Below are 54,744 nucleotides of genomic sequence, written 5' to 3' on the forward strand. Positions count from 1 at the left end.
CTCCAGGTGTCCCTGGGGGTGGCGGTGGACGACGACGGCGCGTTCTTCGTGTCCGGCGAATCCGACTTTCCGCTCGGGATCAGCCGCTTCTACCTGTGGCGCCCGCATTTCGAAGGGCTCTTCGCGGCGACTGTCGCAGAGGTGGCAGACGGTGCGAGCGCGAAGGTTCACTGGGGCTATCCCGACGAGGAGTACTGACCGGGCCGGCCAGCCATACGAAGGCTGCCCTGTTCTGCAGACAACGTAAGGGACCTTGAGTGATCCGCTGACGAGCAAGAGCTGGCGTCGGCAGGGGCGCCGGCAGGCTTGACGCCGACCGCCTGGTGCAGTGCCATGAATACGGATGGAAGGGGTGCGGGATGAGCAACGAGGACAGCGACAGAGAGAGCCCGGACGCCGATCGCCCACGGAGCCCGAGCAGTACGGGTTTCGAAGACCGCTTCTGGCTGGTGCTGCTCGCGCTGATCGTGGTGGTGCTCTTCGTGGTCGGGCTCATGGGCGCGGATACCGGAGGAGGGCACTTGGACGGGTATACCGGGTGGCACTGAACGGTTCGCGGCCAAGAAGGCCGCGAAGCAGACGGTGGGCCGCAAACCGCGCGGTGCCTGAGTACGGGACTGCGTCTGCCGGGAGGCTTGGGCAGAGCTCCTCGTGGCGCCGACTCGCCGGCTGGTGCGGCGGCGCCCGGGTTCAGCACGCTGGCCGTCTCGGGCAGCTACTCGGACGAGTCCTCGGGAAGTGTGCCGGTCACGGACACCGTGCGAGCTCGCGCATGGTTGGCGGTGCGGTGCTGGGGCTCGATCCTTGATCATGTTCGTGTGGTGGGGAATGGGTCTCGTGCAGCGACCATCAGCGATCGAAGGATCACAGTGCTCTCGGCCGATGTGATCGCCGAACTCGACACCGAGTCAGGTCCGTTATGGCACGAACGACACCAGGCGAGACTGCAGTCCAGCCCAGTCGGCAAGCTGTGCCGACATCACCCACGCCCGACAGTTGGGCCTGGGCAGAAGATGACCCTGGTGGGAAACCTGTTCGACCTCCACGTTGCCTGGTCGGCGGAAACACGGCCTCTCAGGCCCTGCGCCGTGTTTACCTCTCCACGATGTAGCGCAGCTGCGCGAAGCCGCCGACGTCGGTGAACCGAGTCCAGGTGCAGCGCGACGTCTTCGGGTAGGTCGCCGAAGAGGCGGTGCCCGGCGCCGATCAGGACCGGGGTGAAGCTGATGATGAACCGGTCGACGCGTCCGGCCAGGATGAAGCTCTGGATCAGGCGGCCACCGTCGGGATGGACGTGCTTGATCCCGCGCTCGTCGAGGTCGGGGAGGAGCTCGTACAGGGAGCGGTGGACGGAGATGCGGAGGTCGGCGTCCCCAAGGGGGGTGGTGCTCAGGACGCCTGATTCAAGCCTCCGCGGCTGCCGGTGTCGACCTGGAGGGTGAGGACATGCTGGGCATCGCCTGGGACGCACATATTTCGACGACCGGTGATCAGCCCCCCCACTACCCCACCCACCATCCGCTACCGGGAGTTGGACCCCACCTGGATCTTCGATAGGAACATGTCGATGATCACGGCGGAATGAAGCGCCGACTGCCCTGCTTGGCAGCTCTCTATCTGGAGTAAGCGGAAGCTCTCATCCTCCGGAGCGGTTTCGCCGCCCGTGACCGACGACACCGGAGGAGGTCCCGTTGATCGACTACGGCATCATGTCAGGCCGGAGCCGCCAAGGAGATGACGTCATGAAGTTCATCGTTCACGACGATCCAGTCGGTCGCTCCGCGAGCAACTACATAGCTCGGGTCGACCTGGCCGGTTTTGGCCTGGACGGACAAGTCGAACAGCTCTGGCTCCAGGCTGTCGCCGACGGGACCTACGAGGTCGCCTGCATCCCGTTCTTCACCTACGGACTCGCCCTCGGCGATACTGTGCTGCTGACGGACCTCAGCTACGTCAGCAAGCTGGTCGAGACGTCCGGGCATCGGGCACTGCGGATGATGTTCGTCCCCGATTTGCCAGGCGGCGACCTCCAGAAGGTGGCAGACCGGATCAGGGCCGAGATCAGGCAGGCGGGACTCCTGAGCGAGTGGAACGGCGACCGCTTCGTCGCCATCGACATCCCGCCGAACACCGAGCCCTCCAGCCTCTTCGCTGTGATGGAGTCGGCGGTCAGCGCCGGCGATGCCTTCTGGGAGTGGGCCGGCGCGACACCGTTCATCGCTCACACCTGACGCCGCCGCTGAGCCTGGCGCTCAGAATTCGGCGTCCGGCGCAGGTGGTTCGCTGTCGACGGCGAAGCGGACCGCGCCGGGGTGCAGGCGTCGTTCGCGAGCCAGAAGGCCCGCTCGGTCAGTGCCGGAACTTCCTGTCGGCCGCGGGTGACGACGGCGCCCTGACCCACGTCGATCCGCTCCCGGAACGGCTTGGACAGGTAGAGGCGCGGCAACCCGTGGCCGGCCCGGTGCCCGTTGCGCGTCGGGCGCAGCTCTCCCGTCCCGGCGTCGGCGGCTGTCTTGGAGATGACCGCGAGCGCGGGCCGGGACGGGGATCCCGAGGCGATGTGGGCCAGCGCGAGACCCTGGGGCGCGAGTTGCTCGATCCAGGGCGCCGGTACGGCGGGGACCGCGTAGGAGGCGAAGATCCGGTCGTACGATGCCAGGCCGGCCAGCCGTCCTCGCCTTGCCCCGTGACCAGCGTCGGATGCTGCCCGAGCCGGGCCAGGTGCACGCCTGCGGCCTCGGTGACGTGCACGCTGCTGTCCGGGGAGACCACGTGCTGCGCCCCACAGATCATGGAGGTGACCGCGCACGTCACACCGGGCCCGGTACTCAGGTTCAGCACCCGTAACGGCTCGGGCGGCCTGCGGCGCCGGGAACAGGTCAGGACCACCCGAGTTCGGTGTAGACGCGGCCGGCCTGGATGCCTTCGATGGCTGCCGCCGCGTACGGGACGATGGGGTCGGGGAGTCGACTCGGGTCGTGCCAGTCCCAGGACGTACAGCGGTCCGGCTCGCGGACCTCGGGCGTGCCCTGCCAGCGCCGGGCACGGAGGAACAGGCCGATCCGCGGCTGCGCCCCGGGTGCGTCGACCATGTGCACCACGTGGACCAGGTCCACCTCGTCCGGGTCGATCAGCAGTCCGGCCTCCTCTTCTGCCTCCCGGACCACGCAGCTCACGGCCGATTCCTGCTCGCAGTGGCCGGCGAGCAGGTGATGGGTGGAGGCTGCGAACGCGGAGGTGGGGTGGCGCAGCCCGAGGAGGACCTTGCCGTCCTCGCGCTGGAGATAGAGGTGGACGCCCACGATGTGCGGGACGCTGCTGCCAGGCGGGCTGCCCGCCCGTGACCTGGGCCGCCGCTCCGCGACAGCCAACAGTTGCGGATCGGGGTGGGTGTCGGAGGCGGCTCCGGCCGCGTGACGGCGCACGAGGTCGAGGGTGGACGGGCTCAGCCGGAGGCGGGGCATCGTCTCGGGGCTGAACCAGGCGACCATGACCCCCTCTCGGAGGTCGACGCCGGCCGGATCGCCGGTCCACCGGCCGCAGAAGATCTGGACCGGGACAGCCATTCCATTGGTTCCGGTGGCCATCTCCACGGCGAGCGGCTCGAGCACCGGCAGGGCGAGTCCGGCTTCCTCCCACAGCTCGCGCCGGGCCGTGGCCTCCAGCGAGGCGTCCCCTGGCTCACGGCCGCCACCGAGAAGTGACCAGGCACCCGGCTCCCAGATCCCGTCGACTTCATCGCGCAGATGAAGGAGGTACTTTCCCCGGCCGTCGTGGATCAGCGTGGAAGCGTTGACCGGCTCGATCCGGCCGTCGAGTGCGGAGGCCAAGAGCTTCGCCCGCAGCTGCGGGGCCGTGACCTCGTCGAAGGGGCGCCACTCGGCGGCCGAGACCTCCTCCGTCTGCACGGTGACCTCGACGTCCCTGTCCACCAGATGGAAGACGAAGCGGAAGTCCCAGTGCTGGTGAGCGCCTTCGTTCTTGACCGGGTTGGCGTCGATGTCGAAGACGTCGATGTCGATGGGCAGGGGGCCGTAGGCGGAGGTGGCGCACAGGGCACTGGGCGGGATGCCGGCCTCCTCGTGGACCTCGCGCAGCGCCGTCTCCAACAGCGAGCGATCACCTGCCTCGACGTGCCCGCCTGGCGCCAGCATCAGCCTGAAGACGTTGTGGTGGATGAGCAGGACACGGCGGTCGTGGTCAACGACGACCGCGCTGCACGTGATGTGCCCCGGCACGGTCGAACGGCTGGTGGGCTCGGCGGCTTCGTCCAGCATCCGCAACAGCGGTGCGAGCGCGGGCGCTTCGGCCGGGTGCTGTTCCAGGTAGGCGGTGACAAGAGAGCGGATGTGGGCGGTGGAGGGCGGCAAGGTGACCTCACGGAGATGGCGGATGAAGGGAGCGGTGGGCTGGAGGTGCCGACAGGGCGCAGAGCCGGGGCACTGGCCGTCAGGCGGACCGTCGTGGGTTCGATACCTGGCCCACCGCTCAGGAATGTTCGATTCCCAAGGGCTGCTGCCCGGTGCTGATGTCGGCCCCTACGGCGTCCTTCAACTGGATGGCGTGATGGCACTGGTGCTCTAAAAACGCGCCCAGCCCCGGGTCGTAACGGCCGGGAACGGATGATTCATCGAACGGATATGCGGCTGCGGTGTGCGGGGCGGGTCGCACGGGGCTGGGTGGTCTGGAACTCACGCGTTCGAGTGGAGACGGTGGATCGGCACTCGATCAGCGGCTTGCGCGCTTCGGGCGGGTGCCGGCCTGTCAGCCGTGCGGTGGCGGGGTGCCTGACGAGGTCTCCGAAGGTGGAGACCTCCAGAGGTCCGGGCTAGCGGGTCATCGGTCCTGCGAAAGATCGACGAGTTCCCTGAAACGGCCCCCTTCCACGGCGACCAGCTCGTCGTAGGTGCCCTGCTCGGTGATCTTGCCGCCGTCAAGGACGATGACGCGGTCGGCCAGGCGGCAGTTTTCCATCCGGTGCGTGACGATCACCGTGATCCGGTCCTGCTTCATGTCCCGCAGGCCGGTGAAGACCATGTGCTCGCCGCGCGGGTCCATCGCCGAGGTCGGCTCGTCCATGACCAGCAGGCGCGGCCGCCGGTGGAACGCCCGCGCACACGCGAGGCGCTGCCACTGCCCACCCGACGGCTCGTGGCCGCCCCAGATCGAACGCGCAAGGAGGGTGTCCAGCTGCTGGGGGAACGCTTCGACGGCCTCGCGCATGCCGACCGCGCTCAGGGCATCCCAGACGGCCTCCTCGCCCCGCACGGGATCGGGCTGCCCGAGTGTGACGTTCTCCCGGGTGGAGAACGGCCAGTAGCCGTAGGACTGGGTGACCAGGCCGACATGCTGCCAGGCGGTGCGCTGGTCGCAGTCGGTGGTCGGGATGCCGTCCCAGGAGACCGCGCCGGAGCTCGGGACGGTCAGGGAGGTGAGCAGGCGGATCAGAGTGGACTTCCCGGCGCCGTTCTCGCCGACGACGGCGATGACCTCACCGCGGGTCAGGGTGAGAGAGACCGGCCCGAGCGAGGGCTCGTCCTTGCCGGGGTAGGTGTAGGTGGCCTCCTCCAGCCGGATCTTCTCCGGCCCGCCCTCGATGACCTGCGGGCCGCGCGGCCCCGACATCGCGGCGGCCTCCTTGACGAAGTTCGTGTAGTCCCCGAGGTACAGGGCGTGCTGGAACATCGCCGCCCCGTAGACCACCAGCTGCGACAGCGCGGCGGTGGAGGTGCGCATGGCGACGATAGCCGTGCCGGCCGCGGCGATGGCCATGTACCCGCCGACCGCCAGCGCGGCGAGCGCGCCGTACGTGGCGACGACGAACACCCCGGAGCACGCGGCGGCGATCAGGTAGACGACCAGGTACTGGGGGGGCGGAGGACACCATCCGGGAGTCGATGCGCTCGCAGACCGCCGCGTACCAGGCATGGGCGTACGGCCGCATGCTGTTGCCGCGCAGCTCCTCCGAAAGCTTCGGCGTCGTCAGGTGCCACCGCATCATGTGCTTGATGTTCCGCGAGGCGACCGTCGCGTTGTGCAGGCGGTAGTCCAGGCGGGCCGCGTACACGGACCCCAGGCCGCGCGGGACCACCGACAGCAGGAGCAGCGGCAGCAGGACCGGGTGGACGAGAGCGAGCACGGAGGCGACGGCGACCATGTCGATCAGACCGCCGGTGAACCCGAGGGCGTCCTGCAGCAGCATCGCGGAGCGGGCGGAGCCCGTCTCGGCCGCCTCGGAGCGCTCGGTGAAGTCCGGGGCGTCGTAGGCCTCGAGCTCGACGTCCATGTGCGCGTCGACCATCGCGAGATCGGCGAGGGTGGCCATGCCGGGATTCAGCCGGCGGGCGGCGCTGCCGGAAGCGATCGAGGAGAGCGCGCCGAGGGCGGTCATCGCGGCCGCGATCACCAGCGGCCAGACGGCGGCCGAGATGCGTTCCTGGACGCCGTCGCCGGCCAGCAGGGGAACCATCGCCTCGGAGATCGCCGCGAGTGCTGCAGCCGTACAGATCCCGCCAAGGATCTGGGCGGCAACCAGCACGTAGAAGGCGCTGCGGTTCACCGCGAGGGCGAGCTGCGAGGTCTGTTTCAAGGCGGCCGGGACTCGCCGGGCCATCTGCCTGAGCGACAGGGCTTCCATCGTCTCGTTGTGCTGGCCCCAGGTGTACTTGAACTCCGGTGGTGCGGGGGCCGCGACGGGTTTCTGCTGCACGTCTTGCTGCTCGGACACGCGAGATCTCCTTCAACTAGCAGTCTGTAGAGCTGAGTTCGACCGCTCTCGCGCATGACGAGGAAGCGCGTCTCCACAGTGAGGTGGGCCGGACGCGAGAGGCGGGGGACTGGAGTGAGTGAGTAGAGCGCAGGCTGGGTGCTGGAGTAGCGGGATCTGGCCGACCTCGTGGTGGCGGCCTCCTTGATGTGGGCGCTGATCATGCCCGGGAACCGCCGTGCTGCTGGGGCGACGGCTCCCGGAGGTTGGCTGGAAGCAGCCGGTCGGTGAGGTCGACTGTCAGAAATCGCTTGCGCGGTTCGCGTCCCGGATCCGATCCGCCCGGCGTCCGTGAAGGGATGTCCCACCCGTCCCCGGCCGCGTCCCTCCGGGGCCGCGGTGATGCGGAGCCGATACCGTGGTTTCGGTGCGGATGGTGGATGTCGATCCCGAATTTCGGCTCTGGCCGGAGTTCCGCGGAGCCAAGTGCAGACTGGTGCCTGGGCGATTGTCGTAGGGCCGTGGCAGAGTGCGCGGTCATGGACATCGACGCGTTCTGGGGGATCATCGAGGCCGCACGGGTCGGGGCCGCAGAAGCAGGTGAGCCGTTCGACGAAGTCCTCGTCAAGCACCTCGCGGAGAGACCGTGCCAGGAGATCCTGGAGTATGCGGAACGTTTCGACGAGGCACATGACGCCCTGTACCGCTGGGACGTGTGGGCGGCGGGCTATCTCATCGGGGGCGGATGCTCCGACGACAGCTTCATCGACTTCCGTGCTGGTGTGATCGCTTTGGGGCGTGTCTGGTACCAGCGCGTGAACACAGCCCCCGACAGCCTCGCCGCACACCCTGATGCGATCCAGGCGGCCAATCTCCGGGACCGCTCCGAGGTGCTGTTCTACGAGGACGTGAACTACGCGGCCAGTGGCGCGTTCGCACGGATCACCGGCGATGAGGACGCCTTCTACGAAGCTTGGAGCAGTTTCCGCGGGGCTGATACACAGGACGACGGCGTCGTTGACATGGGCGAGGATTTCGACTTCGACGACGATGGTGAGATGAGCCGCCGGCTTCCCCGTCTGGCCGCCCTGTTCCTTTCCACGAACCCGTGACCCTTCGGCTTCGGGGCGTCCACCTCGGCCTGGCGGATCCATTGGCACAACAGGAAGCCGCGCCGGTGGCGGTGAACTCCGCGTCGTCGATCCAGTCGGCGCCAGCCGGGCGGTTCTGGAGGTCCTGGGGGGACCGAAACGGCCCACCAGAGCCACTACAAGCAACGAGGCCGCAGCCCATGAAGCTGCGACCTCGTCACCTCAACCGCAGTTGCAGTACTAGGCCGGGCCCAGTTCCGGGTCGCGGGTTTCGTGGACTTCCCAGTGGCCCAGGCGGTCCGTCAGGGCCACCCGGCGGCGGGCCAGGAAGACGAAGGCGGCGACGGCGGCGCTTGCGGCGGCTGCGGTCGCGGCCTGTGCGGCGCCCCAGGACATCGGGACCAGCAGAACGTAGGTGGCGAGGGCATAGGACAGCAGCAGGCCGCCGAGCCAGGGCCAATGGGCACCCGGCAGCACAGTCGTGGGGGTGGGGGCAAGGACGGTACTGCGGTTCGGGTCGGGCTGTACGGGGGTCGCGGGAGCGAGGATTCGCTCGAAGTCGGCGCGGTCCACTTCCAGCCAGGCCACCTCGCCTTCGTCGGTGACGAAGACCACCGGCTGGCTGTTCCTGATCAGGCGCCAGTTGCGGGCGCCGCACAGCCAGCCCGGCCGTTCGCCCATGGTGGCCGCGAGCAGGGCGAGCGCGTGGGGCGGGCCGCCGCGGTTGGCGGCCAGTACCTCGGAGCCGTCCTCCAGTGCGAAGCGCAGCTTGTGGTCCGAGGTCACGCGGACGGTGCCGTCGACGTCTCCGAGCGACACGTGGTCGCCGCGCCGGGCCGAGGTGATCCGTGCACGGACGGCGGGCAGGGCCGATCCGCCGGCCGCGTCCTCGCGGAGGGTCCGGGCGGCAGCGTCGGCCTTCGGGGCGTACCAGGTCACGCGCATCACCCAGATGAACAGCAGCAGGCCGCCGGGAACGAAGGCGCCCACCGTGAGATAGGGCGGCAGGGAGAACGCGAGCGGGGAGTCCGTCGCCGCGTACCGGCCGACCTGGCCCGAGTAGTCCACCACGCCGCCGAGTTCGGGTGCCGAAGGGGCGTACAGGACGATCATGGGTCTGGGCGAGCTGCGTCTGCTCGCCCCTCCCTCCATCCCGAAGTGGCCGTTGCGCACCTCGACGCGCCCAGTGACCCGTTGACCGTCCGGGGCGAGGACGGGGACTTCGACCGTCACGTCACCGCTGAACATCGCGACTTTCGGGTCGTCCCTCGTCAGCCGGTGAACGTCGACGACCTTGCCCTCGGCGGTTTCGGCGCCGGCCCTCTGTATCGCGGCGATGCGCCTGAGGTCGTCGCCGTCCGGCCTGATCGCCAGCTCCGTCGCCACGGACAGGGCGGGCAGTACCACGGCCACGCCCAGCAGCCACGGTGTGATGCGGCGGATCCACTGCGGCTCGACGGGCAGGCGTGCGGGCGGTGGTGCGGGATCGGCCTGCCGGGGGGCCGCAACAGGGACCGGCCGGGAACCCGACCACACCCATACGGCGCCCAGGACCAGAGCCACTGCCCCGAGTACGGCCACGTCCGGCCGGTACACGGACATGCCCGCCCGCAGCAGCAGCGTCCAAACAGCCAGCACTGCGGAAAGCAGCGCGCCCCCACCTGAAGTCCTGGTCAGCCAGGTGTTTCTCCCCATGATCGCGGACTGTACCAACGCCGCTGCGCGGGGCGGCAGATGGACCGGCTCGGGTGGGGATGGGGCGCTCGGAGGCTGTTTGTTTTGACGTGATCGTTCGTTGCACGGTGCATGACGGACTGGTTGAGCGGCTGGTGCCGGACGAGTTGTGGGTGTTGTTCCGGCAGGTGCTGCTGCCGACAGAGGTGCTACGTCCGCAGAGTGGGGGCCGACGGCATGCCGGTGACCGAGAGGCCCTGGCCGCGATCATCTTCGTGGCGACCACGGGCTGCACGTGGCGGCAGCTCCCGCCGGTGTTCGGCCCGAGCCGGCAGACGGTCGCCCGCCGCTCCACCGCGTCATCCTCGCTCCAGCACCTCCAACCTCCCGGCGTACGGTACGGGCGGTGGGGTCTGCGGTGGCCGCAGCCGGTCGTAGGCCAGGGCGCTCACGTCACCAAGTGCAGCGATGTTTCAGCGATGCCCAGCCGTACGCTCTGGCCCCAGGTCAGCTCCAGCGCATCGCTCTCCATCCCGTCGCCGAATACCATGATTCGGTCCGACTCCACGGTCAGCTGCAATCCCTGACCCCGCCCCAGCTCCCCGGCGACCCTCGTCGTACCGGTCGCGGGAGAAGGCCAGGCCTCCCGCACGAACCACAGGAGCCGCCGCTCGCAGGGTGCGGGCAGCTCGGCGGAGCTGCCGCGCTCCAGCCACAGGGAACGCAGCCAGCCGGTGGCGCCCGTGCCCGTGCCCACCAGCACGCCGGAGGATGCCTGGGCCTCACCAGGGCCGCTGTCGCCGTCGGAACCCAGGCGGTAGCGGGTCGTTTGGTGACCGTGCGAGCCCAGGTAGATCTCGTTCAGCGCGAGAAGACGCTGGGTGTCGTCGGCGACGGCCTCGACCATGGTCAGCTCCTCTGCCCGGCCTCCGGCAGCGATTGCCGCACGCAGCAGCGCAGCCGTGTCGGCGCAGCGGTGACGGACGAGGACTCCCGGGTTTCGCCCCGGGTCGGTGTCGATGCCCACGACCGGCTGTCCGCGCAGATACTTCGCGGTATTGGCGACCAGGCCGTCCTGGCCGACCACGACCACCACGTCCTCCGGGGCGAACAGGAAGCGGTCCAGGTCCGCCCGCTCCACCCGGGAACTGCGCCAGGTGAGCGGCACCGCCGCCGCCACCTCCCGCAGCGCCTGCCGCGTGCGCTCGTGGCGGCGGACCACCTCGTCGATCGACCGGCCCCGGCTGGAAAGGAAGAACGCGGCCTGCCCGTGCGTCCCGTGCCGGGCGAGCAGTTCCTCGTACTCGGTCCTGCGGTGCACGAGCACCGCCCTTGGGGCCAGGCTCACGAGTCCGCGCCGCCTTCCGGGCGTCCGAGCCTGGCGAGGAGCCCGGTGAGGACGTCAGGAGAGAGAGTGATGCTCTCGATCCGCGGCAGGTTCTCCGCCAGCCGGGTCGCCGCCAGGGCGTGCAGCGTGCCCGGGCCGGCTTCGTCGTGCACGCGCAGCCAGGCTGCCTGAACCTCGGCGCGCGCCGCGCCCGTCTCCCGCGCCGCCTCGGCGTCCGCGCGGGCCAGGCAGACCTTGCGGGAGGCCTCGGTCTCGGTCCGGATGCCGTCCGCCGCCGCCTTTTCCTCAGCCTCGCGACGGGCGTTGGTGCCGCGCTGGTCGATCAGCTGCTCCTCGCGCCTGGCCAGTTCGATCTGACTGGCCAGCTCGTTCTCGGCGATGGCCCGCTCACGCTCGACGGCGACTGCCCGCCGTTCGTAGGTGGCCCGGTCCGCCTCCTGCTGGATCTGCTCGCGGGCCGGGGTGCGCAGGGCGCGCTCCACCTCGGCCTCGGGGCGGATCGCCACGACCCGCACGGCCACCACATCGATGCCGGTGGCCGGGAGTCTGGGCTCGGCGGCGAGACCGGCGGTGACGCTCGCCCGCACGGAGGCGACGCCGTCCACCAGAGCGACGGCCAGCGGAGTCCGGGCGAGTACGTCCAGCGTGTGCTGCTGCGCGGTTTCGGTGAGGAGAGTGGCGATCTGCTCCAAGGGCGCTCCGCGCCAGCTCCCGGTGTCCGGGTCGACGGAGAAGTCGAGTCGGGCCGCGGCTTCGGCCGGGTCGCTGATCCGGTAGGTGACGGTGGCCTGCACGGCGACGTCTTGAAAGTCGGACGTACGGGCGTGGAACGCCATGGCCAGCTCCCGGTCGTCGACCGGGACTTCGGACAGCGCCGCTGAGAGTGACCGGTACCAGAAACTGAGCCCCAGCCCGTCGTGGACGAGTCGGCCGCGCTTGTGGTGGCGGATGTGGGTGGTGGGCGCGGAGCGCAGATGACGCCAGCCGAAGCGCCGGGTGATGTCGGCCATGGCGAACCCCCTTAATTTCGTCAGTGCGACGATAACGAGATGCATCCATATCGTCAAGGGGACGAAAAGGGGCGCAAAGACGATACCCCGGCAGCAACGGAAGCCGCTCGAACGAACCCTCGGCCTGCCGGACGGGCTGCCCCCGAACGGCCTCATGGTCCCTGCGTCCGCGCCGGCTCTGCCCGCAGAGCGAGCCCGCCGCCGTCCGCTGATCGGCGGCCAACGGCGACCGGGATGCAGAACCCCCCGGCCGTAGCCCGCCAGGCACGCCAGCGATGGATGGCCTCGTAGGCGATCGGATTTCAGCAAGGGACACGACAGGGCGCCGACAGGGCTCCGTCCGACGCGCCGCCCGACCGCCGACGGTGCGACAGAAGGTCCGTCAGTCTGCGCGGGTATCGGCTGTCGACTCGCTCCGAGAGGCGGCCGGAGTCCGGACATTCGCGTTCCATCGCCGGCGCGGAGGCGATGTGCTGGCGGTGCCGAAGACGGGCGCAAGCGGCACGTCGTGGTCGACACGGCGCCGCGCCGTGCCCGGTTCCCGCCCCGCCCCCGCAGTCAGCCCGGCACCGGCAGCAGTGGCCGGACCACCGCCCACTCGGCGTCCGACGTGTCGGTGGGATACCGACGCTCGCGCGCCCCGTGGTCTCTGGCGTTCCCGAACCTGTGAGCCCGACAGTCGCACGCGAGAGTGGCTGAAGTGGACCCCACTCCCGCGTTGCCGTAGAAATGCGACAACAGGGCCTCCTGGAAGGCACGTTGGAGTCGACAGCCTTCGAGCTGCCAAGAGGCCCTGCTCTCGTGCGCGGCAGCCGCCGCAGTCACCAATTCGGCTGACTTCTCGACGAGATCGGGACGACGCGACGGTAGTCGCGTCGCCTCTCGTGATCGCTGGGACGGACGAATTCGCCCTGCCATCCAGCTGGACGGTCGGCTTGGTGACGCCCCGAGGCCGCCTCGCGGGTTTGAGCCCGGTGCCGCGACTGACGAACCTGGCGAAGAGCCGTGGCGTACCGGCTAGAGGTGCGGCCAACCGCCCCCGCTACGTCCTACTTCTCCTCCGGCTCCCAGGCGCGGAGCAGGTCGAGCAGCCCTGCGTCTCCGTCAACGTGCAAGGAGTCGGCCTGGATCCGGTCGTACAGGTAGAGGACCAGCTCACTGGCCGTGCCGTGGACAGAGGCGCCGGCTGCGTCCGCGTCTTCGCCCGTCGCGGCGGTGGGCGCGGGGATGCGGGTGATGCGTGCGCCGTCGCCGTCGACGGTCAGGCGCCAGGAGCGGCCCTCGGCGGCGTGGAAGTCGAAGGCCGTGGGCTTGTGCGGCCAGGCACTCGGCGTTGCGCAGACGGTGAACAGGAACTCCTCCACACCGTCGAGTGCCAGCTCGACCGGCAGCGTCTGCGGGGAGCCCCCGGCGACCTGGGCGTCGTAGGTGTGCACCGCCGTCTCCTGGACCCGGTGCCGGGCGGCGCCGCCGGCGGTCTGCGGTGACTGCGACGCGGGCCACCACGTCCAGCAACCGCTCTCCGGTCCCGCCGCGCGCAGGGCGCCCAGCAGAAGCTGCGTCGACGCGTCCAGCCAGGCCAGCAGGGCCTCACGCTCCTGCGGCACTTGCAGCGCGGCGCGCGCGGCGACGGCCTCGGCCGGGGGAGCGTCGGCAGACCCCGCACCCACTATGGCGGCCCAGAAACGGTCTCCCCCACCCAGGTGCTTCACCAGATCGAACAGCGTCCACCCGGGGCAGGTCGGCACCTGCGCGTCGAGACCGGGCGCGGCGGCGACCACGGCGCGGAAGGCGGTGGACCGTTCATCGATCAGTCGCAACAGGTCAGGGAACTCAAGATTCTTTTCCACGTCGGATATCTATCACCGTGCTCCGATGATCGGACAGCGATTTTCACGGTCGCCGCCGGTTGGCCACGGTGGTCTTGTCGTAGCAGCGTGAGAGCCTCCGCGCATGAGCTACGACTTGGCAGTGTGGGAAGGAGAGCGGCCGGCGAACGACAGGACGGCTGTCCGCACCTTCACCGACCTGTACGACCCGCTACCTGGACACGGAGGCAGATCGTCCTCCGACCGAGCGCATCGTGGACTGAGGTGAGGAAGTGGTCAGCACGGCGTTCGTAGCGGCGGTGTAGGCGTCGGCAGCCGGCCAGCCAGGACGCGGCCCGTTCGACGACCCAGCGGTGGCGTCCAAGTCGCTGCGAGGACTCGATGCCCTTGCGGGCGATCCGATGCCGGATGCCGCGAGCGAAGCCATCGGCACGGGTGGTTGTAGTCGTAGCCCTTGCCGGCGTCCAGTTTCGCTGGCCTTCGGCGCTGCGGCCCGCGCCGGTTCCGGATGGGCGGGATGCCGCGCACGAGTGGCGCCAGAGCCTGGCCGGCTGATCCTGCACCGCTACGACCAGGCCCTGGTACGGGCATCCCGGCCGGTACTTGCCGCCTCCGGCTGACGCCCGCCCCGCCCCCTGGCTATCGTCAGTGCAGTCAGGACAGGGAGGTGGCTCGTGCGCGGTGCCGTCAAGGGCGCGTCGCTCGCCGGAACCGCGGCGGCCGTGGCCGTACTGGCCTCGCTCGCGGCCAACGCCGCCACGTCCGCGGACCGTTGGCCCGGCGCGCTCGACCGCATCCGGCAGCAGCCGTGGTGGTGGGTCGCCGGACTCGCCGTCGCCGGGATCCTCGTGGCCGTCGTCCTGGCCCGGAGGCAGGAGCGGCCCGCCGACGATCCGCCCGCCCCGTCCGCGCTGACCGTTCCGGACTGGGTGATCGACCGCACCGAACGGGCCCGCACCGTCAAGGCGGTGTGCCGTACCCGGCGCGGCAGCCGTACCGTCGCCATTACGACCGCCCTCGAAGGCGCCGGCGGCTTCGGCAAGACGGTCCTCGCCCGGGCGGTGGCCGCGAGTCCGCGCGTACGGCGGCACTTCCGCGGCCGGATCTACGTCATCACGATCGGCCGTGACGTCCGCGGCCGGGCGGCGATCGCCGCCAAGGTGGCCGAGGCCACCCGCTTCGTCACCGGCGACACGACGGCCTTCGACGACCCGGGCCTGGCGGGTGACCACCTCGGCCGACTCCTCGACCGCCGCCCCCGCACGCTGCTTCTCCTCGACGACGTCTGGGATGCCGAACAGCTCGACCCCTTCCTGCGCGGCGGCGCCCGCTGCGTCCGCCTCGTCACCACCCGTGTCCCCGGCGCCCTGCCGCGCGGCGCCGAACGCGTCCGCGTCGACCAGATGTCACCCGCCCAGGCCCGGGCGGTCCTCACCTGGGACCTGCCCGCGCTCCCCGAACCCCTCGTCCGCGACCTCCTGGAGGCGACCGGACGCTGGGCCCTGCTCCTGCGCCTCACCAACCGGCTGATCAGCCTGCGCATCGCCACCGGCGCCGATCCGGAGCACGCGGCGGGGGAGACCCTGCGAGGGCTCGTCGACCACGGCCCCGCCGTGGTCGACTCGGACCCGGCCACGCTCGACCTGGACGATCCGGCCCGCCGCGCCCAGGCCGTCCGGGCCACAGTGGAGGCGGCCCGGACCCTGCTGCCGCCCGGCGGTGAGCGACGCCTCGCGGAGCTGTCCGTCTTCGCGGAGGACGAGTCGATCCCCGTCCCATTGATCGCCCGCCTGTGGACGGCGACGAGCGGTCTGACGGAGGACGAGAGCCGTACGCTCTGCGCCGCGTTCGACCGGCTGTCCCTGATCTCGCTCACCCCTGACCACGGCGGCCGCGTCGCGATCCACGACGTGCTCCGCGACTATCTGCACAAGGAGTTGGGCGAACCGGCCGCGACCGCGCTGCACGGCACGCTTACCCATGCCTTCGGTCCCCGTCCCTGGGAGTCGTCCGAGGGATACGTCCTCGACCACGCGATCGAGCACCTGCTCGCCGCCGGGCGGACGGATGACGCGGAGCGCGTCGCGAGCGACCTGCGCTGGATCGAGACCCGACTTCACCAACGCGGCCCCATGGCGGCCTGGGCCGACCTGTTCGACGTCCCCACACGGCACGCGGCGCGGCTGGCCGACGACCTCACCCGAGCCGCCCACCTCCTCACCCCGACCGACCCGCCCGAGCTCCTGACGAACGTCCTGCACAGCCGCCTGGAGTCGCTGCCTCTGTGGCGTGACCGCATCGCGGGACGGCAGGCCGCCCCCGAGATCGCGGCCCGGCCGCTCCTGCGCAACCGCACTACCCCGCCGGACCTCCCCGAACCGGCGCTGCTCCGCACCTTCCTCGGCCATACCGGACCCGTGTGGTCCGTCGGGCTCCGGTCCGACGGCACGTCGCTCATCACTGTCGGAGCCGACGGGATGGCCCGAGGGCTCGACCCGGAGATCGGCGGCGAGTTCACCGTGGACGTACGGGGCCCCGGACGCTTTCGGGTCCTCGCGGTCGCCCCGAACGGCACCGATCTGGTGACCGGCGGGCCGGGCCGTTCCTTCCACACCTGGACCTGCGACCGGGCTACCCCGCCGACGCGAACCCTCGGGCCGGTCGGGGGCCGCGGGGCGTCGGTGCGGGCCCTGGCGGCTTCGGGGAGCCGGATCGCGACCGTCGCCACGGACGGCACTCTGGAGATCTGGGCTTGGAGCGGGAACCACCTCGCCCAGAACGTCCAGCAGGGTGACGAACACACCTGCGTGGCGTTCTCCGCCGACGGTGTGTGGCTGGCCGTCGGCGGCCGCCGGCGAGTCCGGCTGATGTCCGCGGACCTCGCCCAGGTGCAGGACCGCGGTCCCACCGCCGGAGCTCCGGTGAACGCCATAGCCATCACGCGGGACGGCAACTGGATCGTCTCCGCCGAGGCGAACGGCGTGCTGCAGATCTGGGACGAGAGGCCGCCCCACCACACCTCGCAGATCTCCGCGCACAGAGGCCCCGCCACCGCGGTGGCGGTCTCCCCGGACGGCACGTGGCTGGCCAGCGGCGGCGAGGACGGTACCGTCGCGGTCTGGGACCGGCGTACACGGGAGTGCCGCGCCCGCTACGCCGCCCATGCCGGCCCGGTCCACGCCGTCGCGGTCACACCGGACGGCGCCCGGGTGATCAGCACCGGCGAGGACGGGACGGTACGGGTCTGGGACAGCAGTGGGCCCGAGCGGATCCGCTCGGGCGCCGGCGAGGGAATGCGGACGGTCACCGTCGTCGGCGACGCCGAGCGGCTGGCCGTCACCCACCGCGACGAAAGCATCAGGCTCTGCGACTCGTACGGTGACACCTGGAGCAGCCCCCTGTCGTCACGTCACGGGGAGTACCGAGGGCCGGTCGCCTTCGCGCCGCACGGCAGTTGGTACGCGGCGGGCCACCTCCACGGTGTCGAGATCAAGACCATCGACCAGTCGGCGGCAGTGGACCCCTTGGTCCTCCCACTGGGCCCATCCACCACCGCGCAGGCCCTCGCCGTCGCCCCCGACGGCAGGTGGATCGCCGTCGCCGACTCCGCGGGATCGCTCCAGCTGTGGAACCGTCTCTCGCAGCTGCGAACCGCCACCGTGCCGGGTCCGTGGGATGGCGACGGCCGGGCGCACACCGTCGCCGTCGCACCCGACGGGACCTGGCTGGCCGTGCTGCGCCACCGGCCGCGGTCCGGCCGGACCGGTCCCGAGTCCCTGGTGCAGGTGATCCGCCTCGCAGGGGGTCGCGCCGTCGCCGGCCGCCAGGTCCAGATCCACCGCGTCGAGAAACTCACCGGCCTCGCCGTCACACCCGACGGCACCCGCCTCCTCACCTCGTCCTTGAGTGGAGACGTGAGTCAGTGGGACCCGCTGACCGGCATTCTCCTGACGACCGTCGCCGACCCCGACGGCCCCGTCAACGGCCTCGCGGTCTCACCCGACGGCAAGTGGATCGCCACCGCCGGCTCCCTGCTCCGCGTCTGGGACGCCGCCACCGGCCGGACCGTCGCCAGCATCCGCGCCGAGACACCGCTGACTTCCTGCGCCTGGCTGCCCGACGGCCGCGGGCTCGTCGCCGTCGGCGAACGCGGCCTGCACTCCCACGAGTTCCGGCCCTGAGGCGACACCCACACGGGCCACCGAGCCGGTCGAGGCCATCGAGAACACGGGCGGCGTCACCTCCGCCCGCGGCACCAGCACCCTTAACTGACGGCGCTGCCAAGCGCCTGGGCCGTGCGTGCGTTCAGCGCGGACCGTAGCCACGCTTCTCCACGTGCCCCGGCTTTGCCAGGAGTGGTCCCAGGCCGACGCGCCTGGCGATACCGTGGTCGGACACGCCCGTTCGGCCCATGGAGTCCTCGATGAGCGAACAGCCGGCCCCCGCCGATCCTGTTGCCCGGCAGCTACTGGAGCCCGCGGCCGCCGACGCGGTACGCGCGTACGCGGCCAGGACCCGCGCCCAGGCCGACCAGTTCGCCGCCGTCCTGGAGGACGTCGCCACCAACGGCCTGCCCGACCCGGAGCTGTGCACGCCCTGGGAGGAGCTGCGCGAGGCCCACCTCGTCCGGCTCGCCGCCCACCGCCCGGCCGTCGCCTGATGCCGGGACACGGACGCCGCCGCGCCCGCATCGCCTTCTCCGACGCCGCAGCCAAGCAGCTGGAGAACCTCACCAGCGAGGCAGAGATCCACGCCCTGGACCGCGCCCTGGTCGTCATCTCCGTCGACCCCGACGTCGGTGACCCGATCCCCGGCGACACCACGGGCCCCCAGCTGCGCCAGTACGCCGACGAGATCGAAGCCGTCCGCGTCCTGTACTTCGTCACGGCGCTGCGCACCGTGGTGGTCGTGGCGTACATCGAGGTCTGAATCGCGCGAAGTAGGCCATCTGCAACCAGGGGCCGGGACCGAGTCCAGGGAAGGCCTCGGCCACCTGCCGGTGACCGAGGCCTCTCCACACGCCCTGAAACCTTCGTGGTCGACCTGCGGGCTGCGCCCCGGCCGTCAGCGGTATCAGGACCCCGGTCGCTCATCGTGGACGGCGCAGCCTGAACAGCGGGGCTGCCGCGGGCCGGCCCACAGGCCTGTCATCGGCCTTGTTTATCAAACGGGTCGACCCGTAAAGTATTGCCATGAGTTCCTCTCCGCCCCCCAGGGGGCGTCCCAGGGATCCCCGGTCGCACGAGGCGATCATCAGCGCAACCGCCGCTCTGGTCGTCGAGGTCGGCTACGCCGCGACCTCGATCGGGGCCGTGGCCGCACGCGCCGGGGTCGGCAAGGACACTGTCTACCGGCGGTGGTCGGGTAAGGCAGAGCTGGTCTTCGAGGCCGTCTTCACGACCACCGACGACGCCCCGATACCGGACACCGGCACGCTCACCGGGGACCTGGCCGTACTGCTCGAATCCCTGGTCGATGAGTTCCGCACGCCGGCCGGCACTGCTGCGCTGCCGGGGCTGCTCGCCGACTTCGCCGCGGATCCGGCGCTGAAGGCACGTATCCGTACGCACTTCCTGGCTCCGTCGAAGGACCGACTGGTGGTCATCTTCGACCGGGCCGCCCAGCGCGGCGAGATCGCGGCCGACACTCCGGTCAACCTGGTCCTGGACACGTTGGCCGGAGCGGTCTTCTTCCATATCGCGCTGGTCGGGGAATCCCCGACGCCGCAGCTGGCCGGCCAACTGGCCGCGATGATCTCGCGCGGCATCCAGATCCGATGAACGCCCGCCACCCCGCACCGGAGGTTTCCGTGTCTGACGTCGCCATCGCCGCCCCAGCGTCCCCGACCGGCCGCCGCTGGCCGCTGTGGACGGCCGCCGCTCTCGCCGCGGGAATCACCGGGCTCCACTTGTTCGGCACCCCGGAGTTCGTCGATCCACTGCTCGGCGCCGACCTCGATGCCCCCGTCGTCCAGCTCTTCCGTGTGCTGTGGCACGTGTGCTCTCTGTTGCTCGCGGCCCTCGCGGTCGCCCTGGCCTGGGCCGCACGCGCTGAGCGGACGGCCGCACTGCCGGTCCTGGCCTTGGTCTGGTTCATCGCCGCAGTCTTCACCTGCGTCTTCTTCGCCGTCGATCTGGCAGCCTTCGGTGGCGCGGTGTTCACCCTGCCCCAGTGGACCCTGTTCGTGCCGCTGCTCGTGCTGATACCGCTCTCCCGCTGACCTGGCCGCAGTGAAGTGGAAACCCCCAGTCCGACCGGCGGTCATCCTCACGAGCCGAAGCTCGACGCCGACTGCACCCCGCTGTGCGACCAGGACCTGACCGCCGCCTTCGGCAAGGCGGCCTGACCGGCCCTGCATTCCCGGCTCGGGGTGATCGGGAACTACCGGCCCGCCGAGTCCAGGGGCGGGTCGAGTGCGTCCACCGCGCTGTGGAGGCCGGTGGGTGAGCTGCCGCCTGTGGCGTACACGCACATGGCGCCCTGCCCGGGCGGACACTGCATGACCGCGGCCGCCAGGTGCGACCGCGCCGTCGGAAGCGTGGGCAGCGTCGTCCAGGCGTTGGAAGCGGCGTTGTACGACTCCACGGTGCCCAGGACATTGAAGCCGGCGCCGCCACGGCCGTCGACCGTGTAGACGCAGGTGCCGGTCTGGCCCGGCGGGCAGGGAGCACTCGCCGTCCCAAAGCCCCACCGGGGTGTGGGCATCGGACGGACAGTCGACCAGGCATGGGTGAGCCGGTTGTACGACTCCGCCCGGCCCGAGACCGTGCTGGGGGTCGTGGCGTTACCCAAGGCGTCACGGCCGCCCATCGCAGTCGGCTGCGCGGGCTCCTGCGGCTGTGCGTGGTCAGGGGCGCTTGATTCGCTCGTGGTCGTGGCTACGCCGGCCTCCTTGTCGGACGTGTACGGGCGATGTCTGCCCGGACTGCCACGCACCAGGCAAGGAGTGGGCCAGACGGCCTCCCGCTTCGACCGTGCAGGATGACCTCCCTTGCTCCGGCTGGTCCCCTCGGGGAGGTGCTGCCGGATGGAGCTGCCGGCCGACGCGCGGTGCCGCGCTGGGTGCCGGAGAGCCTGCTGGATGGGCGGGAGACTTCGGCTATGGACGTGGAGTCGGTGGCAGCAGAGTTGTACGGGCTCAGACCGTCGGAGTTCACCGCGGCCCGGGACGTGCAGGTGGCGAAGGCCCGCAAGGCCGGCGACAAGGACCTCGATAAGGCGATCGCCGCATTGCGCAAGCCGACGGTCGCGGCGTGGACGGCAGGCCTCCTGGCCCGCCACCGGCCCGAGGAGGCGCAGGGCTTGGTCCAGCTCGGCGAGGCGCTCCGTACGGCGCACCGGACGCTGGACGCCGGGCTACTGCGGAAGCTGTCGCATGATCAGCATGTGGTGATCGGCGAGCTCGCGCGCACGGCGCGCGCCCTGGCCGTCGAGGCGGGGCAGGCGGTGAGTGAGCCGGTGCAGCGGGAGGTCGAGCAGATCCTCCACACGGTCCTCGCCGACGCTGACGTCGCCGCGCAGTGGGAGGCGGGCCGCCTCGCGACGACCCCCGACCTGGCGTCGGGGTTCGCTGGTCTTGAACCACAGCCGGGCGCCGCACCGCCTCGATCGATCCAGCCGCCACCCGCCGGATCGACGAAGGGCCACCACCCCCGTCCAGCACCGGCACCGGCACCGGCACCGGATGTGGATGCGGCGGCTGCGCTGGCTCGCCGAGCGAGCGTGGCGGCGGCCGAGGCCGAACTGACCGAGGCCCGGGCGGAGGAGGTGCGCCTGGAGGCAGGCAAGGCGGCTGCGCTCGAGCTGGTGGAGCGTGCACGCGCGGCGGTCGTAGCGGCTGAGGAAGGCGTACAGGCCGCGACGCAGCGGCTGGAGGCGGCACGTGCGGCGAGGGCGGATGCCCTCGCCCGCCAGCGAGAGGCCGGACACGCGGCTGCGAAGGTGCGCGCGCGGGTGAAGGCTGCGGCCCGGAAGGTCGAGAAGCTCACGAACCCCTGAGCCGAGGCGAGTCGAAGGCTGAGCGCGGCGGAGGCCCCGCGCCCCGCCCGCGGCACGCCGGCGGCGTCAAGGCGGCGGGCGTAGGGGACTTCCTTCGGCGTGTGCCGGGGCGGTCTTGGCCGGGTAGGCGCGGTGGGTAAGGTCACGGAGGTAGCTTTCAAGGTGGTTTGGGGTGTTTATGCATCGTCAGATGCGCGTGGGTGTCCGTGTGGTGACGGCGCTGGAGGAAGGAGTCGAAGCGCGACGCCGAGTGCAAGGCGGTCTCCGGGACTTGGGTCTCGGTCTACGGCGGGGTCACCGTCACCGTCACCGACGCCGGGAGGTCGACATCAATCACATGGTGCCCCTCGCCAACGCCTGGCGTCGCTCGGGCGCCGGCGCGTGGACGGCGGAGCGGCGCAAGGAGTTCGCGAACGACCTGACCCTCCCCGAACTTTTGGCGGTGTCGGCGGCGACGAGCCGGTCCAAGGTTGACCAGGGCACCGACGAGTGGCGTTCCCCGGCGAAGGCGTACTGGTACACATACGCCACGGCGTGGACGAACGTGAAGGCCACCTATCAGCCCACCGTCACCGAGGTGGAGAAGGCGAACCTGACCGAGATGCTGGAGACGTGCTCATGACCGCCCACCAGTCCGGCAGTGCCCCGGATCCCGATCGCAGAGCTATCCCGGAAGGGGCGGTCCCGTTGACCGACCACGTGAAGGCGGGACCGGGCGGCGTGATGACGGACGAGGTCGGCGTCATCACCGGCGATGTCACTCTGACGACCGAGCCCGCCGCTGACGGCACGGCCTCGGTGCGGATCCAGTACACGGGCGCCGAGGAGTGGTACACCCTCACCGGCAGCCCCGCCCCGCTGCCACCGGGCGGACTTGCGGTGTTCCACCAGCACGTCGTCGAGGCCGTGGAGGCCGGAGGCGCCGCGGAAGTACCCGACACCCTTTCGTGAGGACCCGCCCGCTTCCGCGACCCCTCTGTACGTTCTTCGCGGTCCTGCAAGGGGGCTGCTGGGTTCCAGGGCCGGTATGGCTGTGTCCCTCTGTCTCACGAATGACCTGGGGGACTGGCTCTGGCCCGGTCCGGCGCACTGCTGCGCCCCAGCCGGTCACTGGCTCGGGCCGTGCCCGGTTCCGCGGGGTACCGGGATGGCCGTACCCCGGGCTGGTGCTGGCATATAGGTCAGAATCTGTCCTATATGCCCTCTAGCCTGTGATTTATGCAGAAACACGAGGACGGCGTCGAGATTCTTGTCCCTGCGAGCCCGGCCGAGCTGGAGGCATGGCTCGACGAGCATCACGGGGAGCGAACCGCGCTCTGGGTGAAGATCGCCAAGAAGCATTCCGGCATCCCGTCGCTCACCTGGGAAGAGATGGTCGACACGGTGCTCTGCTTCGGCTGGATCGATGGTCTGCGGCGCGGCTTCGACGACACGTACTTCCTGCAGCGCACGACACCCCGCCGCCCTCGCTCGCCCTGGTCGCAGGTGAACGTCGGCAAGGCCGAGGCCCTGATCGCCGAGGGACGGATGCGTCCCCGAGGTCTCGTGGAGGTCGAGGCGGCGCGGGCGGACGGTCGCTGGGCGACGGCATACGCCTCGCAGAAGAACGCCACCGCACCGCCGGATCTCGTCGAGGCGCTCGCCGCGAACCCGGCGGCGCGGGCGTTCTACGAGACGCTCGGCAAGTCCGACCAGTTCGCCCTGTATCTCAGCCTGGTCACCGCCCGCACCGAGAAGACCCGGCTGGCCCGCCTGGAGCGGATGGTGGCGACGATGGCGAGGTCCGAGCTGCCATCATGATCAACCGCACTGGGGTCCAGCGGGCTCGGCGGCCCGATCGTGCCGGTCTGGGGCAATGTCCGCCTCCACCTGCCTCGCCGGCGCCGGCCTGATCATGGACGGCTGACCGACATCAGGCATTCCAGTTCATCAGGCGTCGCGTTCGCGGAGCAGAAGACCGCCGGCGATGAGTGCGGCGGCGGCCCATACCGCGGTCACTCCGAGGTCGGCCCAGGGGCTGGTGGGCAGGCTGCCGAGATCGGTGGTGGCCTGGATGGAGAGCCCGGCGCTCATCGGCCCGACCTGCTGGAGCAGGCGCTGCCAGTCCGGATCGCTGATGGTCTGGGAGGTGATGGGGACGATGTAGAGCAGGCCGAGGACGCCCCCGATGCTGGTGGCCGAGTCCCTCACGACGGTCGCGATGCCGAATCTCAGAAGGCCGATCAGAACCAGGTAGAGGACCGTCCCGAGCGCACTCACCGCCGCCCTCGCCACCCAGACCGGAACCCGAGCTGCAGCCGTGGCGGACACGATGCGCACGAACGGGGCTGCGGTCGCCGCGCAGCTGCTCCTTGACGTGGCCACCACGCACAGGCCGCCCACCACCGAGTAGACCTCCAGGTGGTACCGGCCCGCCCAGTGGCAAGCCGGTGTGCACCGGCTGACGCCGCGGGCCGATCGCTGCGTCGAGTGCCGGTCTGGATGTGCTGGGAGCCCGCGAGCGGAGGTTCTCGATACGCCCCAGCTGGTCCGGCGCGATCAGCTTTGGCCTGGTCATTTCTCTGAACCATGCCTGCGTACAGCCGCATGGTGCGTCCGCGCACAGCCTCGTCGATCGCCTTCCTGTTCAGCCGAGCCGGTGCGGGGCAGGCCCAGCTTGTCGAAGATCGCGTCGGTGTGCCTCTCCGCTGCCCGGCGGGAGATGACGAGCGCGTCCGCGATGCCCGCGTTGGTGCGGCCCTCGGCCATGGCGGACGGCACTTCGCGCTCCCGTGCGGTGAGCGGGGACGCCGAGGTTCGGAAAGCGTTCGCGGAGTGTCAGCGCGGCGCGCGGGCGGTTGTCGGCGTGGGCGAGGACCTCCCACGGTCTACGCCGGATTGCCCTGGGCGGAAACGCGTTGACGGAGGTGAACGTGGTGTCGACGACCTCGTAATCCTGCGGCGGCCGGCGGCCGCCGCATGGAAGCCGAGCCACTTGCTGAGCTGGTCCTCGTCGAGCTGGTCGATGACCACGACGGGCAACTGCATAGCCGCAGCTTTGCCTGAGAGACGTGTGCTCTGGTGGGACCGCTCCAGGTAGGGCTGGAGGCGGTTGGGCCTCGATGTCGGGGGAGCGGAAGAACCCGCGCCCGAGGGCGCCGCGGCAGCGCTGTCGGCAACATCTCCGGCAAGGCAGTGGCACCCGTCCGCCCGTGGGCCTCACACGTAGGTCCACTCCCGCAGCAGGGCTTCCCGCTCGGGCGGTTTCGGTGTGCCGGCGCCGTGGTCCCGGCTCCAGGCCATGAGGGTCAGGGGGTCTGCCGCGCCCTTCCGGAAGCAGTCCAGGAGGCGCTGCGACAAGGAAACCTCTTGGGAGGTGTAGCCCCTGGTCGCCGCCAGCACCCGCACCTCTTCCGCACCGTCCTGCGTCGCGAGGACCAGGAACATCTGGGGCGGTTCCTCTCCGCCGTAGCTGGACCCCATCGTGACCACCGCTTCCAGCACCGCCGCCAGAAAGCGGCCTGCGCCCCTTCGCTCGTCCTCCGCGGGCGCGGCGTCCACGCTTGCGGAGCGCAGGATCGACCAGGGCCACGTCCGGGTGCCGTCCGGGCCCCGGGCCTGTACCCCTTCGGAGGTGATACGGGCATAGTGCCCCTCCGCGTCTGGCGGGGAACCTACGTACACCGAGTCCTCAGTGATCCAGAACAGTCCTACCATCGCCACAGCTGACTCCTTGATGTGCGTGCCCGTCCGTCTCGAGCCCCCGCAATCGTTTCCGGCGCGCCTGCGGCGCCTGGTCCCAGTAGGCACCACCTCACTGGGCGGAGCATGCCCCTGAACCTCGGGGCTTGACGGTTCGCGGCACCGGCGTCTCGCCAGTACGACCTTCTGTGCCCCCTGGTCTCCAGGTAGGAACACCCCACTCCACCCCGCCACCGCAACGTCTCGCTGGCGAGCACGGACCGCTCGCGGCCCCTCCCGCCGGTCTGGCCCGGGCACAGCTTGGTCCGCCCGGCGCAAGAGCGGCGGTGAAGGAGGTCACCCGTGTGGCTCTGTCCGGGTGGTGGCTCGGTCGCCTGCTGATCTCCGGTACCTACACCGCACTCCTCTCCCACTTCATCCCGTGCGGGGTGTCGGGCCCGAGGTGGCAGTGGAGATCGGCCACGGGGATACGCAAGGCCTGCGTCTGCCGGTCCCTACTGGCCCAGCCCAGGCGGTGAAGTACAAGCACATCGACCGGCTGTTCGGGCGACCCCGGAACTCGGCCGGAGGAGCAGCTCCGGATGCAGCTACGCGAGACGTTGGCCAGACTGATCGTGAAGCAAGGTGCGAACGGCGGGCGGTCATGATCGTGGACGAGGCTCATTGAGCTCACACCGACGAGACGAGCGCGGAGCTGGAGATGATCGAATTCCCTACGTCCGCGCCTTCCCGCATGCACGGCGAGGCAAGGTTGGCGGGCACCGCCGACGGTAGGCGCGGTTCCTGATGCCTGATTCCGCGCGGGTGGAACTCACAACGCCGGCGCGCCGCGAGTGGCGCCCTGCTCTGCTGCCGCCAGTTGTCGCCTGGCTGGTCGCGAACATCATCACTTGGCTGGTCGCGAAAGCATCCATTGCAGGCGATGGATCCAAGATCGCTTACTGGTCCACAGATGGTCGCCGCCGTTGGGATTCTGAACACTACCTATCCGTAGCCAAGGCCGGCTATGAAATGTTTTGGTGTCGGGATCGGTATCCAGATTTTCGCGATGTCATGTGCGGAAATGTCGCCTGGTTTCCCGGATATCCCATGTCGATCCGGGTGGTTTCCAGCACCGGACTTTCCCATGAGATATCTGCTGTCGTCGTCACCGAGGCGTCTCTGCTGGGTATGTTCGCCGTGCTGTGGTGGCTGCTCGGCGCCCGGCTTACCTGGGCGACTGGGCTCACCCTCGCTATTGGTGCGGTGTTCCCAGGTGGCATTTATCTCCATGCCATCTTCCCGATCGCGACCGGAACTCTGGCACTGCTCGCCTGTATCGTTGGAGTGAAGCGCAGTTCGTGGGTCATTGCCGGCACTGCCGGTTTTGTGGCAACCGCCTGTTACCCCATAGGTGCTGCGGCTGTCGGCATGCTGCTATTGAGTGCGTTCTTCGCATGGCGGAGAGACGGGTGGCCGATACGGTTCGCGAAGGCCGGGTTGTCGGCGGTACTGGCCTGCTCCGGCGTGCTCTGGGTCAAATGGCTCATGTGGCAGGCGACGGGTCGCTGGAACTCGTATGAGATCATGCAGAAATCCAGCTATGGGCAAGGTGACCTGCGGCAGCCCTTCGACGAGATGCGGAAGTTCTACGATTTTCCGTTCGGCGACTGGTATCGGCCCAAGGGGCAGCTGCCGTGGCTGGTGGAGCACAGTCTCGCCGCACACAAACCCCAGCTCTGGCTGAATATCGTCTTCATGCTACTCGTCTTTTCGATGGCAGCGATTCAACTCATCCGGAGTCGCCGGCTTGAGGTCGAGGAGTGGGCCGCCTTGATCTTGACAGTGATAATCTTCTTCGCGCCGTTCTTTCTGGGCGCGCAGATGTCGTGGTATCGCAATCATGTGCAGATGTTTGTTGGGCTCGTCCTGGTCGCACGCATGCCCCGGTGGGTCCAGGTGTCGCTGTTGGTATTGTGTGTAATCCAATACGTCTTTTTGAGTGCGATGTTTTTTGCGGGAGTGCTGGTGTAACTGGGCGGCCCTGCGCTCGCTACTACTGCTGCTCTTCTTCCGTGTCGCGGGCGATTAGGTAGGTGGGCCGGGCTTGGACGGAATTGTAAATGCGGGCCACGTACTCGCCGAGCATTCCCAGGCAGAAGAGCTGAACAGCACCAAAGAACAGGAGTGTGACGATCAGGGAAGTCCAGCCGGGCAGTGTGTTTCCCGTGACGTAGACGACGAGAGTCCACGTGAGGAACGCGAGACAGACGACGAGGCTGAGGGCGCCCATGGCCGTGGCCAGTCGCAGAGGGATCACCGAGAAGCTGGTGATGCTGTCCAAAGCCAAAAGGATCATTTTATGCAGGGGGTACTTGGTGGTGCCCGCCGCTCGCTCTCCGCGCCGATAGGTGATCTGGCCGCTGGGGAAGCCGAGCGAAGGGATGAGTAGGCGGTAGATCTGCCGCTGGTCAGGGAAGGATTTGAGGGCATCCACGACGGGGCGGGACAGCAGACGGAAGTCGCCGGCCTGGGCGGGGACAAAAGAGCCGACCATGCGGCGCATGAGCCAGTAGTAGGCGGCAGCTGTTCGGCGCTTGAACCCGGTGTCCGTGGAACGGTCGGTGCGGACGCCGTAGACGATGTCCAAGCCATCCGTCCGGGCCAGGGTGAGCATGTCCGGGATGACCTCCGGGGGGTCTTGGAGGTCTGCGTCGATGCTGACCGTGTAGGCGCCGCGGGCGCGGTGGAGGCCCGCGGCGAGCGCGGCTTGGTGGCCGCTGTTTCGCCGGAGGGTCACGATGCGCAGCTGGGGCCAGACAGAGCGCAGGTCTTCCAGTAGATGGGGCGTCTGGTCGGTCGAACCGTCATCGACGGCAAGAACCTCGTACGGTTCGCCGTACACGTCCAAAACCGGACGGAGTCGCTCCGCCAGAACGGGCAGGCTCTCCTCCTCGTTGAAGATCGGCACGACGACCGACAGAGCGATCGATGCCCTGCGTGTGTCATACACAGCACTCATGATGCGGGAAGCGCTTGGAGTCAGCATTCGGAGGGACGGTCGTCGCCTGCCGTTCGTCGAGGGCGAGGTCTTCCAGTCGTTCTCGTGCTTTGGCCATGCCGGAGGGGTAGTAGGGCTGGGTCGGCCGGTCGAGCACGAGGAAGCGGGGCACGATGGGCGCCAGGTGGCAGCCGACGTGGTTCCTGCCGATGCCGCTGCCGATGCGGAGCAGTTCGTTGATGCCGTCAGGAATGTCGGTGACGACGGTGAGCTTCTTCGGGTTCAGGTGGACCGGTCCGACGCCGCGCTCGAGTCTGAGAAACCGGGCGTGGCTGGTCATCTTGCCGCTGACGTAGGCGCGAGCGAACTCGACATGGACACTTGCCGCTTGCCAAGCCGAGCGGTGTGTACGAAGCCCTTGACGCGCACGCCCGTAGCAGCCACGTGTCCACGAACGCCGACCCGTTGTCGACGTAGATCGACTCCGGGACCCCGCGGGCAGAGAGCGCCGACCGGAAGGTGGCGGCCAAGCGGACGATGTCTTCGGCGAACCCGAACCGCAGGCCCACGATTGCCCGGCTGTGATCGTTGATGAACATTGACAGGTACGTCTTGCGCCCGCCGATCCTCGGTGCGGGGTGACCTCGTGATGAGTCTGGAGGGCAGTGAGTTCGGCAGCCTCGGCCTTCACGTCCATCAGCCGTGCTGGATACCGGCCGGTGGACGTGGATGCCACAGCGCGGTGGAGCCGCCTCAGGCGTTTCCACCGCGCATATGCGTGTTATCCCCCGACCTCAGTCGTGAGGGTTGAACTCCGCCCACCAGTCCCGGTCTTCCGGTGTGACGCACTGGCCGTCGCCTTCCCAGGCGTCGCGGTAGACGTAGCCAGGTGCGCACTGGTTGCTGCCCGGTTGACGGTTGGGGTTCTGGGCGTGTGCCTTATCCCGCTCTTGCGGTGTGACGCACGTGCCGTCGCCTTCCCAGGCGTCGCGGTAGACGTAGCCAGGTGCGCACTGGTTGCTGCCCGGTTGACGGTTGGGGTTCTGGGCGTGTGCCGCATCCCGCTGCTGCGGTGTGACGCAGAGGCCGTCGCCTTCCCAGGCGTCGCGGTAGACGTAGCCGGATTTGCACAGGCCTGTGCCCGGTTCGCTGTTGGGATCATCGATGCTGGTGCTTGTAGCCGGGGACCAGGCAGGGGATGCGATCGCCGCGGATGCCGGCAGCGCGAAGGCGCCGGCGCCGAAGACCACCACGGCGATACAGATGCCGAGGCGCGCGATGTGTCGTCCGGGCGTCGGGTCGTGAAGGGCATGGGACATGTCCGCTCCTTGAGGCGTGCATCCGACGGGTGGATGCGGCTGACCGGCTTCGCCGCGTCTCGGCGAGGCCACACCTCAAGTAGGCGCACGGGTGAAATCCGCCGCATGTGACGAAAAGTAGTGACTTGACAAGAAGGAGCAGCCACCTGGACCTGCGATGCCGCTGCTGGGGCGTCTTCCTCGCGCAGGGTTACAGTGTGTCTCTTTGATCGGTTGGTCAGTTGATCAGACGTGTCCGTCCCGTTAGTGATCACTGATGCGATGTGGGACCGGATCGAGCCGCAGATGCCGGCCGATCCGGTCCGTGGTCGGCGGTGGGCCGATCACCGCCGAACCCTGGAGGCCATCGCGTGGAAGCACTGAACCTGCTCGCCTTGGCGGGACCCGCCCGACGAGCTCGGCTCGTTTCAGACCGCCCACAAACGGCTGATCAGGCGGGCCGTGGACGGCACCCGGGAACGCATCCTTGCCGCGGTCCTGGTAGCGGCCGAGGACGCCGACGACGTCAGCTGGACCGTATCGGTGGACTCCACTGCCTGCCGGGCTCACCAGCACGCCGCCGGGGCCAGGGAAAAGGGGCTTTGTAGGTGGTTTCGAAAAGGGGTCGCGTGGGGCACGGCGGCGGATCAGATCCAGTGGCAATTGCTGTCGTCCATGGTCGGTAGCAGTGCCCGGGCAGCATCGAGCGGCGCCGTGGGAGTAACGAGTGCGGCGAGTGGGACCGGTGGGAACAGCGCTTTGTCGGCCGTGTCCTTGTAGTGGCGCCAGGTGAGGTGGCCGGCGCCAGCAGTGTCATCGTGCTCAATGGTGCGCAGACGAGCGCGGGTGGTGTTGTCGATGTGGACGCGGAAGACGAGGTGGAGTTTGCGGGGTGGGGCGCTGCCGGGGCGGGTGACCATGGCGTCCTGGATCCAGGTCAACTGTGGAACGCTGCTCGCCTCTGCGAGGTCCAGGCCCAGTTCTTCGTCGAGTTCACGTGCGAGGGCTTGATGGATGGGTTCGCCAGGTTCGACGTTGCCACCTGGCAGGGTGTACTGGTCCTGGCCGTTCTTCGTGCGGCGGATGAGGGCGATCTCGTCCCCGTTGAACAGGGCTGCGGCTACGCGAATCTTGATACGGGTGAACGGCTCGGCGGAGGTCACTGACTGGTTTCTCCTTCGATGGGCGAGGTGCGGTGGCGCCCCTTGGAGGGGCGGCGCAGGCAGATGATGCAGCACGCGAGTTGCACGAGCCTCTGATGCAGGTCAGCGCGGTGTTCGTAGCGGATCCGCAGGCGCTTGAACTGGTGCAGCCAGGCGAACGAACGCTCGACCACCCAGCGCACCCTGCCGAGACCAGACCCGTGGGCGACACCCCGGTGGGCGATCATCGGCTTGATGCCGCGCTTCCACAGCAGACGGCGGTACTTGTCGAAGTCATAGCCCCGGTCGGCGTACAGGCGCCGCGGTTTGGTGCGAGGACTTCCCTGGCGCCCTCGAACCGGTGGGACCGCATCCAGCAGCGGCACGAGCTGGGTGACGTCGTGTCGGTTTCCGCCAGTGAGCGTGACCGAGAGCGGGGTTCCATGACGATCGACGATCAGGTGATGCTTGGAGCCGGGGCGGGCGCGGTCGACCGGCGACGGGCCGACGTGATTCCCTCCTTTGAGGGCCCGGACGTGCGAACCGTCCACGGCGCAGTCGTCCAAGTCCAGCAGGACCGCGCGACGCAGCTCGGTCAGCAGGGCGGCGTGCAGACGGAGCCAGACTCCGGCTTCGGTCCAGTCCCGCAGCCGACGCCAGGCCGTCACCCCGGAGCAGCCCACGACCTCGCGTGGCACGTCGCGCCAGGCCACGCCCTTACGTCAGGACGTAGACGATGCCGGCCAGGGCGGCCCTGTCCGGGACCGGTCGCCGTCCGGGATGGCGGTGCCAGCGCGTTGGCCGCACCGGCAACAGCGGGGCTATCCGATCCCACAGCTCGTCGGGTACAAGGTTCATGGCCACGACGCTGAAGCTTGCCAAAGAACCTGGTTGAGCACACCGGGCTGGGTCGACATACTCCCCGGATGGCCAACACCGGAGCCGAAACCGCTGAGCAAGGCTGGGACGGTCCCTGGTACCGCGTTCGCACAGACCGGTTCGTGGCGTCGCTCTTGCCCCGTGCGGTCGAGGATCTGGGCACCGTCCGCAACGTCGACGTCGAGGTGCGGCTGACAGCGGATGACTCATCCCGCGCGATCCGAAAGCACCTCCGCCGACGTGGAATTCGCGCTGTCATCCCCCCAGCCGTCCGACCAGATCGGGCACCGTCTGAGGCGAGGCCGCGCCGGCAGCCGCCCGTCGGCTTTCGACACCGAGGCGTATAGGCAACGCAACGAGGTCGAGCGATGCGTCAACCGGCTGAAGCTCGGCAGGGCTGGTGACGCCGTGCGCGGAGCGGCACAGCACTCATGTCCCCGGCCCGTACTCCGCGGGCGGGGTGGCCGGGGCGGCGCGGTGCGGGGTGGGTGTCGGACAGAAGGGAAGGGGCAGTGCCGGCTGGGCGGCGCGCCGTCCGGGCAGGCGGGGCCCGGGTGTTTGTGGCCGGCCGGCCGGCCAAGCCGGTCGGTCTGAGCGGTTGTCTGCCGGGGCCCGAAGGCGCGCGGTGGCGCGGCTGCGGGCCCCGTGGGGGTGCTGCTCAGCGGGCGATGGTCCACTGCTGGCCCTGGGAACCGTCGCAGGTCCACACACCGAGCTTCTTGTAGTCCTCGTGGTAGGTCAGGCAGTCCTGGTCACTGATCCTGATCTGGTAGGTGTCACCCTTGATGGGGATGACCTCCCACTTCTGGGCGGCTCCGCTCTTCCAGGTGGTGATGGACGCGAAGTAGGTGCTCGTGTTCTCGGTGAGGACCGGACCGAGGCCGTTGGCGATCTCGTAGCGGCCGCCGCCCGCCTCCTTGAACGTCCACGTGGAGTTGGTGTCACCCAGCTTCCCCGCGACCACCGTCGAGCCGGAGGCGGCGTTCGTCGCGGCGGCCCCGAGGTTGTTGACGGTCTTCAGGCGCACCGGGACTCCGACGGGCGGGCGGCCTGATCCGGAGGGCGCTGTCGCCGCGCTGTCGGCGCGGAAGCCGGGACGGGGGCCGGGCTGGGCGGGTACGCCCGGCGTGATGGGGGTGTCGCCGGGACCGGGCGTCTCGCCCTTGGGGACGCCGGGGGTCGTGGCCGGCACCATCGTGGGGCGGAAGTCGACGGTGGAGCCGTTGCGGTCCCACAGGCCGTAGAAGCCCCAGTTGATCCATCCGCCGTCGCCGTGGTTGGTGAAGCTGCCGCCGCCGGAGAAGATCCAGATCCGGTAGGTCTGGTCCTCGCGCGAGGTCGCGTCGTTGTACTCGATGTCGCCCTGGTACGCCACGTCCTTGAGGTTCGCGGTGTGGGGGTGGACGAACCAGGGGTCCCCGAAGGCGTTCTTGCCCTTGACGTCGAAAATCATGATGTTGTAATTGCCGCCGGTGTGGTTCGTCAGCATCTCGAGCAGGCCCTTGACGAACCCCTCGCGGGCCAGCTTCTTGGTCTCACCGCTCTGCTTGGACGCCAGAATGCACCACGACAGCGCGCCGGTACCGAAAGACCCCGGCGATACGGCGGCCGCGGCGTTGCAGTTCTCGACGGGGCCGTTGACCGAGCCGTCCGCGAGTGCGGGCTGTGCCATCCCCCCGACCGCCATGGCACTCACACAGACAGCGGCCAGAACCGACAGTTTCCTTCTCGAACGCACGGCTTCTCCTCAAGGGGGGCGAGAACGGGTACGTGCGCCAAGAGCCGTGAAAGGGGCACCGAGGTACACCCGGTTCCGGACAATCGTCATCCGGCCACAGCGGCGGGGGGCTGCAACCCGAAGGGGGCGGCGGTGGATCACGAGGGTCTCGGTGGTGCGACGACGTGGCTCGCCGAGATGTGAGGCGGGTGCCGACCCCACCTGCGCCCGGCACCCGGCAGGAACCCGGGAGCCACCGCGTGGTCACGCCTGGTGGCCGATCGTGTCCCTGCGATCCACCTCATCCTTTCGGCGTCGTGAACGTCGCGGCTGCGGCCGGCATCTGGTCCGGGCGCTTCGATCCGGCTGTCGCGGCTGATACCGCCGTGGCCTCCTTCGCTTGAACCGTCATGTTCCTCAGCAGGGACAGCCACACGGTGGCCCGCCAGATGTTCGTCTCCGACCACTCCGTGCAGGACCACCTCAAGTCGGTGTTCGCCAAGACTGGGACGAACAACCGCAGCATGCTGCCGGCCCGCGCACTCGGAACGTGAACTGCGGACCGCTACCCCGCCTGCTTGACGCAGGTCCGGTCCCGCGCAGGCAGCTTCCCGGTGGCCAGGTACCGGTTGACCTGGTCGTCCACGCAGGCGTTGCCGTAACGCCCGAAGAGGGCGTGCCGGTTGGCGCCCTCGAGGGTGACCAGCCGGGAGCTCGGCAGTTGCTTGTGCAGCTCCACGCTTCCCTTGTACGTCGTACGCGGGTCACCGGTGGCGGCGACGATCAGTGCAGGGGCATCGCGCCGCACCCGGGTGGGCTCTTCGCGCGGCGAGTCCCAGAACGCGCACGGGTTGATGTTGTTGGTCAGAGCCCCGAACAGCGGGTGCGCGGTGCGGTGGAGCTCGATGTCCCGCCAGTAGAGCTCGGGATCGCGCGCGGCGGCCACGTCCCCGCAGATCACGGCGGACTGCGCGCCGGTGGGCTCGCCCTCACCGCGCAGCACGTACCGGAGCTCCGGGACGAGCATCGGCGGCACCGCCGTCGGCCGGCCCTCCGCGGCTTCGGCCAGTACGGAAAGCAGCTCGCCGAACGACGCCCGCGCCGGGGCCGTGTCGTCCGCGATGCCCGAGAAGACAAGGAGCGGCACCTGGCTGTCGTCGATCCGGAAGGCATCGGCGCCGGCGCCGATGGTCAGCGGACCGCGCGCGGCCGCCGCGACGATGCGGTCGACGGCGGCGAGCACCTCTGCGCGGCTGCGGCCGAGGCCGTAGGTGTCGTGGTGCTCCGCGGCCCAGGCGGCCCAGTCGGACAGAGCCTTCTCGTTCTCGCGCTCGGTGCCCTTCAGCAGCCGGGGGCGGTAGTCGCTCGGGTTGATCGCCCCGTCCAGCACCATCCGGTCGTGGCGGCCGGGGAACAGCTGCGTGTAGACCGTGCCCAGGTAGGTGCCGTACGAGTAGCCCAGGAAGGAGATCTTCCGCTCGCCGAGCGCGCCGCGGATGACGTCCATGTCGCGGGCCGTGTTGCGGGTGGTGATGTGGGGGAGTACCGCGGCGTCGGTGGCCCGGCACTTGTCGGCCAGGCTCTTCTGCAGGGCAACCTGGCGGTCGAAGCCCGCCCGGCCGGTGCCGGCGGACAGCCAGGTCATGCCGACGGGCAAGCCGCAGTCCAGCGGGGTGCTGCGCCCGATGAAGCGCGGGTCGAAGCCGACGATGTCGTAGCGAGCACCGACCTCCTTCATCGACGCGCGGGCCTGCGGTGGGGACTGGAGCGCGGGACCGCCCGGACCGCCGTTGTTGAGGAGGATCGCGCCGATGCGGTGGCGGGTGTCGGTGGCCTTGAGCCGGGAGATCGCCACGGTGATCGTGCGCCCCCGAGGGTCGGCGTAGTCCAGGGGCACGGTCACGTCCGCGCACTGCACGCCTGCCTGGTCCAGATCGCGGCCCGTGGTGTCGTCGGGGCCCTTGATGCAACTGCCCCAGCCGAGGTGCTGGCGGTGGTACCGGTCCAGTCCGGCTCCGGAGCTCTCCCGGGCGGGGGTCTCGGCGGCCGTGGCCAGGACGGGGAAGGACGTGAGGCAGGCGGCGAGGGTGAGGCCCACGGCCAGGGCGCGGCGTGCGTCGCGGTTGACAGTGGTCACGGGGTCTCCTGGAGCAACGTCCGCTTCTTGTGATCGCATGCCCCGAGGCTAGGAACCCGCCCCGGTACGGCACATCGCCCAAGGGCACGAGGACCCGGGTCCCGCCCACCCTCCGGTCCGGGACCTGCGGCCCGGTCCGCTCTCCTCCTCCGGGAGGAGACCGTCGGCGGGGCTGCGCCGAGGGCCGTCCCTGCCACGCGCCTGCCGCAAGGGGAGATCGCCGCACTCGCATGCTGTCAGGAGTTCCTCGGCTCCGGAATCCTCGTCGCCTCCCTCAAGATCCCGTCCACAGGCGCGGTACGCGAACTCGTTCGCGAAGTCGTGCGCTCGGATTCCTCGGGATTCACAGAGTCCCTCACGGCGCTGATCTCCGCCGCCGGAGCAGATGATGGGCTGGGATGAGCGCTACCCAGAAGCACATCGCCGCGGCCGTACTGACGAATGCCAGCGGGATGGAGAGAACGAAGATCGTCACACTGACGGCGAGCTGGGCACCGAAGCGGCGGCGTTCCCGGGTGCATGGCGGCCATTGCAGCGGCGTAGACGGCTACCGCGTCGGGCTGCGAGGCGAACACGCACAAAAGGCTCCGCCATGGCGCACACGGTACGGGATGCACAGTTCCCTGCCGGCCCTGGAGCCGATCGGCACGGCCTCCGGGGGAGTCACCGGGACTCTGGCGGTCCCCCCGGGAGGAGGAGCTCCGTGGCGAGGGCGGTCCGCTGGTGCAGCATCCACCGGCCCGAGCGGTGCGAGGTGACCAGGTTGCAGCGGCGCAGGACGGAAAGGTGCTGGCTGACGGCCGCGCTGCTCACCCCCAGGTACGCGGCGAGCTGTGTGGTGGACACCGGAAGATCGAGGTGCACCAGCAGGGCCGCCCTGCTGCGGCCCATCAGCTCGGTCAGCGGCTGCGCCTGTTCGTCACCCCGGGCGGACCACAATTGACCGATGCCGCGCGGCGAGTAGGTCAGTGTGGGCTGCTGCGGCGCGTTGTGCAGCACGAGGAGTCTGGGCCAGGCGAAGACGCAGGGCACCAGGAGCAGTCCGGCACCGGCCGCGGAGCGCACCGCGTGGTGGCGTGGCTTGTCGATGTTCAGCTTCCCGGAGGCGTAGGTGACCTCGGGGTGGAGGTCCGCGAAGACTCTGTCCAGCCCGCCAGTGGTGAGCTGCTGCGCGCGGTGTGCGACATCGGCGTCGCTCAGGGAGCGCAGCCGCGGCCATACGGGTTCGATCGCCGCGCTCCAGTACGCGGCCATGGTTGCGGCGAGTCGCGAAAGCTCGCGCTCCGGATGTTCGTAGAGGGGGCGCAGCGACTCCGGCAGGCCCTGGCCGGCCCTCATCTCGTCGAGGGAGCGCACCACCTCTTCGGCGGGGGTGCTTGCCATCGCGTCGAGTTCGTCGGCGAAGTGCCCGGTCATTGCCTCGGGCGGGGGTGCGAGGAAGTCCGCTACGAAGCGGGGCCCCTCGGTGAGTGCTCTCAGCACGCTGAGATCGATATGGGCGACCGCGGGCAGTGCCCGGGTCCGCCAGGGCCGGTGTGCCATGTGCTGACCACTCCCCGTCAGCACGGGAACGCTGTGCACGAGCTCTTCCAGGGGAGACAGCGCGAACCGTATGCGGGTCAGGTCGTCGGGCCCTAACAGAAGCTGGATCACGACTGCGAGCGTAGCTCCGCGTTGGATTAAGCAGGGGCGAAATCGTGGTGCGGGGCGCCGGGTCCGGCAAAGCTCGTACTCACCAACTCGTCCCTACCAGGGGGAAACATGTCGAAGTTACGCAGCCGCGTCATGCAAGGACTGCTGACCACCGCCCTGGCGGTGGGCACGCTCGTCGCCACGCCGGCAGCGGCGTCCGCGTCAACCTGCGGGATCAACGTGGGGGGCCACCAGGGCTACTACATCTGCGAGTACGAGCCGACGCTGGTCCAGTGGCCTGACGGCCACTACCAGTGGTTCGTCGTCGGAACCGACAACCACGTCTACGACTCCCACCAGTTGAGCCCTGGCAGCTCGAGCTGGGGCCCCTGGCACGACTTGGGCGGAGTGGCGAAGAGCGGGGTGGACGTCACCTACCTGTCGTCGTCCAGGATCGACCTCAAGGTCTGGGGCACCTACAACGGCTACTGGTGCAAGCGCTGGACCGGGTCGGGTGGCTGGACCAACTGGTGGGACTGCTGAGAGGGCCTGTAGCGGGGTGCGGTGACCGGACCCGGGGAGGTGGCGGTTCGCCTGCTCGAAGACATGGCGGACCGTAACCTGGGTCCGGGAGGCGCGTGGAAGGTGAAGTGCGCGCGCTCGCCCCCTGCCGTCACCACCACCGCCACCCAGCGACTCCGGGAGCTCCCGGCGATCGCCATGGCCTCCATCAGGTCGCACCGGGGCAGTCCGTCGCCCGACTCCCCGGCGGCGAACACGTCGTCGGCGTGTACCACCGCAGGCACTGCGGGTCGTCGCCGAACAGCCCGGACGCCCACTCGTTCGCGTCGGCGTCCATCTCGGCGGAGATCCCGATGTACGGAGTCGCCAACCTTTGCCCCTGATGATTCATCAGAGCCCGCTTATGCAGCCACCGGGACGGGCCCACCGCTCTGCTGGCTGCTACGGAGCAGCAGGTGCTGGCTGGAGTAGCACGGCCCGGGCGGCGAACAGCGGCTGCCGATGCTGTCCGGCCGGGGAGCCGACTTGCTACCCGAGTAGCAGCCGTGTGCCGCCTGGCCCGTGCAAAGGCTGCGCCGCAACTGCGCCCTCAACATGTTGCGGCGCCCTGGCACCTGCGACCAGGTTCTAGTCGGGCAGGGTGATCAGCATGCCGTTACCCACAGGGAGCTGATGTTGTCGTTTCGGTTGTACTGGGAGGTGTTGCCCTTCCAGTTCCCCACCGGCCACGTGGAGCCTTGCTTGTTGGTGTCCAGGTATGTGCAGACCGTCCTGCCGGTCCTGTTCCACACCGAGGAGACTTTGTCGTTCAGGCGGTAGTCGCCCAGGTTGTTGGTGCCGCTCCGGAAGTACGCTGCTCCGCCGTATCCGTTGTCGTGCTCATAGACGCAGAACTCGCCGACCTCGCAGTTTCGCCACGGTGTCTCGGCGGCGGATGCCGTTGGCGCGGTGAGCGCTGCGGACATCGTCAAGCCCGCCGCAGCGGTGATGGTGAGGAGGGAGCGTCGCAGTGACATCACAAGATCCGCCTTTAGTCGGGAACATGTGGATCCTTCCATTCCACTAGAGCAGCTGGATGCCGGGAATCACACGCGAGAACAAGCCCTTGTTATGGGCCGTATATGGCCATATGCCCCCTGTAGGCCTACAAATCTGGTGCTTCTCCATGAGGTCCGTCGGACGCGCACCGGTACTGCACGGCTTCGCCCACCTTGTTGGTGCTGGGCTGCTCTTGCCCGTCACCACCGGCCGTCCCCAACTGTTGGGACGACTGCCTCCCGTGGCTCGGGCCGATATCGCGCGGCGACCGCGCCCCAGCCAGGCAGGGTGTGGCGTGATGAGCCATGACGACGAGACGTCCCGCACGCTGTCCTACACCCGCCACGACACGCCGGAAGGGCTGCTAGCTGCTAGGCGTCACAGCGCGGCCGGGGGCTGGGCGCGGAGCGCGCACGCCGAGACCCGGAAGCCGCCGCGCCCTTCGTGTACGACGGCATCCGCCGGGACCGGAAGTGGAACGACCAGAGCGACACCAGCGACCTCTACCAGGCACGGCTGATCCGGGACCTGAAGCTGCCGGCGATGCCGGTCGTTGCGCAGTTGGCTGTGGACGAGGAGGAGTGCTCGCGGGCCGCCCATGTGCTGGAGCTGCTCGCCCTCGCCGGGTCGGACGAGGCTCGGGAGGGGCTGCGGGCAGACATCCGGATGGGCAAGTACTGGGTGACGGTGTGAAGTGGCCTTTTGGCGGCGTGTACTCGATATCCAGAGGACGCCCTAGTGACGTATCGCGGCCACCGCTGTGCGGGCGAGGTGCTCGGCCTCGGCCACCGCGCCCGCCGACTGCATCCGGGTATCGCTGTACGAGACACGGACGATGACATTGGCCTCGCGTACCAGCACGGTCGAATTGTTCCGGTAGGCCTCGGCGCCGAGACCCGGCACAGGACTCCAGCTCCGGCCTTGGCCACGGCCCATGAGGCTCTGGAGCCGGCCGTGGGCCGCCGCTTCGCCGGTTTGGGGGGACTTGAGGTGTCCCCACTGCCACCGCTCATAGCCGAGCCTGAGGGACGCCGCGTCGTTCTTGGCCTCGCACACCTCCTGCTCCACCAGCACCCGCTCCCACGGGTCCCGCACGGGGATGGCACCGGGCAGTAGCCGGCGGGCCGGTTCAGCGAGGACCTCACAAGGGTCGGGGACGCCGGCGAATTCGGTCCTGCCGGGCCACCAGGGCGCGTTCCACGGCCGGCCGGCGAGGAGGGTGCCGAGGAGCAGGAGCAGGAGTATCCCGATACCCGTGCGGAGCACGATTCGGCGTGCCCTGCGCTGTCCGCGCGAGAGCTGGCCGGACGGTTCCGGCAGTGTGGTCGGCGTCATGATCGTCCCCCGTCGGCATCTGCGGCCGCGAACCTACCATCAGATGTTCACCGGGAGCCCACGGTATCGGGGCCTGGGGCCTGGGGCCTGGAGCGTGGGACGAGGGCGGAGCGAAGCCCGTCAGGCTCTGACTGTGACCACGCCCCGTGAGAAGCGGACGCTGAAGGTGACCCGTGCCGGTTGTGGTGCTGATCTGGCCCACATAGGCGCTGATCCTGCCGCGGGTGTAGGCCTGGGCCTCGGGCTTCCCCAGGAGGCTGCTGTCCGGGCGTAGGCACGGGCAGGGGCCCGATCGCGCCCCTGCGAGGGCTGGGCGGCGCTATCCGGCAGGCGGCGCTGCGGTCGTCTTGCGGAGAACGCCTATCTTGTCGATGCGGTGCTCGGGATTGCCCTGGGCATCGCTCCAGAAGTTGCCTTCGGCATGGTCTTCCGGGGTGGCGCAGGTCGAGATCGTGATCATGGCCTGGGTCGGGGGCACACCCGGCTTTCCGGGGACCGCGGCGCGCTGCTCGCTCAGCGAGCGTTCTGACCGGAAGGACGTCTTGCGGCTCGCGATGATCTCGTACGTGTACACCACATCGCCCACGGTCACGAGCACCGAGTCGCCGTTCACCACGGCGGGCAGGTCCCGCAGCGGGCCGCCCGCCGACAGGCGGTGCGCGGTGACCAGGAAATTGCCCGCCTGGCCGGGCCCGACTCCGCCATGCTTCCCGTACGGGCTGGCCGCCACACCCTTGTCCTGAATACGGGTGCCGGGCGCATCGTCGGTGGTGCCCTCGTACGGCATCACGCGTAGTCCGGTGATGCCCACCGAGGGTATGGACAGGACGGAGACCTCGGTCTGCACGGACGCAACCGGTGGCTCGGACGGCCGCGCGGCGGTGGTGGCCGGGGCCGAAGCGGGTGCCGCTGCCACCGTCGGCGGTGCGGGAGCCGCCGCGCCGGCGGCAGCCTGAGTGGTGCTGCAGGCCGCCAGCAGGGCGACTATGGCGCCAGCCGCCACGGCGGATGCGGCTCGGGACGGGAAGTGCAGGGGCATGGGGCGGTTTCCGTACTGATCGGCGGGCTCGTCGGGGCAGGGGCGCGAGCCGGTTTGCCCGCCAGAGTGACATACGGAGCAAGAGGTTCATAAGGGCCGGACCTGTGACCTTCGTCCTCCCCGGGAGGGCACGGGGCAGCGCGGCGTGGACCGGTCAGGACGTCGTGACGGTCAGGACGTGGTTGCTGTGAGGACGCCGATCTTGTCGATGCGGTGTTCGGGGTTGTTCTGCGCGTCCCGCCAGTGATTGCCTGCCGCGTCGTCCTCGGGTGTGAGGCAGGTGGTCACCGTGATCATCGCGCGGGTAGGGGCGGCGCCGGGGAAGCCGGGGACAGCGGCGCGCTGCGCGGCCATGGAGGACTGGGAGCGGAATGAGGTCGTCCGGGTCGTGGTGATCGTGTACTCGTACGTCACACCCCCGGAGGTCACGACGACGGACGCACCATTCGGCAGTGATGGCAGCGCCCGCAGTGGCCCGCCCGCCACGATGCGGTGTCCAGTGACGATGTAGTTGCCTACATCGCCGGGGCCGACGCCACCGGTGGGACCATGCGGGCTGGCGGCCACGCCCTGGTCCTGGATTCGAGTGCCCGGCGAGTCGTCGGGGCTTCCGTGGTAGGGGACGACGGGCAGCCCGGACACGCCGATGGCCGGAATCGACAGCACGGCTGACTGCGGGAGTGCCGCTGCGGCCGGCCCGGTCGCCGCCGCGGGCGCGCAGGGCGCCGTCATCAGGAGGGCGAGGGCGGCGCTGGTGAGCACCGCCGACACGGCATGGGAGGCGAGGAACGCGCGCTGGGACATAGCGGTATCCCTGGTCGGCCGGGCCGCGCGGGGTCGGACAGGCCCGGTTGGCCCTTCCAGGGTCGCACTACGGGCCGGGTCCGGCAGGGTGGCGGCCGACATCAGACCGCACTCCTCGCGGCTCACCACGGCCGACCGAGCTGGGCACTGCTCGGTCGATGCCCTCCCGCTCCGCCCGTGTGTGAGGGCCGCCGGTCAAGGCGGGCGGAGCGGCCGAGGTCCCCAACACCACTTCGCGCATACCGGCCTGCCGGATGGCCCGGCTGCGGCACCGTCGTTTTCAGGCGGCTCCGGGCCACGGGCCGCCTGAGCGTGTGGTAATGCGGGGAGGGGCGTTCTAAGCAGTCGCGAGACCTGGATGACGGAGGAGTTCGGCACATCCCACACGGGCGCGGTCGAGGCAGTGCTTGCTGACGGCACCGTTTTCCTGGGAGATCCTCCGGGTCTGGTAGTGCTCTGCCGCCGTCCCATCACGGAACTCCAGCTGATAGGTGTTGTCATCCCTCAGCCGCACCTGGACGTACCAGTCGCCGTCCGCCTCATCGTCGACTCGCTCGACGATCACGAAGGCGTGTCCCCGACCGAGGTTCGCCACCATCCGGCTCAAGGCTGGCGGCTTCGGGTTCCTCACCAGCCGACCGTGTTCATCTCTCGCTTGCAGCATGGCCCGATCGTCGCCCCCGGTCTGACACCACACGAACCGATGCGTCAATGAACTCATGAGGACAAGGCGGCCCTCCTCGCATGCGCCGAGCACCCGACGACCACCCAATCGCGACGGTCCCTCGAGCACCAAGCCCCAGAGGATTACGACGAAAGCCACTTACGCGTCGGGGTGTTCCGGCAGGGCGAGCCAGTCCGACCAGGAGATCTCGCCGTCCGCGCCGGCCCTCTCCGGTGGGCCGATGTAGACACAGCCGAGCAGTGCTGTCTCCGCGGCGTCGAACAGCGCGTAGTTGAAAGACTGGTGTGCGGCGATCTCGTTCTCGTGCCGCAACAGGTCGGCCTCGTAGGTCATGGTGGCCGCGGGCATCGGGGTGCCAGCTCATAGCGCCCGACGTAGCAGCGCGCGACCGACGCGGGCAAGGCCTGGCGCCAGACTGTTTGCCTGGGTCATACCCCCAGATCCTTCGTCACGGGCAGGCACTCGGTGAGCAGGTCGACGACGTCGCGCCAGGCTCGCTGTGCGTGCTGTGGGTGGTAGCCGACGCCGGGGACCGTGGGGTGGCCGACCGGTGGGTGGTGGAAGGCGTGCAAGGCTCCGCCGTAGACGGTGAGGCGCCAGTCGACGCCTGCGGCCTGCATCTCGGCGGTGAACGCGTTCCGTTGCGCGGGCGGCATGATCGGGTCTTCGGACCCGACCCCGGCCCACACCGGGCAGCGAACGTGCGCTGCCTCGCCCGGCCGGCCCGTGGTGGTTGCGTTGACGGTTCCGATCGCGCGCAGGTTGACGCCATCGCGCCCGAGTTCCAGTGCGATGGCACCCCCGGTGCCGTAGCCGATGGCGGCGATCCGATCGGGGTCGGTCCGCGCTTCGGTGCGCAGCACGTCGAGCGCCGCATGGCCGATGCCCCGCATCCGGTCGGGATCGGCGAGCAGCGGCAGGCAACGGGCCAGCATCTCCTCGGGGTCGCTCAAATAGCGCCCGCCGTGAAGGTCGAAGGCCAGCGCTACGTATCCCAGCTCGGCGAGAGCGTCGGCCCGGCGGCGCTCGACGTCGCTGAGCCCCATGCCCTCCGGCCCGAGCAGTACCGCGGGCCGGCGGTCTACACCGGCCGGGAGCGCGAGGTGCCCGATCATCGTCAAACCGTCCGCCGGGTACTCGACCGTACGCGTCGTAATCGTCGTCATGAGACGGGACCGTAGTGATCGTCGAGCCCGGTCCGGCCGCTGTTCTGCCGCTGGCAGAACAGCGCGGGTATCCCTCCAATCGGTCCTTTGCGCGAGCAAGATCGACAGCGGGTGCTGGGCACGGCGTCGGAAACCGCTTTGGGCGCAGCTGGCAGAAATGTCGCCTGACCTGCGGTTTTTTGTCAACTGGATCAGTCAACACCACCAGGGCGACATCACCCGCGGCTGCGAGACGGCGGCCGACACCATCGTGCCGGTCTCCGACGCCGACCTGGACGCGCTGCCGCTGCCGCTGCCGACGGCAGCGCGTTTGATCGTGGCGTTCGTGCCGGCCGCCTCGATGGACCTGATCCAGATCGGCGCTTCCTACTACCTGGCCGCCGAAGGCGTCGCCTCGGAACCCTACGAGCTCCTGCGCCAGGCCCTGGAGCGCAGCGGTGGTCGGCGCACCCGCCCGGGCCGCCGGGTGACGCTCGGTCGCGGCCTGCGGACTACGGAGCGTCCAACTGGGCCTTGCTGTGCGCGTAGAGAACGCGCTCGCACACGAGGCCCAGGCACGGTGCCGACTTGTCGTCGTCGATGGCGTCGGCGTTCACCGCCGGACCGTAGTGCTCGGAGACCGACCACAGGCGCTGCGCGCCGCGTTCGTAGTAGAGGTCCTCGGCGCCCGTGGCGGTCTTGATGGCGCTGCCGTTGGAGACCAGCACGCCGTTGCTCCACTTGTACCGCCACAGGTTGCCGGGGTCGTTGTGGCCGGCGCTCTGGTTGACGTACAGGGCATCGCCGATCGCCAGGGCGCCCTGGGCTCCGCCATTGGCCATCGGCAGGTAGTTGGCCCAGCCCTGGGCCGGTACCTCACCGGAGCGCTTCTCCAGGTCCTTGACCGGGAAGGAGGCGATGCGGCCCGGGGAAGGGTACCCGCTCTCCGGACGGCAGTACTCGCCCATGATCAGCCGGTCCGGGTCTTGTTGCGGTCCAGCGACACGTAGGACGCCTTCGGAGCGCCGGTGCTGACGCACTTGAACGATCCCACGGGATTGGCCTGGTCGGCCTTGAACTTCCATGCCGCCACCTGCGGCATCACATAGCGGTAGCCGAAGCTGTACCAGACGTTGTTCTGGCGTCCGATCTTCGTCTTGTCCTGGACGTTCGACGTGGTCTTCACCCCGTCGGTGTCCGCGCCCATCACGTCACCGGCCTTGCCGTCCCCGTTGGGATCCAGGTCCATGATGCTCTCCATGTCGAAGACCCGGATGCCGTTGCGGGTGTCGGCGACGTAGAGGTAGTGGCCGTACCAGACCATGCCGCCGGCGTGCAGGCCGTTCTGCATGTCCACGTTCGGGTCCGGCTTGGTCGAGCCTTCGGCGGAGTGCACCCCGTCGAAGGAGATGTGGTGGGAGTTGTTCTCGTACGCCCAGCCCAGCAGCACGTGGCGGTACTTCACCGTGCCGTCGGCCCGGCGCTGCACGAAGGAGACGCGCACGCCCTTCTGGTTGCAGGCGTCGTTGGCCTCCAACTCGTCAGGGTTGCAGTCGCCGACGTCGTTCCCGTTGCTGTCGCGGCCCGGGTCCCAGTTGTCGTAGGACGCGTAGAGCTGGATGTTCGTGTCGTTGGCGACGCCGTACTTCTCGTCGGCCGCGGCGTCGGAGACGCCGGTCATGGCCTGCGGGATCCACTCGCGCGAGGTCGAGTCGTCGTTCTCCAGACACGCCTTGAGGGCCGGATCGGGTGCGGTCCCGAACGGATCCCGGCTGCACGACGTCGTGTTCACGGTGCGGTTGGCATCGGCGAGAAGCTTCGAGACCCCCGACTTGGGGAGTACCGCGTCAAGGCGTGCGACGCGGTCGGCTGTTGTCCCGTTCATCGCGCCGGCCTGCAAGGTGAAGTCCGAAGGGTCGGCCTTGCCGCCCGGGTTGGTCCATGCCAGGGTCCCCACGGGTGTGGAGTCGGCCGCTGTCTGCGGATCCTGGCGCCACGATTCGGGCAGCGGCGCAGGGGTTTCCTCGGCGTGGACGGGGGCCGACAGCCCGGTCAGGGCCAGCGTGACTGCGGTGGCGGCCGTCAGCCACGCCCGGCGTATTCGGTTGGGGAACGTGCGCCGGGACATGGGTGAGGACATGCGTGTTACCTCCGTTGGTGCTGTTGCGGCAGCTGAGTCCGACGAAGGCTGTCAGGGCACTTGAAGGGAAAGCAAGGGTGATCGGTGGGCCAACCACATACACCCACGCGAGATGGGGGTCGTTGTCACGGAACCTCCGGTTCCGGGATGAGGCTCTAGGTCACGCGGGGCCCAAACGCGCGCCGTTGGCCGTCCGCGGAGCAGCCGCAGCCGTTGCGGCCGAAGGCCCCGATGCAGGATCCCGAGACGAGGCCACCGACGTAGACGCGCCAAAACCCTTCCGTGAACCGCTACTCCAACGCGCTGAAGCCCGGCGGAGTAGCGGTTCACGGAAGGTCAGGCGGGTCGTGTCGCGTAGCAGAAGAAGTGCTCCTCGGGCCCCGCGAGGGGATCTGCGGGTACGAAGGACGACGTGTGGTGGTGCAGCACTTCGAGGCCGGCCGCCGTCAGCTGCAGCAGGTGTTGCTCCGCGGACAGGCTGCTGACGGTCACCGGATGGCCCATCCACTCGATGTCCAGCTCCCGGATGTCTCCCGGAACCGTGGCCAACACGAGGTGCCCGCCCGGCACGATCCAGGACGCCATCCGGGCGAGGGCCGCAGCGATGTCCGACTGGTCCATGACCAGGAGCGGGAAGAAGGAGCACACGGCGTCGAAACCGACGGCCTGCGGGACGTACGTGCGTACGTCGGCCTGCTCGAAACGCGCCCCTGGAACCCGGGCACGGGCCGTCTCGACCATGGCCGCCGAAACGTCGATCCCGGTCACGGCGTGCCCGGCACGGGCGAGGGCCTCCGCCGTGGGCCTGCCGGTGCCGCTGCCTACGTCCAGTACCCGGGCTCTGGCGGGCAGCCGCCCCAGGAGCCAGTCCAGGGCCTCCAGCTGCTCGGGCACGGAACCGAACAGGTCGTCGTATCGCTCACCCAGCGCGTCGAACACCTCGGCCGCGCTCTTGCGTCGGGTCATGTCTCCTCCTCGTCAAGGCTGTTGCCACGCTACCGGCGGACTCCACCCGGCACCCCTGCTCTTTCCCTATTGCGGTCGCCCGCCGTTCGGCGTGGTCGGGCAGGTCAGCACACCGTCGATCACGTAACATCCCTGCTGCTTGAACCAGTTGAGGATCTCCAGGCTGGCGTCCGGGGTGAAAGGACGCTGGTTGTCGTTGACGCCGCAGTCTCCGGTGCACACCACGGGGTTGCCGCTCTGCCGTGCGTACCCGGACGAGTCGGCGTGGGTCCGCATCTTGTTCACCCAGTCGGCCTTGACGTCCAACTGCGCCCCGAATTCCCCCGTGCCGCACTCGTCCCAAGAGACACTCCCAGGACGCTGACCTGCCGTCCACCCTAGGAACGGGGCCCATGGCGCGAAGCGCGGGCCCAGGATCGTCCGATCGGGGCCCGGCCCGGCACGGGTGCCGGCTTTGAGGACCACTGCCCGATTTTGAGGTGGTGTCAGCGGGTGTGGTGCTGGATTCCCCGCTGGCCGGGAAGGCTGCTCGGCCGCGGCGTGGCCGTACGTCGATGCGTGGCCCGGTGGCGTCGGGCGGGGAAGGGGTTGCGCCGGGCGGGTGCGCTGGGGGCCAGGGCCAGCAGGCCGATGAGAGCGGCGACCGCGACGAGGATGAGGGCGGTGATGAGGGTCAAGTTCCTGCCTTTCGTCGGGTTCGGACTGCCTGTCGTTACTTCTTGTTACCGAAATGTCCGCCTGTAAACACGTACGGTGACACCTGGTGCGATGGAGGTAGGACGCCGTGTGGGACCTGCTGGGGCTGGATGACCGGCCCGGGCCGCTTGCCATCGCGGGCTACAGCGGGTTCACCTGCCCGGGAAGCCCGGCCGCGAAGCGTAGGTACAGGGCCGTGTCCTCGCCGCGTACTTGAGCCTGGGCTCGGCTGAGGATGTGCGCCACGGTCTTGCCTCCGCGGCGTTGGAAGCCGTTGACAGACTGGTCACCCAGGGCGAGATCCGATGACAGACGTACGCGCCGACCGTGTCTGGCTCTTCGGCTTCCTGCAGGACTCCGGCACCCGGCCGAAGTTCTGGGAGCGGGTCGCCGACGACGTGCCCTGGACGGTCCAGGGCACCCATCCCCTGGCGGGCCGCTACCACGGCTAGCAGGAATTCCTCGACGCGACGTTCCGGCGCCTGGCGGGAGTCCTGAAGGACGGGGCCAGGCTGGAGGTCGAGCACGTACACGTCGACGGCGACATCACGGTCGCCGAGCTGTACTCGACGTCGACCACGAACGAGGGCGCTCCGTTCGCCAACCGCTACTGCCGGGTGTGTCGCTTCGACGGCGACACCATCGTGGAGGTGCGGGCCTACTTGGATTCGGCCATGGTGGCCTACACCGTCCTGCGCAACGAAGCAGGGCAGGCGCAGTAGGCGCAGCCGGCTTCGGCGCTCGCCTGCCCGTGCCGGCGAGAGCCGAAGCGGGGCGACAGGGATGGAAAGGGGGCCGGGACCGAGGGGACCGCAGGGCGTCAGGCGTTCGGATCGAAGGGGATCCCGGCCGGTTTGGCCTCGGCCAGGTGGGAGGCGAAGGAGTCGTCGCGCAGGCCGAAGTGCGCGCTGCCGAAGTCGGCCTGGCTGAGCTTGTCCCGGAGGTGCGCGGGATAGCCGTCCCAGCCGACCAGCGTGGGGAACTGCCAGGCCGAGCGGTGGTTTTCCGGGGGCTCGTCGTTCGTGTTCGCCGCCCGGAAGCAGTGGGTGCTGATGCCGTCCTTGTGGTAGACGATCTTCGGGTGGTTGCCGTCCCAGCGGATCTGGTCACGTGCGTGGACGACGAAGTCGCCGTGCGCCGACGTCGACACGTACTTTGCCTCGCCGGCCTGGCTCCAGACCACGACGTGCTCCCAGTCGTGGCGGTGGCCGCCGAGGCTGATGCCGGGGAGGGCCTGGTCCTTCTCGAAGTAGAGCGCGTACACGACCGCGCACCAGCCGTTGTTGCACTTGGCGCGGGAGTAGCCATTGGTGTTGGCGAGGTCCGAGGCGTCCCGACAGTTTCCGTCGAGCGCGCCGGTTGGCTTCAGTCCGCCGTTCAGCTCGCCGGTCGAGCCGATGGCGGGCGTCGGGTAGCAGCCGTCCGTGTCGTAGTCGTAGGCCGGCTGGAACGATGATTCCAGGGCGGAGGCGTTGCCGGGCAGGCCCGGGGGCGGGGCCGCGAAGGCGGCCTGGGGGACGGCGACGACCAGGGCGAGAGCGGCTCCGACGACGGCAGCCGATTGCCGGATGCGATGACTCGTCCGCATGCGAGGTCTCCTGGGGGCGTGGGGGAAGCGAGGACCGGCGGGACCTGCCGGTGTGCGCCCGCAGCATCATTGGCCAGTTGGGGCGGGGCGGCAAGGGGGCGGCGGTGCCGGTTCAGTTGGCTACGCGTGTCATCAACTCACTTGTCATGAAAGCAAGTTGACTCTCGACGTGGTCCGGTGGCGCATACGGGTGCGGAGCCGGTGGCGCCGGCGTGGTCGCCGGCCGCCTCCCGCGCCGGAACCCGGGTCGGTGTCGACTGCCTGACGTTCCAGCGCGTACGGGGCCGGGCTCTTCGCTGTGCTCAGTCATCGAGCCGTCGCCGGCTGACGCCGGGCAAGGCTCGACGGCCCATGGATGCGAGGGCGGTCGCGATGCGCCCGGGAGGGACCGATGGGAGGACGCGGGCAGGGCACACGCCGGGGTCTTCTGTAGGGGTCGGTGCAGCACTGACGAATGGCCCCCACCCCCTGGCGTCCGCCGCACCACCGTGCGGAACCCACGGACCGTGTCGTGTTGGAGGACGCATCACCCGTACGCTCGCCGCCGCCGGTCTGACCCTCGCAGGTGTGGCTGGGCCGGCGCGGAGCATCGCCTGGACTGGGAGGCGATGGGCGAGCAGGACCTGGACGACGGTGGGGAGGACCAGGCGGAGGCTTGCCTGAAGGGCGGGACGGGCACACGGGCGAGGTGGAGGCGAGGGCTGTCCCGCTGCCGGAGACGGTCACCACGCGGTTGGAGCGTCTGGAGGAGGAGATCGACAAGCTGACCGAGTCCTCCCCGGTCACGGCGGTACGGGCGGCCCGTCGGCTGGAGATGGTCGTGGAGCGGGTCGGCTACTGGGCTGCCCGCGGCACCGCCGCCGACCTGGACACCGCGCAGGCAGCCGTCCACCTCGGGCTCGACGAGGATGCGGCTCGCAAGCTGATGGCCCGCTTCGGGGGTTGGAGCCCGTACCGCTGACCCGGCCATTACCGGGGCGGGTGCGGCGAGTACCGGAGCTCCCCGGTGTGCTGGTGGGATGCGGGGCTCGTTGGTGTCCAGTTTCGTGGCCGGCCGCGGTGGTTGCCGCCAACCGGCGGCATGGGGCATTCCCTTCGAGCGAATGATGTGTCTGCGGCTGGGCCGGAGGTGCTGCGCAGGCCGAAGGGAAGAGTGCGGACCCTGTAGGGCCGTACGGCAGGTCTTGGAGGACGTGCCGTGGGTGCTGTGTACACGTATGAAGGAGACATCGCATGATGCGTGTTCTGAAGGGCCTCGCGCTCGCCCTTGCTGCCGGTGCGGTGGTCGTCGGTGGGGCTTCTGTGGCCTCGGCCGACGCTCACGCGGACGCCGTTGCCGTTGGCTCCCCGGGCGTCCTGTCGGGCAACGTCATCCAGGTCCCGATCCACATCCCGATCAACGTGTGCGGCAACTCGATCGGGGTCGTCTCCCTTCTCAACCCGGCCGTCGGGAACACCTGCGTCAACAGCTGATCCCGCTGACAGCAAGCTCCGCGCGAGCGGAAGCTGCTGCTTGCCCGTGCCCGGCGTGGCTCGTGCCGTCCGGCACCAGCCACGCCGGGCCTACGAGGTAGCGGGTTCTGTGGCGCCGTCGTACGCGGGCCGGGTACCTCGCCGACCTGCAGCAGGGCGACGCCATCACCGCCAGGGCCCCCGGGGTCAGCACTCGCTGGTACAGGTACGTGGGGTGGCCCATGAAGCGGGGGCGGGGCGTTGGGGGATTACGCCGGGGCGGGGCAGTTGGTGTTCAGGAGTCTTCGGGGTCGTCGGGGCTGCCGGGCTTGCCGACAGGCACGTCCAGGAGTCGCCACGCGGTGAGCGCGATCCTGGCCCGTGTCAGCCCCGTGGGTTCGGTGAGTTCGATGCCCAGGGTCTTCGCGATCTGTTCGAGGCGGCGGGAGATGCTGCTGTGGTGCAGGTGGAGCACCTCGGCGGCCCGGCGCAGCGACCCGGTGGTGCAGTAGGTGTCCAGCGTCTCCAGATCCTCCGAGTTGCCGGCGATGCGGGCGATGGCGGCCACATCGGCGTTCTCCCGCGCGGTCTCCGCGGGCACCTCGGCCAGGAGCGCCAGCGCGCCCAGGTCGGCGTGGCGGATGACGGGTTCGCGCGGGGTCGTGAAGCGGAGGGCGGTGCGCGCCTGCCGCCAGGACCGGTCGGGGCTGTCGGCGGCGCCGAGGCCCGCGCGCACGTCTGCCGGGAACCGGTCCGGGTCCACGAAGGTGGCCAGGATGACGCCGACGTCGGCGAGCGGCGCCGCCTTCACGGCATGGGCCGGGCAGATCAGGGCGCCGATCCGTTCGAGCGGCAGCTGCGAACGCACCGCGACGACGTGGAGGGGCAGGCCGGCAGCAAAACCCAGGAGTCGAAGGGCTCGGGCTCGGGCCGCGTCGTCGCCGTCCGAGCTGATCGCCAGTTCGACGAGGGCGGGGTCGGCCATGGTGGTGCGGGCCGGGCCGTACCGCTCGGCGACGGCCGCCGCGGCGATGGCGAGCCTGTCGAGGAGCACTTCGTCGAGCGGGTTGGGTCGACCGGAGCGTTCCAGCCACACCCTGCCGATGTCCTCCTCGTCGAGCGTGATCGGCGCCGTGGTGGACGCGGGCGCCAGCGGGGCGGACGCGGGCCTGCCGTCGGGCGAGATGCGGGTCGCTCGCCCGGCGCCGTGGAGCCGTATGCCGGCCACGCACTCGGCCAGTCCCGCCGAGGCCCGGGCGAGCGCCGGGAGATCCACCCGTCGGCGCATCAGGGTGTCGTAGAACGCGACGATGCGCATCGCCCCGTCGACATACGGGTCCAGTCCCGACAGCCGAACCGCCAGTGCTTCCATGGCAGAAGGATAGAAGGACGGGGGTGCGCCGACCGGTGCGTGATCGGGGCGGGATGCGCGACGGATGGCGGATGCCCCGCCGGGTGACGACCGTGAGGATGGTCGCCATGGACCCCGAACTCGAAGCATTCATCCCGTTTCTTCCGCAACTCGACATGACCGAACCGGTCACCGCGCGCAAGGACTTCGCCGAGCGTGCGGCTGCAGCGCCGGCACCGGACACCTCGGACATGGAGGTCGAGGACCGCACGGTGTCCGGCGATCCGGACGTGGCGGTCCGGGTGTACCGCCCGCACCGGGCACAGGGCGCCGTCGTCTGGCTGCACGGCGGCGGGGGAGTCTTCGGTGACCTGGACACCGAGCATCCGTGGGCCGCTCGGGTCGCGTCCCTTTCCGGGGCCGTGGTGGTCTCGGTGGGCTATCGCCTGGCGCCCGAGAACCCGTTCCCGGCCGCCTTCGACGACGCCTACGCCGCGCTGGCCTGGACGGCCGAGCACGCCGGCGAACTCGGCATCGACCCGGCGCGGATCGCGGTCGGCGGTCACAGCGCGGGCGCGAACCTCGCGGCCGCGGTGACGTTGCGGGCGCGTGACGAGCTGGGACCGGCGATCCGCTTCCAACTGCTCAACCAGCCGGGGCTCGACGACCGGCAGGAGACGTGGTCGGCGCGGACCTTCACCGACACGCCCTGGTTCGACCGCGACAAGATCTCCGCAACGTGGCGGCACTACCTGGGCTCCCGGCCCGCCACACCGTACGCCGCCCCCGCCCGGGCCGCCGATCTGTCCGGGCTGCCACCGGCCTACATCGCCACCGCGGAGTTCTGTCCGAACCGCGACGAGGGCATCGCCTACGCGCTGCGCCTGATGCAGGCGGGCGTGTCGGTCGAGCTCCACCAGTGGCCCGGCACCTTCCACGGATCGCAGGCGCTTCTGTCCGCCGAGGTGTCGCAGCGGCAGAACGCCGAACTCGGTGCTGCTCTGCGCCGCGCCCTCGCCCCTTGAGCCGTGCGCACGTCGAAAGGCACGGGGAGCTTCCCCGCCGCCTGCACTCATTGATCGCGAAAGGACGACTGTGTTGAAGATCCGACTGATGATGTGCGGAAGCATGGCCGCGCTGAGCGTCTGCGCGGGCACGGTGGCGGCAGCTCCCGCGCCCGGCGAGACGAATACCGTGACGGCCGGCAGCGCGAACCCGTCGTCCCCCTTCAGCCCCGCCCAGCTGAAGTCCGCCCTGAACGGTGTCCACCGCGCGGGTGTACCGGGGGTGTACGCCGAGGTGCGCGACGGCGGCCGGACATGGCGGGGCGCTTCCGGGATCGCAGATGTCACCACCGGCCGTCCCGTCACGCCCGACATGCGGCAGCGCGTCGGCAGCATCACCAAGACCTTCACCGCCGCCGCGGTCATGCAGCAGGTCGAGCAGGGCCGGATCCGTCTCGATGCGCCGATCGGCGACTACCTGCCGCAGCTGGTGCCGGGAGATCGGGGCCGGAACGTCACGGTGCGGATGCTGCTCAACAACACCAGCGGCATCCCCGATTACATCAGATACGCCTTTCCGTCCCTCCAGACCGGCTCGCCCCGGAGCCTCGACGACAACCGGTTCAGGCAGTTCCGCCCGGCCGAGCTGATCGAGTTGGGCCTGAACGCGCCCCCCACCGGCGAGCCCGGAGGCCCCACCGGCGTGTACTCCAACACCAATTACCTCCTCCTCGGCCAGCTCCTGGAGCACGTGACCGGTACCCCGGCCGAGGAGTACATCACCCGGAACGTCATCCAGCAGGCCGGCCTGCGGCACACAGGGTTCCCGACCGGGCCGCGGATCCAGGGGCCGCACTCACGGATGTACGAGGCCCTGTGGGGGCTGCTCGACCCGCCCCGCGACTACAGCGTCTACAACATGTCCTGGACGGGGACGGGGGCCGCTCTGGTATCGACCACGGATGATCTCAACCGTTTCTACCGCAAGCTGCTCGACGGCGAGATCGTGAACCGGTCATCGCTGGAGCAGATGCAGCGCACGGTCCCGGTCATCGCCCTGGACGGATCGACGATCCAGTACGGCCTCGGTCTGCACAAGGTCGACATCCCGGACTGCGGTACCTTCTGGGGCCACGACGGTACGGTCTGGGGGGCCGGAACGATCTCCCTGACCCGAGCGGACGGCGAGCGTCAGATGTCGGTCGCCGTCAACCTCCAGAGGTGGAACGCGCCGGATTCCTCGGGGAAGCCGCAGCACCACCCCATCGATGACGCGCTGAAGACGCTGTACCGGCAGGCGATGTGCGGCGATGGTCAGGCCGCGCGGCAGTAACCGTCCGGGGCGAGCTCGAGGCGGCCGGGGCTGGGTGACGCAGATACCGAGGGCACGCCGCGCCGCAGGGTAGAGCGACCCGGTGTGGCCGACAACTTCGGCCACGCGGGGCGCGCTTGCCCGCTTCGGCGGTGGGGGGCATGCGGTTACCGCGGGCCCCCGCCCCGGCCCGCTGACCCCGTGCCGCCCGGTGCCCGCCGATGTCGGTGAGCGCAGCGCTTCTTCTGGTTAGTACCTGTGTCAGAACCGATGACCCGTGACGTCCCCTGACGAGTGGGCCGTGGCGCGCTCTTGCATGCTGGAAACGGGAGTTCACCCTGTTCCGGGAAGGGGGCGTTCGTGAGGATCGGGTCCGTGAATCGCCCTGCACGTGTTGCTGTCATCGGTGTCGGCATCCTCGGAGCCAGCGTGGGCTGGAACCTGTCCAGGCAAGGTGCCAAGGTGGTCTTCATCGACGCAGGCCAGCCTGGCGAAGGCGTCACCAACTGGTCTTTCTCGTGGGTCAACGCCATCAGCAAGACCGC

57 protein-coding genes and 7 pseudogenes (2 of these 64 cut by a window edge) are annotated in these 54,744 nt (G+C 69.6%); 28 read left to right on the plus strand and 36 right to left on the minus strand.

From position 1 onward, the window contains the following. Positions 1 to 198, plus strand: the 3' portion of a protein-coding gene (locus ACE1OC_RS40470) for a hypothetical protein (protein WP_407841268.1). It extends 111 nt beyond the left edge of the window; 198 of the gene's 309 nt are visible here — the last part of the coding sequence; its start codon lies off the left edge, out of view; it ends in the stop codon at positions 196 to 198. Between the two features lie 161 nt (positions 199 to 359). Further along, positions 360 to 548, plus strand: a complete 189-nt coding sequence (locus ACE1OC_RS40475) for a hypothetical protein (protein WP_407841269.1) — start codon at positions 360 to 362, stop codon at positions 546 to 548. A 431-nt stretch (positions 549 to 979) separates the two neighbouring features. Here the strand turns inward: ACE1OC_RS40475 and ACE1OC_RS40480 are convergent, their stop codons facing one another. Further along, positions 980 to 1,471, minus strand: coding sequence for a dihydrofolate reductase family protein (locus tag ACE1OC_RS40480; RefSeq protein WP_407841270.1), 492 nt, complete (start codon positions 1,469 to 1,471; stop codon positions 980 to 982). Between the two features lie 271 nt (positions 1,472 to 1,742). Here ACE1OC_RS40480 and ACE1OC_RS40485 point away from each other — a divergent pair, with 271 nt between their 5' ends. Further along, positions 1,743 to 2,231, plus strand: coding sequence for a DUF4265 domain-containing protein (locus tag ACE1OC_RS40485; protein ID WP_407841271.1), 489 nt, complete (start codon positions 1,743 to 1,745; stop codon positions 2,229 to 2,231). On the opposite strand, the gene ACE1OC_RS40490 is transcribed toward ACE1OC_RS40485, so the two are convergent. From ACE1OC_RS40490 to ACE1OC_RS40500, 3 genes are all read right to left on the minus strand, one after another. After that, positions 2,222 to 2,809: a hypothetical protein gene (locus tag ACE1OC_RS40490; protein ID WP_407841272.1), complete on the minus strand. Its 588-nt coding sequence runs from the start codon at positions 2,807 to 2,809 to the stop codon at positions 2,222 to 2,224. The genes ACE1OC_RS40485 and ACE1OC_RS40490 overlap by 10 nt on opposite strands. Positions 2,810 to 2,879: 70 nt before the next feature. Further along, on the minus strand, positions 2,880 to 4,370 hold the full coding sequence (locus tag ACE1OC_RS40495; protein WP_407841273.1) for an NUDIX domain-containing protein: 1,491 nt from the start codon (positions 4,368 to 4,370) through the stop codon (positions 2,880 to 2,882). 466 nt (positions 4,371 to 4,836) lie between these two features. Beyond that, positions 4,837 to 5,928, minus strand: coding sequence for an ATP-binding cassette domain-containing protein (locus ACE1OC_RS40500; protein ID WP_407841274.1), 1,092 nt, complete (start codon positions 5,926 to 5,928; stop codon positions 4,837 to 4,839). 193 nt (positions 5,929 to 6,121) lie between these two features. Between ACE1OC_RS40500 and ACE1OC_RS40505 the strand changes: the two genes are divergently transcribed. Together ACE1OC_RS40505 and ACE1OC_RS40510 are read left to right on the plus strand one after the other, a co-directional pair. Next, on the plus strand, positions 6,122 to 6,757 hold the full coding sequence (locus ACE1OC_RS40505) for a hypothetical protein (protein WP_407841275.1): 636 nt from the start codon (positions 6,122 to 6,124) through the stop codon (positions 6,755 to 6,757). 488 nt (positions 6,758 to 7,245) lie between these two features. Further along, positions 7,246 to 7,818, plus strand: a complete 573-nt coding sequence (locus tag ACE1OC_RS40510; protein ID WP_407841276.1) for a DUF4240 domain-containing protein — start codon at positions 7,246 to 7,248, stop codon at positions 7,816 to 7,818. 219 nt (positions 7,819 to 8,037) lie between these two features. Here ACE1OC_RS40510 and ACE1OC_RS40515 read toward each other — a convergent pair whose 3' ends face one another. Then, positions 8,038 to 9,492, minus strand: a complete 1,455-nt coding sequence (locus tag ACE1OC_RS40515; protein WP_407841277.1) for a hypothetical protein — start codon at positions 9,490 to 9,492, stop codon at positions 8,038 to 8,040. Positions 9,493 to 9,599: 107 nt separating this feature from the next. On the opposite strand from ACE1OC_RS40515, the pseudogene ACE1OC_RS40520 reads away from it, so the two are divergent. Next, a pseudogene (locus ACE1OC_RS40520) lies at positions 9,600 to 9,827 on the plus strand (transposase); the annotation flags it as partial. 92 nt (positions 9,828 to 9,919) lie between these two features. On the opposite strand, the gene ACE1OC_RS40525 reads toward ACE1OC_RS40520, so the two are convergent. From ACE1OC_RS40525 to ACE1OC_RS40540, 4 genes and pseudogenes are all read right to left on the minus strand, one after another. Beyond that, positions 9,920 to 10,819, minus strand: a complete 900-nt coding sequence (locus ACE1OC_RS40525; RefSeq protein WP_407841278.1) for a hypothetical protein — start codon at positions 10,817 to 10,819, stop codon at positions 9,920 to 9,922. Further along, positions 10,816 to 11,829 (minus strand): SPFH domain-containing protein, encoded by a 1,014-nt coding sequence (locus ACE1OC_RS40530; protein WP_407841841.1) that lies wholly within the window; start codon positions 11,827 to 11,829, stop codon positions 10,816 to 10,818. The genes ACE1OC_RS40525 and ACE1OC_RS40530 overlap by 4 nt, the downstream gene beginning before the upstream one ends. Positions 11,830 to 12,878: 1,049 nt before the next feature. Further along, a complete protein-coding gene (locus ACE1OC_RS40535; RefSeq protein WP_407841279.1) occupies positions 12,879 to 13,679 on the minus strand; it encodes a maleylpyruvate isomerase family mycothiol-dependent enzyme in 801 nt (266 codons plus the stop codon). Positions 13,680 to 13,849: 170 nt separating this feature from the next. After that, a pseudogene (locus ACE1OC_RS40540) lies at positions 13,850 to 14,204 on the minus strand (IS5/IS1182 family transposase); the annotation flags it as partial. Positions 14,205 to 14,332: 128 nt separating this feature from the next. On the opposite strand from ACE1OC_RS40540, the gene ACE1OC_RS40545 reads away from it, so the two are divergent. From ACE1OC_RS40545 to ACE1OC_RS40565, 5 genes are all read left to right on the plus strand, one after another. Next, positions 14,333 to 17,839, plus strand: a complete 3,507-nt coding sequence (locus ACE1OC_RS40545) for an NB-ARC domain-containing protein (RefSeq protein ID WP_407841280.1) — start codon at positions 14,333 to 14,335, stop codon at positions 17,837 to 17,839. Between the two features lie 242 nt (positions 17,840 to 18,081). After that, positions 18,082 to 18,318, plus strand: coding sequence for a hypothetical protein (locus ACE1OC_RS40550; RefSeq protein ID WP_407841281.1), 237 nt, complete (start codon positions 18,082 to 18,084; stop codon positions 18,316 to 18,318). Beyond that, positions 18,318 to 18,587 (plus strand): hypothetical protein, encoded by a 270-nt coding sequence (locus ACE1OC_RS40555; RefSeq protein WP_407841282.1) that lies wholly within the window; start codon positions 18,318 to 18,320, stop codon positions 18,585 to 18,587. The genes ACE1OC_RS40550 and ACE1OC_RS40555 overlap by 1 nt, the downstream gene beginning before the upstream one ends. 263 nt (positions 18,588 to 18,850) lie before the next feature. Then, positions 18,851 to 19,438: a TetR/AcrR family transcriptional regulator gene (locus ACE1OC_RS40560; protein WP_407841283.1), complete on the plus strand. Its 588-nt coding sequence runs from the start codon at positions 18,851 to 18,853 to the stop codon at positions 19,436 to 19,438. 29 nt (positions 19,439 to 19,467) lie between these two features. Continuing rightward, positions 19,468 to 19,878, plus strand: a complete 411-nt coding sequence (locus tag ACE1OC_RS40565; protein ID WP_407841284.1) for a hypothetical protein — start codon at positions 19,468 to 19,470, stop codon at positions 19,876 to 19,878. A 161-nt stretch (positions 19,879 to 20,039) separates the two neighbouring features. On the opposite strand, the gene ACE1OC_RS40570 is transcribed toward ACE1OC_RS40565, so the two are convergent. Next, positions 20,040 to 20,363: a Kelch repeat-containing protein gene (locus ACE1OC_RS40570; RefSeq protein ID WP_407841285.1), complete on the minus strand. Its 324-nt coding sequence runs from the start codon at positions 20,361 to 20,363 to the stop codon at positions 20,040 to 20,042. 396 nt (positions 20,364 to 20,759) lie between these two features. Between ACE1OC_RS40570 and ACE1OC_RS40575 the strand changes: the two genes are divergently transcribed. The 4 genes from ACE1OC_RS40575 to ACE1OC_RS40590 all read left to right on the plus strand — a co-directional run bounded on the left by ACE1OC_RS40575 (position 20,760) and on the right by ACE1OC_RS40590 (position 23,456). Continuing rightward, entirely contained in the window at positions 20,760 to 21,656 is an 897-nt protein-coding gene (locus tag ACE1OC_RS40575) for a hypothetical protein (protein ID WP_407841286.1), read from the plus strand. A gap of 337 nt (positions 21,657 to 21,993) precedes the next feature. Then, positions 21,994 to 22,278 carry a hypothetical protein gene (locus ACE1OC_RS40580; RefSeq protein ID WP_407841287.1) on the plus strand — a complete coding sequence of 95 codons (285 nt, stop codon included), beginning with the start codon at positions 21,994 to 21,996 and terminating at the stop codon, positions 22,276 to 22,278. Between the two features lie 65 nt (positions 22,279 to 22,343). Further along, positions 22,344 to 22,607, plus strand: coding sequence for a hypothetical protein (locus ACE1OC_RS40585; RefSeq protein ID WP_407841288.1), 264 nt, complete (start codon positions 22,344 to 22,346; stop codon positions 22,605 to 22,607). Between the two features lie 267 nt (positions 22,608 to 22,874). Continuing rightward, on the plus strand, positions 22,875 to 23,456 hold the full coding sequence (locus ACE1OC_RS40590) for a YdeI/OmpD-associated family protein (protein ID WP_407841289.1): 582 nt from the start codon (positions 22,875 to 22,877) through the stop codon (positions 23,454 to 23,456). A gap of 129 nt (positions 23,457 to 23,585) precedes the next feature. Here ACE1OC_RS40590 and ACE1OC_RS40595 read toward each other — a convergent pair whose 3' ends face one another. The 3 genes and pseudogenes from ACE1OC_RS40595 to ACE1OC_RS40605 all read right to left on the minus strand — a co-directional run bounded on the left by ACE1OC_RS40595 (position 23,586) and on the right by ACE1OC_RS40605 (position 25,358). After that, positions 23,586 to 23,915, minus strand: a complete 330-nt coding sequence (locus ACE1OC_RS40595) for a hypothetical protein (protein WP_407841290.1) — start codon at positions 23,913 to 23,915, stop codon at positions 23,586 to 23,588. 294 nt (positions 23,916 to 24,209) lie between these two features. After that, positions 24,210 to 24,428, minus strand: a pseudogene (locus ACE1OC_RS40600) (LuxR C-terminal-related transcriptional regulator); the annotation flags it as partial. 426 nt (positions 24,429 to 24,854) lie between these two features. Further along, entirely contained in the window at positions 24,855 to 25,358 is a 504-nt protein-coding gene (locus ACE1OC_RS40605) for a hypothetical protein (RefSeq protein ID WP_407841291.1), read from the minus strand. A 765-nt stretch (positions 25,359 to 26,123) separates the two neighbouring features. Here ACE1OC_RS40605 and ACE1OC_RS40610 point away from each other — a divergent pair. Continuing rightward, complete coding sequence (locus ACE1OC_RS40610; RefSeq protein ID WP_407841292.1) at positions 26,124 to 27,350, plus strand: hypothetical protein; 1,227 nt, start codon at positions 26,124 to 26,126, stop codon at positions 27,348 to 27,350. 22 nt (positions 27,351 to 27,372) lie between these two features. Here the strand turns inward: ACE1OC_RS40610 and ACE1OC_RS40615 are convergent, their stop codons facing one another. From ACE1OC_RS40615 to ACE1OC_RS40625, 3 genes are all read right to left on the minus strand, one after another. Continuing rightward, a complete protein-coding gene (locus ACE1OC_RS40615; protein ID WP_407841293.1) occupies positions 27,373 to 28,338 on the minus strand; it encodes a glycosyltransferase family 2 protein in 966 nt (321 codons plus the stop codon). After that, positions 28,322 to 29,014 carry a DUF3732 domain-containing protein gene (locus ACE1OC_RS40620; protein WP_407841294.1) on the minus strand — a complete coding sequence of 231 codons (693 nt, stop codon included), beginning with the start codon at positions 29,012 to 29,014 and terminating at the stop codon, positions 28,322 to 28,324. The genes ACE1OC_RS40615 and ACE1OC_RS40620 overlap by 17 nt, the downstream gene beginning before the upstream one ends. 97 nt (positions 29,015 to 29,111) lie before the next feature. Further along, positions 29,112 to 29,636 (minus strand): hypothetical protein, encoded by a 525-nt coding sequence (locus ACE1OC_RS40625; RefSeq protein ID WP_407841295.1) that lies wholly within the window; start codon positions 29,634 to 29,636, stop codon positions 29,112 to 29,114. A 231-nt stretch (positions 29,637 to 29,867) separates the two neighbouring features. On the opposite strand from ACE1OC_RS40625, the pseudogene ACE1OC_RS40630 reads away from it, so the two are divergent. Then, positions 29,868 to 30,215 (plus strand): annotated as a pseudogene (locus ACE1OC_RS40630) (transposase); the annotation flags it as partial. A 47-nt stretch (positions 30,216 to 30,262) separates the two neighbouring features. On the opposite strand, the gene ACE1OC_RS40635 reads toward ACE1OC_RS40630, so the two are convergent. Both ACE1OC_RS40635 and ACE1OC_RS40640 read right to left on the minus strand, forming a co-directional pair. Further along, complete coding sequence (locus ACE1OC_RS40635; protein ID WP_407841296.1) at positions 30,263 to 30,778, minus strand: NUDIX hydrolase; 516 nt, start codon at positions 30,776 to 30,778, stop codon at positions 30,263 to 30,265. Then, positions 30,775 to 31,621, minus strand: a protein-coding gene (locus ACE1OC_RS40640; protein ID WP_407841297.1) for an IS5 family transposase whose coding sequence is annotated in 2 segments (ribosomal slippage) — positions 30,775 to 31,479 and positions 31,481 to 31,621 — 846 coding nt in all. Because the reading frame shifts where the segments join, the coding sequence is not laid out codon by codon here. The genes ACE1OC_RS40635 and ACE1OC_RS40640 overlap by 4 nt, the downstream gene beginning before the upstream one ends. A gap of 221 nt (positions 31,622 to 31,842) precedes the next feature. Between ACE1OC_RS40640 and ACE1OC_RS40645 the strand changes: the two are divergent. Then, positions 31,843 to 32,035 (plus strand): annotated as a pseudogene (locus ACE1OC_RS40645) (IS5/IS1182 family transposase); the annotation flags it as partial. A 259-nt stretch (positions 32,036 to 32,294) separates the two neighbouring features. Here ACE1OC_RS40645 and ACE1OC_RS40650 read toward each other — a convergent pair. Then, positions 32,295 to 33,308, minus strand: a complete 1,014-nt coding sequence (locus tag ACE1OC_RS40650; protein WP_407841298.1) for an RICIN domain-containing protein — start codon at positions 33,306 to 33,308, stop codon at positions 32,295 to 32,297. Between the two features lie 455 nt (positions 33,309 to 33,763). On the opposite strand from ACE1OC_RS40650, the gene ACE1OC_RS40655 reads away from it, so the two are divergent. Further along, complete coding sequence (locus ACE1OC_RS40655) at positions 33,764 to 33,907, plus strand: two-component response regulator (RefSeq protein ID WP_407841299.1); 144 nt, start codon at positions 33,764 to 33,766, stop codon at positions 33,905 to 33,907. A gap of 11 nt (positions 33,908 to 33,918) precedes the next feature. On the opposite strand, the gene ACE1OC_RS40660 is transcribed toward ACE1OC_RS40655, so the two are convergent. Together ACE1OC_RS40660 and ACE1OC_RS40665 are read right to left on the minus strand one after the other, a co-directional pair. Continuing rightward, positions 33,919 to 35,490, minus strand: a complete 1,572-nt coding sequence (locus ACE1OC_RS40660) for an alpha/beta hydrolase (protein WP_407841300.1) — start codon at positions 35,488 to 35,490, stop codon at positions 33,919 to 33,921. A 663-nt stretch (positions 35,491 to 36,153) separates the two neighbouring features. Then, the gene (locus ACE1OC_RS40665; protein ID WP_407841301.1) at positions 36,154 to 37,143 is read right to left on the minus strand and encodes an ArsR/SmtB family transcription factor; all 990 of its coding nucleotides are present in this window, start codon (positions 37,141 to 37,143) and stop codon (positions 36,154 to 36,156) included. Positions 37,144 to 37,251: 108 nt separating this feature from the next. On the opposite strand from ACE1OC_RS40665, the gene ACE1OC_RS40670 reads away from it, so the two are divergent. Continuing rightward, positions 37,252 to 37,665, plus strand: a complete 414-nt coding sequence (locus ACE1OC_RS40670) for a hypothetical protein (protein WP_407841302.1) — start codon at positions 37,252 to 37,254, stop codon at positions 37,663 to 37,665. Positions 37,666 to 37,852: 187 nt separating this feature from the next. Here ACE1OC_RS40670 and ACE1OC_RS40675 read toward each other — a convergent pair whose 3' ends face one another. Beyond that, on the minus strand, positions 37,853 to 38,014 hold the full coding sequence (locus tag ACE1OC_RS40675; RefSeq protein ID WP_407841303.1) for a hypothetical protein: 162 nt from the start codon (positions 38,012 to 38,014) through the stop codon (positions 37,853 to 37,855). A gap of 274 nt (positions 38,015 to 38,288) precedes the next feature. Beyond that, positions 38,289 to 38,660 (minus strand): peptidase inhibitor family I36 protein, encoded by a 372-nt coding sequence (locus tag ACE1OC_RS40680; RefSeq protein WP_351382452.1) that lies wholly within the window; start codon positions 38,658 to 38,660, stop codon positions 38,289 to 38,291. Between the two features lie 466 nt (positions 38,661 to 39,126). On the opposite strand from ACE1OC_RS40680, the gene ACE1OC_RS40685 reads away from it, so the two are divergent. After that, positions 39,127 to 39,375 carry a hypothetical protein gene (locus ACE1OC_RS40685; RefSeq protein ID WP_407841304.1) on the plus strand — a complete coding sequence of 83 codons (249 nt, stop codon included), beginning with the start codon at positions 39,127 to 39,129 and terminating at the stop codon, positions 39,373 to 39,375. Between the two features lie 42 nt (positions 39,376 to 39,417). Here the strand turns inward: ACE1OC_RS40685 and ACE1OC_RS40690 are convergent, their stop codons facing one another. From ACE1OC_RS40690 to ACE1OC_RS40715, 6 genes and pseudogenes are all read right to left on the minus strand, one after another. Then, positions 39,418 to 40,017: a hypothetical protein gene (locus ACE1OC_RS40690; protein WP_407841305.1), complete on the minus strand. Its 600-nt coding sequence runs from the start codon at positions 40,015 to 40,017 to the stop codon at positions 39,418 to 39,420. A gap of 319 nt (positions 40,018 to 40,336) precedes the next feature. Next, complete coding sequence (locus ACE1OC_RS40695) at positions 40,337 to 41,056, minus strand: class E sortase (protein ID WP_407841306.1); 720 nt, start codon at positions 41,054 to 41,056, stop codon at positions 40,337 to 40,339. Positions 41,057 to 41,227: 171 nt separating this feature from the next. After that, a complete protein-coding gene (locus ACE1OC_RS40700; protein ID WP_407841307.1) occupies positions 41,228 to 41,860 on the minus strand; it encodes a sortase domain-bontaining protein in 633 nt (210 codons plus the stop codon). Between the two features lie 337 nt (positions 41,861 to 42,197). Beyond that, the gene (locus ACE1OC_RS40705; RefSeq protein WP_407841308.1) at positions 42,198 to 42,524 is read right to left on the minus strand and encodes a hypothetical protein; all 327 of its coding nucleotides are present in this window, start codon (positions 42,522 to 42,524) and stop codon (positions 42,198 to 42,200) included. Between the two features lie 159 nt (positions 42,525 to 42,683). After that, positions 42,684 to 42,890: pseudogene (locus tag ACE1OC_RS40710) on the minus strand (N-acetyltransferase); the annotation flags it as partial. An 83-nt stretch (positions 42,891 to 42,973) separates the two neighbouring features. Further along, a complete protein-coding gene (locus tag ACE1OC_RS40715) occupies positions 42,974 to 43,711 on the minus strand; it encodes a dienelactone hydrolase family protein (RefSeq protein WP_407841309.1) in 738 nt (245 codons plus the stop codon). Positions 43,712 to 43,868: 157 nt separating this feature from the next. Between ACE1OC_RS40715 and ACE1OC_RS40720 the strand changes: the two are divergent. Continuing rightward, positions 43,869 to 44,138, plus strand: a pseudogene (locus tag ACE1OC_RS40720) (Ku protein); the annotation flags it as partial. Positions 44,139 to 44,202: 64 nt separating this feature from the next. On the opposite strand, the gene ACE1OC_RS40725 reads toward ACE1OC_RS40720, so the two are convergent. From ACE1OC_RS40725 to ACE1OC_RS40745, 5 genes are all read right to left on the minus strand, one after another. Continuing rightward, a complete protein-coding gene (locus ACE1OC_RS40725) occupies positions 44,203 to 44,658 on the minus strand; it encodes a hypothetical protein (RefSeq protein WP_407841860.1) in 456 nt (151 codons plus the stop codon). Positions 44,659 to 44,660: 2 nt separating this feature from the next. Further along, on the minus strand, positions 44,661 to 45,830 hold the full coding sequence (locus ACE1OC_RS40730) for a hypothetical protein (RefSeq protein WP_407841310.1): 1,170 nt from the start codon (positions 45,828 to 45,830) through the stop codon (positions 44,661 to 44,663). A 336-nt stretch (positions 45,831 to 46,166) separates the two neighbouring features. Then, on the minus strand, positions 46,167 to 46,796 hold the full coding sequence (locus tag ACE1OC_RS40735; RefSeq protein WP_407841311.1) for a class I SAM-dependent methyltransferase: 630 nt from the start codon (positions 46,794 to 46,796) through the stop codon (positions 46,167 to 46,169). 66 nt (positions 46,797 to 46,862) lie between these two features. Further along, on the minus strand, positions 46,863 to 47,102 hold the full coding sequence (locus ACE1OC_RS40740) for a hypothetical protein (protein WP_407841312.1): 240 nt from the start codon (positions 47,100 to 47,102) through the stop codon (positions 46,863 to 46,865). Between the two features lie 179 nt (positions 47,103 to 47,281). Beyond that, positions 47,282 to 47,473 (minus strand): hypothetical protein, encoded by a 192-nt coding sequence (locus tag ACE1OC_RS40745; RefSeq protein ID WP_407841313.1) that lies wholly within the window; start codon positions 47,471 to 47,473, stop codon positions 47,282 to 47,284. Between the two features lie 324 nt (positions 47,474 to 47,797). Here ACE1OC_RS40745 and ACE1OC_RS40750 point away from each other — a divergent pair, with 324 nt between their 5' ends. After that, entirely contained in the window at positions 47,798 to 47,944 is a 147-nt protein-coding gene (locus tag ACE1OC_RS40750; protein ID WP_407841314.1) for a hypothetical protein, read from the plus strand. 368 nt (positions 47,945 to 48,312) lie between these two features. Here ACE1OC_RS40750 and ACE1OC_RS40755 read toward each other — a convergent pair whose 3' ends face one another. Next, a complete protein-coding gene (locus ACE1OC_RS40755; protein WP_407841315.1) occupies positions 48,313 to 49,080 on the minus strand; it encodes an NPP1 family protein in 768 nt (255 codons plus the stop codon). Between the two features lie 655 nt (positions 49,081 to 49,735). Here ACE1OC_RS40755 and ACE1OC_RS40760 point away from each other — a divergent pair. After that, positions 49,736 to 50,041, plus strand: a complete 306-nt coding sequence (locus tag ACE1OC_RS40760; protein ID WP_407841316.1) for a hypothetical protein — start codon at positions 49,736 to 49,738, stop codon at positions 50,039 to 50,041. A gap of 272 nt (positions 50,042 to 50,313) precedes the next feature. Next, the gene (locus ACE1OC_RS40765) at positions 50,314 to 50,553 is read left to right on the plus strand and encodes a chaplin (RefSeq protein ID WP_407841317.1); all 240 of its coding nucleotides are present in this window, start codon (positions 50,314 to 50,316) and stop codon (positions 50,551 to 50,553) included. Between the two features lie 274 nt (positions 50,554 to 50,827). Here the strand turns inward: ACE1OC_RS40765 and ACE1OC_RS40770 are convergent, their stop codons facing one another. Further along, a complete protein-coding gene (locus ACE1OC_RS40770) occupies positions 50,828 to 51,904 on the minus strand; it encodes a helix-turn-helix domain-containing protein (protein WP_407841318.1) in 1,077 nt (358 codons plus the stop codon). A gap of 107 nt (positions 51,905 to 52,011) precedes the next feature. Here ACE1OC_RS40770 and ACE1OC_RS40775 point away from each other — a divergent pair, with 107 nt between their 5' ends. From ACE1OC_RS40775 to ACE1OC_RS40785, 3 genes are all read left to right on the plus strand, one after another. Continuing rightward, entirely contained in the window at positions 52,012 to 52,908 is an 897-nt protein-coding gene (locus ACE1OC_RS40775; protein ID WP_407841842.1) for an alpha/beta hydrolase, read from the plus strand. A 73-nt stretch (positions 52,909 to 52,981) separates the two neighbouring features. Next, positions 52,982 to 54,220: a serine hydrolase domain-containing protein gene (locus ACE1OC_RS40780; protein WP_407841319.1), complete on the plus strand. Its 1,239-nt coding sequence runs from the start codon at positions 52,982 to 52,984 to the stop codon at positions 54,218 to 54,220. Between the two features lie 354 nt (positions 54,221 to 54,574). Next, on the plus strand, positions 54,575 to 54,744 hold the 5' portion of the coding sequence (locus ACE1OC_RS40785) for an NAD(P)/FAD-dependent oxidoreductase (RefSeq protein WP_407841320.1). The gene runs 826 nt beyond the window's last position; the window shows 170 of its 996 coding nt (coding positions 1-170); its start codon is at positions 54,575 to 54,577; the stop codon falls past the right edge of the window.

It is taken from the genome of Streptomyces stoeckheimensis (assembly GCF_045822005.1).
Taxonomy (GTDB): Bacteria; Actinomycetota; Actinomycetes; order Streptomycetales; family Streptomycetaceae; genus Streptomyces; species Streptomyces stoeckheimensis.

Coding starts and splice junctions, on each gene's coding strand:
- ACE1OC_RS40730 (WP_407841310.1), bottom strand. CDS start 45,830: ATGTCCTCACCCATGTCCCGGCGCACGTTCCCCAACCGAATACGCCGG.
- ACE1OC_RS40750 (WP_407841314.1), top strand. CDS start 47,798: ATGACAGACGTACGCGCCGACCGTGTCTGGCTCTTCGGCTTCCTGCAG.
- ACE1OC_RS40560 (WP_407841283.1), top strand. CDS start 18,851: ATGAGTTCCTCTCCGCCCCCCAGGGGGCGTCCCAGGGATCCCCGGTCG.
- ACE1OC_RS40650 (WP_407841298.1), bottom strand. CDS start 33,308: ATGGCACAGCCCGCACTCGCGGACGGCTCGGTCAACGGCCCCGTCGAG.
- ACE1OC_RS40690 (WP_407841305.1), bottom strand. CDS start 40,017: ATGACGCCGACCACACTGCCGGAACCGTCCGGCCAGCTCTCGCGCGGA.
- ACE1OC_RS40625 (WP_407841295.1), bottom strand. CDS start 29,636: ATGTCCCATGCCCTTCACGACCCGACGCCCGGACGACACATCGCGCGC.
- ACE1OC_RS40615 (WP_407841293.1), bottom strand. CDS start 28,338: ATGAGTGCTGTGTATGACACACGCAGGGCATCGATCGCTCTGTCGGTC.
- ACE1OC_RS40655 (WP_407841299.1), top strand. CDS start 33,764: ATGTTCCTCAGCAGGGACAGCCACACGGTGGCCCGCCAGATGTTCGTC.
- ACE1OC_RS40735 (WP_407841311.1), bottom strand. CDS start 46,796: ATGACCCGACGCAAGAGCGCGGCCGAGGTGTTCGACGCGCTGGGTGAG.
- ACE1OC_RS40515 (WP_407841277.1), bottom strand. CDS start 9,492: ATGGGGAGAAACACCTGGCTGACCAGGACTTCAGGTGGGGGCGCGCTG.
- ACE1OC_RS40530 (WP_407841841.1), bottom strand. CDS start 11,829: ATGGCCGACATCACCCGGCGCTTCGGCTGGCGTCATCTGCGCTCCGCG.
- ACE1OC_RS40700 (WP_407841307.1), bottom strand. CDS start 41,860: ATGTCCCAGCGCGCGTTCCTCGCCTCCCATGCCGTGTCGGCGGTGCTC.
- ACE1OC_RS40715 (WP_407841309.1), bottom strand. CDS start 43,711: ATGACGACGATTACGACGCGTACGGTCGAGTACCCGGCGGACGGTTTG.
- ACE1OC_RS40580 (WP_407841287.1), top strand. CDS start 21,994: ATGGTGCCCCTCGCCAACGCCTGGCGTCGCTCGGGCGCCGGCGCGTGG.
- ACE1OC_RS40510 (WP_407841276.1), top strand. CDS start 7,246: ATGGACATCGACGCGTTCTGGGGGATCATCGAGGCCGCACGGGTCGGG.
- ACE1OC_RS40555 (WP_407841282.1), top strand. CDS start 18,318: ATGCCGGGACACGGACGCCGCCGCGCCCGCATCGCCTTCTCCGACGCC.
- ACE1OC_RS40475 (WP_407841269.1), top strand. CDS start 360: ATGAGCAACGAGGACAGCGACAGAGAGAGCCCGGACGCCGATCGCCCA.
- ACE1OC_RS40775 (WP_407841842.1), top strand. CDS start 52,012: ATGGACCCCGAACTCGAAGCATTCATCCCGTTTCTTCCGCAACTCGAC.
- ACE1OC_RS40590 (WP_407841289.1), top strand. CDS start 22,875: ATGCAGAAACACGAGGACGGCGTCGAGATTCTTGTCCCTGCGAGCCCG.
- ACE1OC_RS40770 (WP_407841318.1), bottom strand. CDS start 51,904: ATGGAAGCACTGGCGGTTCGGCTGTCGGGACTGGACCCGTATGTCGAC.
- ACE1OC_RS40705 (WP_407841308.1), bottom strand. CDS start 42,524: ATGCTGCAAGCGAGAGATGAACACGGTCGGCTGGTGAGGAACCCGAAG.
- ACE1OC_RS40765 (WP_407841317.1), top strand. CDS start 50,314: ATGATGCGTGTTCTGAAGGGCCTCGCGCTCGCCCTTGCTGCCGGTGCG.
- ACE1OC_RS40725 (WP_407841860.1), bottom strand. CDS start 44,658: ATGGGCGAGTACTGCCGTCCGGAGAGCGGGTACCCTTCCCCGGGCCGC.
- ACE1OC_RS40680 (WP_351382452.1), bottom strand. CDS start 38,660: ATGTCACTGCGACGCTCCCTCCTCACCATCACCGCTGCGGCGGGCTTG.
- ACE1OC_RS40485 (WP_407841271.1), top strand. CDS start 1,743: ATGAAGTTCATCGTTCACGACGATCCAGTCGGTCGCTCCGCGAGCAAC.
- ACE1OC_RS40755 (WP_407841315.1), bottom strand. CDS start 49,080: ATGCGGACGAGTCATCGCATCCGGCAATCGGCTGCCGTCGTCGGAGCC.
- ACE1OC_RS40620 (WP_407841294.1), bottom strand. CDS start 29,014: ATGGACGTGAAGGCCGAGGCTGCCGAACTCACTGCCCTCCAGACTCAT.
- ACE1OC_RS40570 (WP_407841285.1), bottom strand. CDS start 20,363: ATGCCCACACCCCGGTGGGGCTTTGGGACGGCGAGTGCTCCCTGCCCG.
- ACE1OC_RS40550 (WP_407841281.1), top strand. CDS start 18,082: ATGAGCGAACAGCCGGCCCCCGCCGATCCTGTTGCCCGGCAGCTACTG.
- ACE1OC_RS40500 (WP_407841274.1), bottom strand. CDS start 5,928: ATGCCTGGTACGCGGCGGTCTGCGAGCGCATCGACTCCCGGATGGTGT.
- ACE1OC_RS40670 (WP_407841302.1), top strand. CDS start 37,252: ATGTCGAAGTTACGCAGCCGCGTCATGCAAGGACTGCTGACCACCGCC.
- ACE1OC_RS40695 (WP_407841306.1), bottom strand. CDS start 41,056: ATGCCCCTGCACTTCCCGTCCCGAGCCGCATCCGCCGTGGCGGCTGGC.
- ACE1OC_RS40610 (WP_407841292.1), top strand. CDS start 26,124: ATGCCTGATTCCGCGCGGGTGGAACTCACAACGCCGGCGCGCCGCGAG.
- ACE1OC_RS40575 (WP_407841286.1), top strand. CDS start 20,760: ATGGACGTGGAGTCGGTGGCAGCAGAGTTGTACGGGCTCAGACCGTCG.